Annotated in this window: 49 protein-coding genes (2 of these 49 cut by a window edge); 30 read left to right on the forward strand and 19 right to left on the reverse strand. The window is 41.3% G+C overall.

The window, feature by feature from the left end:
• Positions 1–1404 carry the 5' portion of an alkaline phosphatase family protein gene (locus AU377_RS06120; protein ID WP_067405714.1) on the reverse strand. 546 nt of this gene lie to the left of the window's left edge, so only the first 1404 of its 1950 coding nucleotides appear in the window; its start codon is at positions 1402–1404; its stop codon lies off the left edge, out of view.
• Positions 1405–1730: 326 nt separating this feature from the next.
• Here AU377_RS06120 and shc point away from each other — a divergent pair, with 326 nt between their 5' ends.
• The 3 genes from shc (at position 1731) to AU377_RS06135 (ending at position 6423) form a co-directional block, all read left to right on the forward strand.
• Positions 1731–3611 carry a squalene--hopene cyclase gene (shc, locus tag AU377_RS06125; RefSeq protein ID WP_156450391.1) on the forward strand — a complete coding sequence of 627 codons (1881 nt, stop codon included), beginning with the start codon at positions 1731–1733 and terminating at the stop codon, positions 3609–3611.
• A gap of 675 nt (positions 3612–4286) precedes the next feature.
• Positions 4287–5687 carry a hypothetical protein gene (locus AU377_RS06130; protein ID WP_067405718.1) on the forward strand — a complete coding sequence of 467 codons (1401 nt, stop codon included), beginning with the start codon at positions 4287–4289 and terminating at the stop codon, positions 5685–5687.
• 85 nt (positions 5688–5772) lie between these two features.
• Positions 5773–6423: a superoxide dismutase family protein gene (locus AU377_RS06135; RefSeq protein WP_067405721.1), complete on the forward strand. Its 651-nt coding sequence runs from the start codon at positions 5773–5775 to the stop codon at positions 6421–6423.
• Positions 6424–6489: 66 nt separating this feature from the next.
• Here the strand turns inward: AU377_RS06135 and AU377_RS06140 are convergent, their stop codons facing one another.
• A complete protein-coding gene (locus tag AU377_RS06140) occupies positions 6490–6708 on the reverse strand; it encodes a hypothetical protein (RefSeq protein WP_067405723.1) in 219 nt (72 codons plus the stop codon).
• A gap of 476 nt (positions 6709–7184) precedes the next feature.
• On the opposite strand from AU377_RS06140, the gene nhaC reads away from it, so the two are divergent.
• Positions 7185–8600 (forward strand): Na+/H+ antiporter NhaC, encoded by a 1416-nt coding sequence (gene nhaC, locus AU377_RS06145; protein WP_067405726.1) that lies wholly within the window; start codon positions 7185–7187, stop codon positions 8598–8600.
• Complete coding sequence (locus AU377_RS06150) at positions 8597–9463, forward strand: MBL fold metallo-hydrolase (RefSeq protein WP_067405729.1); 867 nt, start codon at positions 8597–8599, stop codon at positions 9461–9463. The genes nhaC and AU377_RS06150 overlap by 4 nt, the downstream gene beginning before the upstream one ends.
• A gap of 337 nt (positions 9464–9800) precedes the next feature.
• Here the strand turns inward: AU377_RS06150 and AU377_RS06155 are convergent, their stop codons facing one another.
• The 4 genes from AU377_RS06155 to AU377_RS06170 all read right to left on the reverse strand — a co-directional run bounded on the left by AU377_RS06155 (position 9801) and on the right by AU377_RS06170 (position 13604).
• Positions 9801–10451 carry a hypothetical protein gene (locus tag AU377_RS06155; RefSeq protein WP_067405731.1) on the reverse strand — a complete coding sequence of 217 codons (651 nt, stop codon included), beginning with the start codon at positions 10449–10451 and terminating at the stop codon, positions 9801–9803.
• A gap of 65 nt (positions 10452–10516) precedes the next feature.
• Positions 10517–11989 (reverse strand): BCCT family transporter, encoded by a 1473-nt coding sequence (locus AU377_RS06160; protein ID WP_067405734.1) that lies wholly within the window; start codon positions 11987–11989, stop codon positions 10517–10519.
• Positions 11990–12386: 397 nt separating this feature from the next.
• Positions 12387–13187, reverse strand: a complete 801-nt coding sequence (locus tag AU377_RS06165; RefSeq protein WP_067405737.1) for an MOSC domain-containing protein — start codon at positions 13185–13187, stop codon at positions 12387–12389.
• 99 nt (positions 13188–13286) lie between these two features.
• Positions 13287–13604: a hypothetical protein gene (locus AU377_RS06170; RefSeq protein ID WP_067405740.1), complete on the reverse strand. Its 318-nt coding sequence runs from the start codon at positions 13602–13604 to the stop codon at positions 13287–13289.
• A 122-nt stretch (positions 13605–13726) separates the two neighbouring features.
• Between AU377_RS06170 and AU377_RS06175 the strand changes: the two genes are divergently transcribed.
• Complete coding sequence (locus AU377_RS06175) at positions 13727–13948, forward strand: small, acid-soluble spore protein tlp (RefSeq protein WP_067405743.1); 222 nt, start codon at positions 13727–13729, stop codon at positions 13946–13948.
• 278 nt (positions 13949–14226) lie between these two features.
• Entirely contained in the window at positions 14227–15291 is a 1065-nt protein-coding gene (locus tag AU377_RS06180) for an S-layer homology domain-containing protein (protein ID WP_067405746.1), read from the forward strand.
• Positions 15292–15400: 109 nt separating this feature from the next.
• Here the strand turns inward: AU377_RS06180 and AU377_RS06185 are convergent, their stop codons facing one another.
• The 8 genes from AU377_RS06185 to AU377_RS06215 all read right to left on the reverse strand — a co-directional run bounded on the left by AU377_RS06185 (position 15401) and on the right by AU377_RS06215 (position 23623).
• Positions 15401–16933, reverse strand: coding sequence for a cation acetate symporter (locus AU377_RS06185; RefSeq protein WP_067405748.1), 1533 nt, complete (start codon positions 16931–16933; stop codon positions 15401–15403).
• Complete coding sequence (locus AU377_RS06190; RefSeq protein ID WP_082731941.1) at positions 16930–17343, reverse strand: DUF485 domain-containing protein; 414 nt, start codon at positions 17341–17343, stop codon at positions 16930–16932. The genes AU377_RS06185 and AU377_RS06190 overlap by 4 nt, the downstream gene beginning before the upstream one ends.
• 331 nt (positions 17344–17674) lie before the next feature.
• Complete coding sequence (locus AU377_RS15485) at positions 17675–17830, reverse strand: lmo0937 family membrane protein (RefSeq protein WP_156450392.1); 156 nt, start codon at positions 17828–17830, stop codon at positions 17675–17677.
• 532 nt (positions 17831–18362) lie between these two features.
• The gene (gene speB, locus AU377_RS06195; RefSeq protein ID WP_216635643.1) at positions 18363–19214 is read right to left on the reverse strand and encodes an agmatinase; all 852 of its coding nucleotides are present in this window, start codon (positions 19212–19214) and stop codon (positions 18363–18365) included.
• Entirely contained in the window at positions 19204–20055 is an 852-nt protein-coding gene (speE, locus tag AU377_RS06200; protein WP_067405749.1) for a polyamine aminopropyltransferase, read from the reverse strand. The genes speB and speE overlap by 11 nt, the downstream gene beginning before the upstream one ends.
• Positions 20056–20058: 3 nt before the next feature.
• Positions 20059–21513, reverse strand: a complete 1455-nt coding sequence (locus tag AU377_RS06205; protein ID WP_067405750.1) for an aminotransferase class I/II-fold pyridoxal phosphate-dependent enzyme — start codon at positions 21511–21513, stop codon at positions 20059–20061.
• Positions 21510–22346 carry an adenosylmethionine decarboxylase gene (gene speD, locus AU377_RS06210; protein ID WP_067405753.1) on the reverse strand — a complete coding sequence of 279 codons (837 nt, stop codon included), beginning with the start codon at positions 22344–22346 and terminating at the stop codon, positions 21510–21512. Before speD ends, AU377_RS06205 begins: the two co-directional genes overlap by 4 nt.
• 662 nt (positions 22347–23008) lie before the next feature.
• Positions 23009–23623 (reverse strand): TetR/AcrR family transcriptional regulator, encoded by a 615-nt coding sequence (locus AU377_RS06215; RefSeq protein WP_067405756.1) that lies wholly within the window; start codon positions 23621–23623, stop codon positions 23009–23011.
• Positions 23624–23790: 167 nt separating this feature from the next.
• Between AU377_RS06215 and kynU the strand changes: the two genes are divergently transcribed.
• The 6 genes from kynU (at position 23791) to AU377_RS06245 (ending at position 32336) form a co-directional block, all read left to right on the forward strand.
• Entirely contained in the window at positions 23791–25071 is a 1281-nt protein-coding gene (kynU, locus tag AU377_RS06220; protein ID WP_067405759.1) for a kynureninase, read from the forward strand.
• A gap of 17 nt (positions 25072–25088) precedes the next feature.
• Entirely contained in the window at positions 25089–25727 is a 639-nt protein-coding gene (gene kynB / locus AU377_RS06225) for an arylformamidase (protein WP_067405761.1), read from the forward strand.
• 288 nt (positions 25728–26015) lie between these two features.
• Positions 26016–26741, forward strand: coding sequence for a GntR family transcriptional regulator (locus AU377_RS06230; RefSeq protein WP_067405764.1), 726 nt, complete (start codon positions 26016–26018; stop codon positions 26739–26741).
• 477 nt (positions 26742–27218) lie between these two features.
• Positions 27219–28583 carry an aminotransferase gene (locus AU377_RS06235; RefSeq protein WP_067406104.1) on the forward strand — a complete coding sequence of 455 codons (1365 nt, stop codon included), beginning with the start codon at positions 27219–27221 and terminating at the stop codon, positions 28581–28583.
• 106 nt (positions 28584–28689) lie between these two features.
• On the forward strand, positions 28690–30471 hold the full coding sequence (xsc, locus tag AU377_RS06240; RefSeq protein WP_067405767.1) for a sulfoacetaldehyde acetyltransferase: 1782 nt from the start codon (positions 28690–28692) through the stop codon (positions 30469–30471).
• Positions 30472–30821: 350 nt separating this feature from the next.
• The gene (locus AU377_RS06245) at positions 30822–32336 is read left to right on the forward strand and encodes an APC family permease (RefSeq protein ID WP_067405770.1); all 1515 of its coding nucleotides are present in this window, start codon (positions 30822–30824) and stop codon (positions 32334–32336) included.
• A gap of 59 nt (positions 32337–32395) precedes the next feature.
• Here the strand turns inward: AU377_RS06245 and AU377_RS06250 are convergent, their stop codons facing one another.
• On the reverse strand, positions 32396–33322 hold the full coding sequence (locus tag AU377_RS06250; RefSeq protein ID WP_067405773.1) for a selenium metabolism-associated LysR family transcriptional regulator: 927 nt from the start codon (positions 33320–33322) through the stop codon (positions 32396–32398).
• Between the two features lie 202 nt (positions 33323–33524).
• Positions 33525–33899: a cytochrome-c oxidase gene (locus AU377_RS06255; RefSeq protein WP_067405776.1), complete on the reverse strand. Its 375-nt coding sequence runs from the start codon at positions 33897–33899 to the stop codon at positions 33525–33527.
• A 235-nt stretch (positions 33900–34134) separates the two neighbouring features.
• On the opposite strand from AU377_RS06255, the gene AU377_RS06260 reads away from it, so the two are divergent.
• Entirely contained in the window at positions 34135–35610 is a 1476-nt protein-coding gene (locus tag AU377_RS06260) for an S-layer homology domain-containing protein (RefSeq protein ID WP_067405779.1), read from the forward strand.
• 63 nt (positions 35611–35673) lie between these two features.
• Here the strand turns inward: AU377_RS06260 and AU377_RS06265 are convergent, their stop codons facing one another.
• The gene (locus AU377_RS06265; protein ID WP_067405782.1) at positions 35674–36234 is read right to left on the reverse strand and encodes a shikimate kinase; all 561 of its coding nucleotides are present in this window, start codon (positions 36232–36234) and stop codon (positions 35674–35676) included.
• Positions 36235–36397: 163 nt separating this feature from the next.
• On the opposite strand from AU377_RS06265, the gene aroQ reads away from it, so the two are divergent.
• On the forward strand, positions 36398–36841 hold the full coding sequence (aroQ, locus tag AU377_RS06270; RefSeq protein WP_067405785.1) for a type II 3-dehydroquinate dehydratase: 444 nt from the start codon (positions 36398–36400) through the stop codon (positions 36839–36841).
• 57 nt (positions 36842–36898) lie between these two features.
• Here aroQ and AU377_RS06275 read toward each other — a convergent pair whose 3' ends face one another.
• Positions 36899–38275, reverse strand: a complete 1377-nt coding sequence (locus tag AU377_RS06275; RefSeq protein WP_067405789.1) for a S8 family serine peptidase — start codon at positions 38273–38275, stop codon at positions 36899–36901.
• A 154-nt stretch (positions 38276–38429) separates the two neighbouring features.
• Between AU377_RS06275 and AU377_RS06280 the strand changes: the two genes are divergently transcribed.
• The 15 genes from AU377_RS06280 to AU377_RS06350 all read left to right on the forward strand — a co-directional run bounded on the left by AU377_RS06280 (position 38430) and on the right by AU377_RS06350 (position 57475).
• Positions 38430–40124, forward strand: a complete 1695-nt coding sequence (locus AU377_RS06280) for a DUF4855 domain-containing protein (protein WP_067405793.1) — start codon at positions 38430–38432, stop codon at positions 40122–40124.
• A gap of 212 nt (positions 40125–40336) precedes the next feature.
• Positions 40337–41797, forward strand: a complete 1461-nt coding sequence (locus AU377_RS06285; protein ID WP_067405796.1) for an O-antigen ligase — start codon at positions 40337–40339, stop codon at positions 41795–41797.
• Between the two features lie 150 nt (positions 41798–41947).
• On the forward strand, positions 41948–44701 hold the full coding sequence (locus tag AU377_RS06290) for a phosphodiester glycosidase family protein (RefSeq protein WP_067405799.1): 2754 nt from the start codon (positions 41948–41950) through the stop codon (positions 44699–44701).
• Positions 44702–45199: 498 nt separating this feature from the next.
• A complete protein-coding gene (locus AU377_RS06295) occupies positions 45200–46225 on the forward strand; it encodes an asparaginase (protein ID WP_067405802.1) in 1026 nt (341 codons plus the stop codon).
• A 26-nt stretch (positions 46226–46251) separates the two neighbouring features.
• Positions 46252–47844 (forward strand): glutathione ABC transporter substrate-binding protein, encoded by a 1593-nt coding sequence (locus AU377_RS06300; RefSeq protein WP_067405804.1) that lies wholly within the window; start codon positions 46252–46254, stop codon positions 47842–47844.
• Between the two features lie 85 nt (positions 47845–47929).
• Positions 47930–48850 (forward strand): glutathione ABC transporter permease GsiC, encoded by a 921-nt coding sequence (gene gsiC, locus AU377_RS06305; protein ID WP_067405807.1) that lies wholly within the window; start codon positions 47930–47932, stop codon positions 48848–48850.
• Between the two features lie 48 nt (positions 48851–48898).
• Entirely contained in the window at positions 48899–49768 is an 870-nt protein-coding gene (locus AU377_RS06310; protein WP_067406107.1) for an ABC transporter permease subunit, read from the forward strand.
• A 25-nt stretch (positions 49769–49793) separates the two neighbouring features.
• A complete protein-coding gene (locus AU377_RS06315) occupies positions 49794–50807 on the forward strand; it encodes an ABC transporter ATP-binding protein (protein WP_067405809.1) in 1014 nt (337 codons plus the stop codon).
• Positions 50773–51753 (forward strand): ABC transporter ATP-binding protein, encoded by a 981-nt coding sequence (locus tag AU377_RS06320; RefSeq protein ID WP_067405811.1) that lies wholly within the window; start codon positions 50773–50775, stop codon positions 51751–51753. The genes AU377_RS06315 and AU377_RS06320 overlap by 35 nt, the downstream gene beginning before the upstream one ends.
• The gene (locus AU377_RS06325; protein ID WP_067405813.1) at positions 51746–52720 is read left to right on the forward strand and encodes a hypothetical protein; all 975 of its coding nucleotides are present in this window, start codon (positions 51746–51748) and stop codon (positions 52718–52720) included. The genes AU377_RS06320 and AU377_RS06325 overlap by 8 nt, the downstream gene beginning before the upstream one ends.
• Before the next feature lie 47 nt (positions 52721–52767).
• Complete coding sequence (locus AU377_RS06330) at positions 52768–53586, forward strand: M55 family metallopeptidase (protein WP_067405815.1); 819 nt, start codon at positions 52768–52770, stop codon at positions 53584–53586.
• Positions 53587–53716: 130 nt separating this feature from the next.
• Entirely contained in the window at positions 53717–54385 is a 669-nt protein-coding gene (locus AU377_RS06335) for a hypothetical protein (protein ID WP_067405817.1), read from the forward strand.
• Positions 54386–54427: 42 nt separating this feature from the next.
• Positions 54428–55276, forward strand: a complete 849-nt coding sequence (gene dat, locus AU377_RS06340) for a D-amino-acid transaminase (RefSeq protein WP_067405819.1) — start codon at positions 54428–54430, stop codon at positions 55274–55276.
• Between the two features lie 151 nt (positions 55277–55427).
• Positions 55428–56504: a P1 family peptidase gene (locus AU377_RS06345; protein ID WP_067405822.1), complete on the forward strand. Its 1077-nt coding sequence runs from the start codon at positions 55428–55430 to the stop codon at positions 56502–56504.
• Between the two features lie 71 nt (positions 56505–56575).
• The gene (locus AU377_RS06350; RefSeq protein WP_067405825.1) at positions 56576–57475 is read left to right on the forward strand and encodes an acetamidase/formamidase family protein; all 900 of its coding nucleotides are present in this window, start codon (positions 56576–56578) and stop codon (positions 57473–57475) included.
• 130 nt (positions 57476–57605) lie between these two features.
• Here AU377_RS06350 and AU377_RS06355 read toward each other — a convergent pair whose 3' ends face one another.
• Positions 57606–57671, reverse strand: the final stretch of a protein-coding gene (locus AU377_RS06355; protein ID WP_067405826.1) for a TetR/AcrR family transcriptional regulator. It continues 615 nt past the right edge of the window; the window shows 66 of its 681 coding nt (coding positions 616–681); its start codon lies beyond the right edge, outside the window — the gene reads right to left on this strand; its stop codon occupies positions 57606–57608.

Below are 57671 nucleotides of genomic sequence, written 5' to 3' on the forward strand. Positions count from 1 at the left end.
TAGCTCTCGATCTTTTACATTAATGTAGATATGAGCAATTGCACCGCTTGCAACGGCGTAGGCTTTAGACTTAGCCGGATCTACTTTACCTTCACGATCTCTTTCTAGAAGACCGGCTTTTTCTAATTCATGATTCGGGGAGATCATCGTATGGACAGGCTCCATTCCGTGATCTGATACGATGAAGAGCTGATCGGTATCATTCATCACCTGTAACGCTTCGCTAAGTGATTGATCCGCAAGCTCGTACGCCCATTGAATATACCCCATATATTGTTTGGACTTTTTCTTTGAATAGCCTGGTTGGCTCGGATCGACCAACAAGTATTTATGCGATTCATGATCAATTTGTGGATAATAAAAGAACAATAAATCGGGTTTGTACTGCTCTTTAATATAAAGAGAAACATCGGTTGTCCATTTAGCAAACCGCTCACTAATTTCTTCATATTCCGCTCGCGAAATCCATTTCATTTCCAGTGCCTTTTCATCGTCTTGAACGGGCAGATGCCCAAAATTTTTAGTAACCTTTTCTTTAAAATTCCCCGGACCCTGCACGGCAGCTGAAGTGACGGCAGTTCGATAAAGTTTAACGTTGTCTAGGGGAGGATCTGCTTCTTTCAATTTGAAAGAAAATCCAGCGTAGTGACTTTTATTGATTGTAAATGACACCGAACCCCAGTCATTTAATTGGACGGTCTCTACGTGAGGGCTGTTTTTATCCAAATAAAAGTAAAAAGTATCATAGTCTATTTCTCCATTATTCGTAGTGTCCGCAGCCAAAACATACACTTGTTGATTTTCACTTTCTTCAAGTTTCAAAGTCAGAGAAGCTTCTCTTACCGGACTCATACTTTTAGGAAGTTTCTTCCACTGTTTCGCTTCACTGAATGTCAAATCATCGAGCGCGCTTTCAGCCCAAGTCGTTCCGTAGTAAATCGCATACGTTGCCGCATTGCCTTCTTCGGGATTCGAACCGGGGAAAAGGACAGTGGCGGTCGTTTTTCCTTGTCTTTTCGCTTCAGCCCAAATGGGAGTCGCCTGAAGAGGCGAAAAAAAAGCACTGTCTTTGTCAGTGAGTTTCGTTCCAGGTTGATGAAGATTGTTACTAATCATGCCTGTTTTCCCAGGCTTTGCCCCCGTAGAAATAGCAGCATGCGAGGCGGATGTTAAAGAAGGATAAACGGTGCGGATATCTTCCGCAAACAGCCCATTTTCCGCCACTTTCTTGAAATATGGAAGCGCGCCTTCTTCCATATAATTCTTAGTAAAATCATGACGCATGCCATCAAAAGAAATCACCATATAGGTAGGATCCTCATTTGCATTTGCAGACAAAGGAAGGGGAATAACCGTCAATAGTACGAAGATTGATAACATGAGAGATATTAGCTTCTGTTTCATCCTATTGCACCTCTTTTACCATAACCGGATTACAGAACAATTCCCTTTCACAGCGGAGTGTAAACAAATGACACACCCGGCAATTTTAATGCGTGCCAGGCACCCAAACAATTAAAGCCCGTATCTTTTCATTCGGTTTGACTACTTGCTGACGCTGCTATCCTTGGGGAATGAAAAGCCAATCGATGCATATATTCAATATTGCATGGACTATAAAGCGGATAAATCTATTCTTCTAAAAGAAAGATAATATTGTGTCAATTGTTTTAGAAAACATGAATATCCGAATTGTCTAGGTGCTTGGCGCCAAATGGGGGGAATTGGAATTGCATGCGCAGATAAAGGAATATATGGCTCGACTGATTGAACGGTTGAAAAGTGATCAGGCGGCTGATGGCTCGTGGGGGTATCCGTTTGAGACGGGCATTTCGACAGATGCGTATCTGATTATCTTGCTCAGGACCTTGCAGATGGATGATGAAAAACTCATACAGGCTTTGACTGAAAGGATAATGAGTAAACAAGAAGCGAACGGGGCTTGGAAGCTTTTTCACGATGAAGATGACGGAAACTTATCGGCAACAGTTGAAGCGTACTATGCTTTGTTGTATTCCGGTTATATCAAGAAGGAAGACAGTAGATTGCTTGCGGCAAAATCTTTTATTTTCTCGAAAGGTGGCATCGAACAGACTCATCTATTGACGAAAGTTATGCTTGCTGTAACCGGTCAAACCTCTTGGCCGTCTACTATTTCGATACCGATTGAAATCATGCTTTTACCGCCTCATTTTCCAGTGAACTTCTACGATCTATCTGTCTTTGGAAGAGCAAACCTTGCCCCTCTCATGATTATTGCAACGAATAAATTTGCCCTCAAAACTTATCACACTCCTGATCTTTCCGATCTCATTACACCAGCATCCGATGATCTCTTCCATTCTTTAACACTTCAACAACTATTTATAGCAATTGAACAAGATGTGAAACAAGTATTTGGTTTATCCGAGGCAATCAAGGCTTCGGCTATCCAGCGAGCGAAACAATATATGCTCGATCACATCGAGCCGGACGGGACATTGTATAGCTATTTTAGTTCAACGTTTCTCATGATTTTTGCCTTGCGCTCTCTTGGTCATCCAAACAATGACCCGATCATTGTCAAGGCGGTTCAAGGGCTGAAAGCGATGAAAACGACCATTAATGGTCACCTCCATATGCAATATACAACCGCAACCGTGTGGAACACTTCTTTAATTAGTGATGCGCTGCAAAAAGCGGGCGTTCCTTCTACGGATCCTGTAATAAATAGGGCCAATCATTACTTACAAATACACCAACAATCAAAATATGGTGACTGGGCCATCCATAATCCAGGTGTTGCGCCGGGGGGCTGGGGATTTTCGGACGTCAATACATTCAATCCTGACATAGATGATTCAACCGCTTCGCTCAGGTCCATTTCCAAGCTTGTCCGGACGGATAAAACCTATTACGAAGCATGGAATAGAGGGGTTCGTTGGGTATTGTCCATGCAAAACAGTGATGGAGGATGGCCTGCCTTTGAGAAAAATGTAGGGAATCCATTGTTTGAGTTACTTCCTATTGAAGGAAATAAATTTTTAGTAACAGATTCAAGCAGCGCTGATTTGACTGGAAGAACACTCCAGTTTTTTGGGAACTACACCAACTTAGCAAAAAAACATCCTGTCATGAAACGAGGCGTTGAATGGCTCTTACAAGCGCAAGAGGAGAATGGTTCCTGGTATGGCCGCTGGGGAATTTGTTATATTTATGGAACTTGGGCAGCCATTACGGGGCTCATCGCAGCGGGAGAAAATCCGAAAAGTCCCGCAATCCAAAAAGCAGTCGACTGGTTCCTAACAATTCAAAATCGTGATGGGGGTTGGGGAGAGTCGTGTAAAAGTGATCTTGCCGCAAGATATATTCCACTCGGGGCCAGTAACGTGACCCAGACCGCATGGGCACTCGATGCACTCATTGCTGCTTCAGAGCATCCGACGCCGGAAATCGAAGCGGGCATGAGTTACCTCCTCGAATCCCATGACAACAATGATTGGACGAAATCTTATCCAGTTGGGCAAGGGATGGGCGGCGCATTCTATATTCATTATCATAGTTATCAATACATTTTTCCGTTGCTGGCATGTGCGCATTATACCAATAAATTTACAAGTAAAGCCCTTTGATCATGTATTGATCAAAGGTTTTTTGTGATTATATCAACACTTGTCCTTTACTGATGAATAGACAAACCACTCTTTCGTCTTTTTTCACTTCTTGTTGCTGTCATTGTATGTAATAGAAAAGGAGTGGTGTGGGAATCTGCTTGCAGAAAAAGGAGGCAGTCCATCAGTGAGATAAATGAATACCCGCTATTCGACGTGAAAAAACATGAATTCTGTTTTTTTAACATGAATTTTAAACTGTAATATATTGGCTAGTTCTTATTGAGTAGTTTCTTGAGAGATGAAAAAGTAATGGGATGCATTTAGATCGTCTTCGTTCCTAGATTTATTTAGAAAGGTTCATTGACTGGATTTGCATAAAACTTAATCAAGAAGTCCTCTATTTCGTGTTTTGTTTAATAAATATTTAGGACTCATGGATTGTTTTTCCAATTGTGACAAAGGTTAAAATTTCCAATAAAAAGTTGTTATCTGATTGTTACATGCTTGTGATTTTCATTTGTTAAGGTGGTATCAAGCAAATGGCAGGTGCCGAAAATTGCATCTCGCCTTGTTTAGGAAGGGAGAAGATATACATAGCGATTGGATAGTGTGGTTGTTGTCTTCATAAGTCGGGAATTAGACGTTTTTTGCGGAATTAAACATTTTTGAAAAATGAAGGGAGTTTGATGATTCTTGGTTAAAGAAACAAATCAAAAAGAAAAGAATACGAACAAGAAAATTTTGCCGTTTGTCATGTCAACTTCAATGTTATCTGCTGCAATTTTTGGCGCAGGTGGCTCAGCTTTTGCAAATGAAAAAGTCGATGAGGCAGATTTTAAAAATCACGGTGCAGAAGTTTCACACTATGCAACAAGTATCCCGGGTTCACCTGAAAAAGGGCAGTTTATGCGAACGATTGCAAATAAAAACTTTCAAGAAGAAGCGCCAAGTGATGACGGCCTGGATCAGCCACTGGATGAAGACGATACAGCCGATGAGCCTGTTGACGAAGGTGATGTAACGGAAGATCCAGCAGCAGAAGAAGATGCGGCTGACGACGTTGCAGACGAAGGCGACGTAACGGAAGATCCAGCAGCAGAAGAAGATGCGGCTGATGACGTTGCAGACGAAGGCGATGTAACGGAAGAACCAGCGGCAGAAGAAGATGCGGCTGACGACGTTGCAGACGAAGGCGATGTAACGGAAGAACCAGCGGCAGAAGAAGATGCGGCTGACGACGTTGCAGACGAAGGCGATGTAACGGAAGAACCAGCGGCAGAAGAAGATGCGGCTGATGACGTTGCAGACGAAGGCGATGTAACGGAAGAACCAGCGGCAGAAGAAGATGCGGCTGATGACGTTGCAGACGAAGGCGATGTAACGGAAGAACCAGCGGCAGAAGAAGATGCGGCTGACGACGTTGCAGACGAAGACGATGTAACGGAAGAACCGACAGCTGAAGAAGTTCCAGCAGAAGAAGTTGAAGAAATAGAAAAGCCAGCTGACGAAAATATCAATGAAGATACAACGTCAACTGACCAAACCGATAGCAATATTATAACAGAAGAGCTAAAAGATGGATATAGGTCTCTTTTACAAAACTATGGAAGTTTAATTGATTACTACAATTTCCTTATTCAAGATCATCTTGGATTGATTATCCCGATCGAAGATGAAAATAAAGCAGAGGGAGAAGTACCTGCCGAAGGGGAAGTGCCGTCAGAAGGTGAAGAAGTAACAGATGAACCTACTGAAGGCGACGAGCCAGCGGAAGTGCCAACAGAAGGTGAAGAAGTAACAGACGAACCTACTGAAGGCGACGAGCCGGCAGAAGTGCCAACAGAAGGTGAAGAGCCGGTAGAAGTACCAGCAGCAGGTGAAGAAGTAACAGGTGAAATTATTGAAGGTGACGTTGAAGTAGTCACAGACGAAACGACAGACGGCGAAGAATCAACAGAAGTGCCAGCTGAAGTTGAAGAGGTAACAGAAGAGCCTGTCCAAGTCGTTCAAGATACAGTTTGGGACAAGTTAGTTGGTTATTACCAGCAAGTAACGGCAGCGTATCACTCACTATTCTCTTTACTAAAGAAATAAACGAGACTATTAAGAGCCCTTGAACACTTCAAATGAAGTGTTCAAGGGTTCCTATGACACTTAACAATGAGAGGAGAGCATACCTTTGAAGAAATATGTAGGATTTATCATGTTATTCGCCCTTACTTTGGTTCTCGTTGCTTGTGGCGATGGAAAAGATGACATGGTTCCAGTTCCCAAGACAGATGGCGTAAATGAATTAGAGAAGAATGAAGAAGAAAACGTCTTGGAACAAGAAAGCCTGCCGCTAGCCGACGAAATGAACGATGGGGAATTATTATCAGCAACTGTAGCACTCAATGATCGTGAGGGTAATTCTATTGGAACAGCGGAATTGACCGAGGAAGAAAATGGTGTGAAAGTGAAAGTAAACGCGACAGGATTACCAGAAGGTCCGCATGGTTTTCATTTTCACGAAGCTGGAAAATGCGAAGCACCCGATTTCGAAGCAGCAGGCGGACATTTCAATCCGACGGGGGCAAGTCATGGTCTAGATCATGAGGAAGGACCGCATGCCGGCGATTTGCCGAACTTAGAAGTAGGCGCAGATGGGGCGGTCCATGAAGAATTTGTAGCTAAACAGGTGACATTGAAAAAAGGCGAGCAAAATTCCTTGCTACGGGAAGGTGGAACTGCCCTCGTTATTCATGCCGGTCCGGATGATGGCGTTTCACAGCCATCAGGTGATTCTGGAGATCGGATCGCGTGTGGAACTGTAGAAGAACGAACGGAGTAACAATATGACCTATTCAAAGAGCACAGTAAGTTAACCCTTCAATCAAATCTTTCATTGAAGGGTTTTTTAGCGTTGCAGCATATTATTGATTTTATTTAATAGCTGATCCGAAACAAATAACCCTAACAAAAAACTTGGAATACCGCCGCCTGCGATTGCGATGGGGATTAATAAAAAGTAGCCCCCTCCATAACTCTTCAATAACATACCGAATGTCATTGAACTTCCGAGAATGGCAAAAAAAGCAGAAAGTAAATAGACGTATAAAATATGCTTGTCCTCCATCATTTCACCTCTTTTGACTAACCAGTGAAACTTCAGCCATAAAAAATTTCATCACTTACTCAACAGTATTGCCAAGTTGGTGTAGATTTTGCAAAAACAATCAAAACGATTTGTTATGAATGTTCAATCCTCAATTTGTGGGGAAATAAAGAAGAGAATTGGAATCAATACACGGTTGCGCTGTTTTGTGAATCATAAAGTCTGTGAAAAGTTGATTTGTCGGGTTGTCGCACGAAGTCGTTGTTACCTCTCTTTTCCCTAACAGGCAGACCAATAAACGAATGCTTGGTATTTTGTCCTTCAAGCAATTGACAAAATCCCCCACAATTAAATCAAAAACAACAATAAATCTGAAATTTCATCTAGCTAAATAGATAGAAATATCGTACGATATAACCTAAAGAATTTTCGGAATGATAGCTATTTTTTTCTACTATAAGTTTGATTGCTGTCTTTCAACTGAAGGGGAAGAGACTATGAAAAAAGAAATTTCGTTAGGGATGTCGATCATTCCAATCGTTGCTTTAATTGCGGCTGCCGCAATGTCGATCTTCGTCTGGAAAGCTGGCATGCATATTCCGTTACTGATCGGTGTCATTGCGGCGGTGCTCATTGCGCTTCGCGTCGGCTGGAGCTGGCAGGAAGTTGAACAAATGATGGTGAAAGGTGTCGGGCGGGCATTGCCGGCCATCTTTATTTTAATGATTATCGGGATTATTGTTGGCACATGGATCGCGAGTGGTGTCATTCCGACGATGATCTATTACGGCGTGTCGCTCATTTCACCAAGTTTGTTCGTGCCGCTCGTTGCGCTTGTAACAGGCATCGTTTCAATCACTTTGGGAAGTTCATTTACTTCTATTGCGACGATTGGACTTGCTTTTATGGCAATTGGAGAAGGACTTGGTTTTGCGCCGGGGCTTGTCGCAGGAGCGGTTATTTCAGGGGCGTATTTTGGTGATAAACTATCGCCGCTTTCGGATACGACAAATATTGCACCAGCGATGGCAGAGACAGATTTGTTTAGCCATATTAAACATATGTTGTGGGATACACTCCCTGCTTTTTTCATAGCGATTGTTTTATATTGGTTCGTTGGTACGTCTGAATTGGCTGCATCAGCAGTTTCAACGGCTAGTATTGACCTAATAAAAAGGGGTCTAAGTGAAGTATTTGTTACCCATCCGCTCCTATTGCTAATGCCGGTTTTCACAATCTTTCTAATGATGAGACGTGTTCCCGCTATCCCTGCATTGGCAATCGTCGGGTTTCTCGGAGCGGTGCTTGCGGTTGTGATTCAAGGAATGTCCGTTGCATCAGTTGTACAGGCGATGACGAATGGCTTTTCTGTTGAATCCGGTGTCAAAGAAGTAGATTCATTATTAAATCGCGGCGGCCTTATGTCCATGTTAGGAACGATCAGCCTTCTCGTTATCGCGACCGCATTAGGCGGCGTGTTGGAAGAGACGGGATCGTTTGAAGCAATGACGAAAAGTATGCTAGCGAATGTGCGCGGGGCGGGCTCGTTAATTAGTACAACGATTTTTTCAACTTTCGTCGTTGCGTTTGCGAGCGGTGCACAGTTTTTAGCCATTATTTTGCCGGCAAGAACATTTGTGGGGAAATATAAAGAAATGAACATTGATACGAAAAATTTATCGAGATGTGTGGAGGCGGCGGGTACGGTCGGTATCAACCTAGTACCGTGGAGTGTTCCGATCGTGTTTGCAGTTGGTATGCTAGGTGTAAGTCCAGGCGAATTCATTCCTTATGCGTTTTTCGTCATCCTTGTTCCGCTCATCAATCTCTTATTCGGTTTCACGGGCTGGACAATCTCCAAAAAGGACTATAAAGCAAATGAAATACAGGGGAAAAGTGAGGTTTCATTATGAGTCAGGCTGTTTTACATGTGCTTGGCACTGCACAAGATGCAGGGCTACCACATCCTAATTGCTATTGCGAAAATTGTACAGAAGCGATCAACAATCCGGCGTTTCGACGGTTTGCTGCATCATTAGCAATTGTTGAGCCCGAAGAGAAAAAGTGGCATTTGATAGACGCTACACCCGATTTGAAAGAACAGATGATTCAAGTTCAACAAAAGTTTGGCATGCAAGGACAATTAATGGATATGATTTTTTTAACGCATGCCCATTTGGGACATTATCCGGGACTTTTGTTGCTAGGAAGGGAAGCAATTGGTGCACAGGGCATTCCCGTAATGACAGGCAGTAAAATGAAACAAATGCTGGAAGCGCAAGCGCCGTGGAGTCAATTGACGGCACTTGGAAATATTGAGCTGCAAGAGATTTTTCATGAGCAGGCCATTCAAGTTTCGGATCAGGTTGTCGTCACGCCAGTCGAAGTGCCACATCGCAACGAATTTTCAGAGACATTTGCCTATTGGATAGAAGGACCGAACAAGAAGGTACTCTACATCCCGGATATTGATCGATGGGAACAATGGGAAACGGATATTTACGAAGCGTGTAGAGAAGCAGACATTTGCTTACTGGATGGCACGTTTCATTCCGCAGAAGATCTGGCCAAGATCGGCCGAGATTACCGGGAAATCCCGCATCCGCTCATGACCGAAACGATGGAGCGATTGCAAGAATTGGTCGAGCAAACGGCTATTTACTTTATCCATTTGAATCACTCAAACCCAGCGATTCATGCCGACAGGAAGCTGCGGGGCCAGATCGAAGAGAAGGGGTTTTTCATTGCAGATGAAGGAATGGATGTTGTACTGTGAATGAAAACAGCCAATAAATCAGGCAGTTTCCAAAGTCGATATGCATAGAGTGCTGGCGGTAGATAATAGTATTAAAAAATGAGATGCAGTGGTGTAAATTCTTTTTAATTTGGTAAGTTTTTACGTGCTACAGATCACCGTGGCGATTTAAGAGCAAAATAGTAGACGAGAGTTGAATTTTCCAACCCTCGTCTAGATTTTTCTGCCTCTAAAGTGACCCATTTAGGTGATTGATTCTCGGCTTGGTGAGTAGACTCCAATCTTTTTTTCAGTAACAAAATGGCTGGAGATGATGGCATGGAAGAAATGTGATTACTATATGGGTAAAATTGGACGCTTACGTAATTAGGCTCCAAGAATCGCTGTTCATTAATTTATCGATATGAACTTCAATATCGCCTCCTAAATAGACAGTATCTCCTTGAATAGCTACGACCAATGCTTGAGCGACCGGATCACTATTATTTTTTTGAAAAACATCGCCTATTTTAGGTGTATAGGGGGCGCGTGAATGGAGTTCCGGTTTAACCAGTTTGTGCGCGTTAGGATCATGCGCATCTGGATTTGCCAAATCAATGATTGTTGCACCATCTTCCAACCCCGGTACCATTACCCAATACTCGTTGTGTTTAATTCCATTAGATTTATTACTAATCACACCATTTGCTTCAATTTTTGATACTGTTTCAATCGCGTGAAGATGGTGATGATCGAGAGAGTCAGGCTTAGGGTTGATGATTAAAATATAATCACCGACTTTTGCCTTTACATCTTTATGAAGTGTATATCGTTTATAATTGACCGTAAAACTGTCTAAGTGCTTTGGTTTATATAACGATATTTCTTTTGCTGTTACGAGTTGCTGTTCCATATCTTCAAGTCGAATTAGATGAACAGACTTCTTAAAAAAAGGTTTCACAGAGTACACTTTATGGAGCTGATTGTTGTAGTAAACGAATTGACCTTTTCTAACATTGATTAGATTCAATTTAATCCCCACCTTATTAATTTTTCTTGCTTGTTAGCACCTATCATTCGCGTATTGAGTAACAATCATTCTTTTTGCTGTATTACCTTATAAAACGATACAACCATTAAACCGACAATAAGGGAGAGAGGCAGAGCCGAAATGATGAGCAGATTTTGAAAACCTTTTATTCCACCGGAGTACATGACAATGGCTGCCATTGCAGACAAGGCGAGTCCCCAAACGATTTTGACAACATTTGAAGGGTTTAATTGTCCACCCGTACTGAACATACCCAGTACAAACGTCGCTGAATCCGCGGATGTGATGAAAAATATTGCAATAACCACCACTGTAATGAGGGACAGGATTGTTCCAAGTGGATAATGCTCATACATACCGAATGTCACCGTTTCTGTAACCAATGTGGAGAGCTTGGCAAGACCATTTTGCTCTAGGTATAATGCCGACCCGCCAAAAACGGCAAAAAAGAGAAATGTTACAAGTGTAGGAGCGAGTAATACACCAGCAATAAATTGTCTGATCGTACGACCTTTTGAAACACGTGCAATAAACATTCCTACAAATGGGGCCCATGATATCCACCACGCCCAATAAAATATGGTCCAATCATTGATCCATTGCCGCTGGTCGCTATCCATCGGTTTTAGTTCAAAACTCATTTCGATAAAATTCCCCGCATATTTACCAATCGAGGTTGTAAAAAGATTTAAAATATACGTTGACGGGCCGACAATAAACAATAGAATTAACAGTAGAAATGCAACCAAAATATTGACGGTACTTAAGTATTTTATACCCCGTCCAATTCCGGACCAAGCGGATATAACAAAGAGTATTGTAGAAACAGCTAGAATAATCAGTTGGAACCAGAACGTTTTTGGGGCATTGAATAAATAGGTCAGTCCACTGTTAATTTGCGCTGATCCAAATCCAAGTGTTGAGGCAACCCCAACTACAGTCGCAAAGATCGCGAGCGTATCCACTATATGACCAATTGTACCACGCATGATTTTCTTCCCGAATAATGGTTCAAGCGTCGCGCTAATCAAGCCGGGCGCACCAACGCGGAATTTAAAGTATGCGAGTATAAGTGCCACAATACTGTACAATCCCCAACCATGGAGTCCCCAGTGAAACATAACGTATTGAAGTGATTCTATAATCGCCTGATTGGATCCTGGCGTTGCATTTGGTGAACTGATGAAAGCATGTGAAATGGTTTCCGCTGTTGTAAAGAACATAAGACCAATGCCCATGCCTGCACTAAACAACATAGCAAACCATGCAAGTAAACTAAATGCTGGTTCGTCATTTTCTTTTCCCAACTTCACTTTTCCAAAACGAGAGAACATGAAATAAATGCAAAACCCAATCATAGTAACGATTACGAATATATAAAACCATCCGAAACGATCATATATAATGGCTGTCGCAGATGCGGTCAACTCATTTAAACCATCAGGGGCAAAAAATCCCCAAAGTACGATAGCTATACAAATCACTACTGAATACCAAAATACCCTTGTAATATGCAAACAAATTTCTCCTTTCTTTTTGTTTCTTTATTGCAACATAAGTTGGAAGCGTTTTCAACTAATTTCATTCCAAAATTTGAATTACCTCTGATGTTAATAAATGAAATAGAAATACATCGAGACGGAACCATGGAAGCTCATTATTGGTTGAAAGAACCAACAGTTCCATCCACAGAGATTTTCGCTATTGATTCTTTTCATATGATCAACGCACAGCACTCCACATGAAACGGTTTTGGGAACTGCCTTATAAATTGTCTGGTTTCCAACAAAATTCACCTAGTCCCCAACGAAGCCCCACGAGTGGCCAACCAATTCCACTTGGCACCCGTAAGCACAAATAAAAAACCAGTCTTATCAATCGAGCATTCTCGACCGATAGGACTGGTTGATTGGGTTAGAGAATCTCCACCTGATCGCCAATTGTGACGCTGCCTGTTTGTAGAACTTCTGCATAGACGCCGAAGTTGCCGTTATTTTGTTTTACCAATGTGCGCAGGACATTCGGATCTTTCGGCAAATCCCCTTGGGCGAGTGTTGTCATCACGCATCGCTGCGTTGGTTGGATGATTCTAAGCTGTACGTCATCGCCGATGGAAAGATTTTTGCCGATCCATTCCTGTTCAACAAATCCTTCAGTTTCTGGGACATCAAGAATGAGATTCGGGCGGAATCTTCGTGGTTCAATACGGCTTTCTGGCGTTAGCTTGCGCAGCGTATTGATCGTAGAGGTTGTAATGATGTGTACCGTCGCGATATCGAAAAATGTATTTTCGGGAGACTGCCTAGTAAAAGTCGTTCCGCGGTTCTCGAGTTCATTAATTTCTTCCGGGATATAGCCTTCAAATTCAACTGCGGCTGATGAAGGAGAGGCGATCGTAACGAACCGTTGAAAGCTTTCAGACAATTGGTGATTGACATCATTTTCATTGCTTTCTACGGTTTGTCCATCCGGCAGCATAATACGAACCGGCGGAATTGGGTAAGACAATTGTACAGGTTTCGTAAATGAAGCACGGTATTGGAACATATTGGGCCACTTTTTTGGATTTTTGGCATTAGCAAGTTTGCCAGTTTCAGTGTCAATGACACCATATGCCCTATCTCCTAATACACCTTTTTCCGTAAAGTCACACGCATTCAGTTCTTCTCCCATCATCGATTTCACTGGGTATCTCCATAATGATGCAACTTTCATAGCGCATTCCCCCTTAACTTTACTATCCACTATACGTTAAATTGGTGGAATATTCACTTTAATAGAATTAAGCTCGACTGAATCTTGTCCGTGACGCAGTTACTTGTGATAAATCTTCAACTCTGCCATTTTCATCTCATTGTCAAATAGCTTTTGCGCACCGAACCCGATGATAGCGATTAAAATAATGATGGCGTAAATATATCTGGATGTATTTTTTACAACACTTTCAATTGTTTCTTTCTTTTTTTCTTCCAAGATCCGTGTTCGTTTAAACAATTCTTGGACGATCTTGCGAAAAATAACGATGATCAAATATGTCACGATGAGCGTCAATGCTAAGGAAGTAAAATATGATTTAATCGCATCAAAATCAAAGTCAAAAAAACGTTGGGTCGAATCAATTAATTCACGCATGGTCATAAAATTCCTTTTCTTATTATTCGTGTAGATTCCAAAAAAATTATAGCAAAAATATTTACTGCAAATACGGGAATACTATCGAACGAAGGAAAAATGACTAAAAGGAGGAACAGGCTTTGACTAAAAATTTTTCACTACCGAATGATTCAGACGATAATGTGAACCGCCTAAAGAAAACCATTAGCAATATGGAAGCGGCCGAAGCAGCAATGGAATTTGCGGAAGGAAAAGAACTTGAGGCAATCAAAGCAAAAAACGAGCGTCGCAAAGAAAAAATCGAGGATTTGGAAGATGAAATTCATGCCGAAAACAAATCACGAATAAATGGATATATCTAAGTTGCGTTTCATAATGCAATAATCCGGAAAGATGTTCGCTCTGTCATCTATGCAGAACGGACATCTTTTTCATGTAAACAATACTATTTCTAGAAAATGTACATATAGTGGTGATTCATGGCAAAAGGAAGGGAATAGTGAATCAATAAAACATACAAGTTTGTAGGTGGTTAGTAGTATGTGAATCATTGGTATTTTAAGGTAAAGTATTAGGTGATCAATGTTATCGGAACATTCTGAAATTAGTTCACTGTATAAAAAGAAGGGGGAGCGATGAAATGAAAAAGTGGGTACTATTTCTATTAGCAATTGTGCTCATTCTCGGTGTTGCGCAACGTCCAGTGCAGGCAGTCAGCTTTAAAGATGTTTCAACATCTCATGGTTTTCATGATGAAATCAAGTATTTATCAGACAAGCAGTTCATCACCGGTTATTCAGATGGTTCATTCCGGCCAGAAAAAGCTGTTACGCGTGGGGAAGCAGCCATTATGATTGGTAAAGCGTTCGATTTGGATGGGACTCAGCGTACGACGAAGTTTAAGGATGTAGGGAAGAGTCAAAAGGCAAGCGGCTACATTGCTTCTGCTGTAGAAAAGGGCATCATCTCTGGTTATTCGAACGGGACATTTAAACCGGAAGCATCCATTTCTAGAGGTGAAATGGCCATTATTTTATCAAGAGCGTTCAACTTATCCTTCCATTCTTTTTTTAGATTTAAAGATGTTGGAGAAAGTACAGCTGCCTTCGAACACATTCAGCGTTTAGCCGCAGCATCGATTACAGCTGGTTATCCCGATGGTACGTTCCAACCGGGCTTAAGTTTGACACGGGCTCAGTTTTCAGCTTTTCTTGCCCGCGGCTTTGACGTGTCGTTTAAACAAAAAGCAGCGATTCAAGACAGCTATGTGCGAGACAAAACAAAGCAGTATACCTATCAGTCATCTGAACTGGGTCGTGAAGTATTCACCTATAAAAAAGCCAGCGTTTGGGAATGGATGTTCCCGGAGTATATGTGGGAAGCGCATATCGTAGATCAAGATCAAACCTATCACTTTTTTGAGGTCGAATCTTATGAAGGGTCAGGGATAGGTTATCCACTATCCGAGTTTCACGAAAGCCTCATTTACCCAATTAAACTCGGAGCTACGTGGACATCCTATACCAGCACGAGTAAAGTGACGGGTATTGGGAAGAAAGTCGAAACGCCTTACAAAACCTTTACGAATGCTGTCGAAGTGACGAGCAGTGAAGGAACAAAAACATATTATGTGAAGCATGTCGGATACGTGCAAACGATTGATAAAGGTGGAAAAGTGATTAGAGAGTTAGTTGATATTAAATAAGAGAATTCTAAACGTATTATTTGAAGAAATTGGCGGAGTCTCAGTCTCAATAAAAGAAAATAAAAAATGCGAGGTATACTCAATGAATGAGTATACCTCGCATCATTTTTTACAACTGTCTAAACCCACCTGTATTTGCGCGAACATTCACTTCGGAATACTTCAACACATCGCGTTCTTTCGTTACCATTGTACCGATCCATCCGCCTAAGAACCCGAGTGGAACAGAAACGAGCGCTGGGTTCGTTAATGGGAAAATTGGATTTCCTGTCAGAATTGCGGTACCTTCAGGGCTAAGTACACTTGGACTGATTGAAACGAGTACTAATGCCGAGATGAGTCCTGTTAAGATTGCGGAAACCGCACCAGCCGTATTGAATTTTCTCCAGAAAATCGTGTAAACAATGACTGGCAAGTTTGCACTTGCTGCAATACAAAATGCAAGTGAAACAAGAAAAGCAACGTTCAATGATTGTGCGAAAATCGCCAATAGAATTGAAAATACAGAGACACCAACCGACGCATAGCGAGCGGCTTTCATTTGTTGTTTTTCACTTGCTTTTCCTTTTTTAAAGATCTCACCGTAAATATCATGCGCGAAAGCGGAGGCGCCTGTTAGTACCAATCCAGCAACGACTGCAAGGATCGTAGCAAAAGCAACGGCCGAAACGAATGACATCAGAAGATCTCCGCCCAGCGCCTGTGCAAGCAGAGGCGCCGCCATATTACCCGCCGCATTTTCTTTAATAATTGCTTCAGAACCGACAAAAGCAGCAGCGCCAAATCCGAGGAAGATTGTCAAAATGTAGAAAATACCAACGATCCAAGTTGCCCACATTACCGAGCTTCTAGCAGTTTTCGCATCTTTTACCGTAAAGAAACGCATTAAAATATGTGGTAATCCGGCTGTTCCAAATACAAGTGCGATCATGAGGGACATTGTATCCAATGGCATTTTGTATTTAACACCGGGATTTAGAAATGCTTCACCATGAGGCGTAGCCGTTTTCATATGCGAAAACATTTGTGTAAGGCTAAAATCGAATTTCATAAACACTAAGAAAGAAATGATAATGGTTCCAACCATTAATAAAACCGCTTTAATAATTTGTACCCAGCTCGTTGCTGTCATGCCGCCAAACAAAACGTAAGTCGTCATCATAACACCAACAATTAGGACAGCCCAAACATAATCAATCTGGAATAATAAGTGAATAAGTGCACCTGCACCAACTAGCTGGGCAATCATGTAGAAAACAACGATCGTAATTGTACTCAACGCAGCCGCTGCCCGAACCTTTTTTGCATTGAAACGGGCGTTAATCATATCAGCTAGTGTATATTTCCCTAAATTACGTAAAGGCTCCGCAACGATAAATAAAACGACTAAATAAGCTACTAAATAACCAATAGAGAATAAGAAACCATCAAATCCGAAAAGAGCAATGGCACCTGCAATACCGAGGAATGACGCGGCCGACAAATAGTCACCAGCGATGGCCAGTCCATTTTGCCAACCCGTTAGACCGCCGCCCGCAGTATAGAAATCGCTGGCAGAACTTGTTCTTTTTGCGGCAATATACGTAACAACGAGAGTGGCGCCTACAATGATTAAAAACAACACGATGACTGATGCGCTCATGAATTTGCCTCCCCATCATAGTTGAATTCTTTTAACGTTTCCGAGGCCATTGTGTCAAACTGTGCAGATCTTCTCATGTAAACGGTTACAAGAGTCCATGTCATGATAAATAGTCCGATTGAAAACACCCACACCCAAGTAATTGCACCTAAAAATGGCTTGTCCAAAAGATCCGTATACGAAATGAGTAAATTAAAGCCGATGTAAAGCGACAAAAATAAGATGATTGACGGAACGAGAAATGCTCTTTTTCTTGCGATTAATTTTTTAAACCCCTCAGAATTTTCAATCGCCACGAAATTTGGCGTTTGTTCATCCAGCTTCCCTTGATCAGCAATATCCCCCAATATTGCATGATCAGTGTTCCTCAGAATGGCCCCTTGACTTTTAGGTACTGCAATTTTCCCCATTTCTCCCACCCCTTGTAAAGATTTTTCAGAACATACAAATTATTAAAACATCATTAATGAATATAGTCAATGATAAATTGGAAAAATTTGTGATGTATTGACCGGAAAAAACGTCGAAAAGGGATATCGACAAAAGTCGACATCCCTTCTAGCCTGCCGAGAATGCTCGCATCCGTCGCCAATCGCACAGCGAAGGATTCGATTTACCTTAATTTCTGCGTACTTTACAGAAATTAAGGTACTTTCAAGGCGCGGTGAATTTAGGCTGCCTATCTCGGCACAAGCGTTTTCAATCAGGCTCGAGATACACATATGCAACTATCTTCTCTCTCTAAAGCGCCCGTTTACCTGCCAGTAGCTGGATAATGAAAATAATACCCGCTATCACTAGTAAAAGGTGAATAAGTCCACCTCCTACTTTAAATGCAAGTCCTAGGATCCAAAATGCGAAAAGTGCTGCAATGATCAACCATAAAATTCGACCCATTTGTAAATCACTCCCTTGATCTGTCTATTTTTGAAATACCCTAGGAAAGGGAGTGTTAAACAAGTTAGGTTTTCTAACAATCCTATCTCACCGTTGGTAAAACGTCCCGAACACGTGACAAGATGGAACAGTGATCAATCCATAAAAAGAAGGTGTCTAGCGGAAATCGCCAGACACCTCAGAGTGTAGACAAAGTCGTTTTTTGACTTTGTCTACACTTTTTCAGAAGTGAAAAATAAGTAATTAGAATTTCTTCAGCCTGATTGAAAACGCTTGTCAAGGTAGGCAGGCTAAGAGCGCGACGTCCTGTCGCAACGCCTGCATGACTCGCATCGTGCGAGCCCGCGCGAAGTCGAGCGAAGACGCGAATAGAACTAGAGTTCATGAGCGGACGAGCGGGTGAGGTAGGCATCCTAAGATCGCCGCGTCCTGCGGCAACGGATGCATGACCTACATCCTGTAGGCCTCAACGACGGATGCGAGCGTTTGTCAACAGGCTGAGGTGTCTAGCAGCAATCGCCAGACACCTCCTTTAATCAACAATACTTAATAACAATTCCCGCAGCACTTTACAAGCAACAGCCGTTGAAACACCGCTGTGGTCGTAAACAGGGGATAGTTCATTGACATCACAGCCAACGATATTCAGTCCGCTCACTTGAAAAATGGCTTGCAGCAACTCTGTGAAACTAACACCGCCTGCTTCAGGTGTTCCAGTTCCAGGGAATACGGAAGGATCCAGGACATCTAAGTCAATCGTTAAGTAAACGGGTTTGCCCGCTAACTGTCGGGCGACGCGATCCAATCCATCAAAGTTGAATTTATTTGTAAAGACATGCTCTTTGCCCCATTGGAATTCGCTGCGATCGCCCGAACGGATGCCGAATTGGAAAATACGTCCGTCTCCAAGCAGATCCCATACCCTGCGAATAACTGTCGCATGGGAAAGGGGTTCACCGAGATAGTCTTCACGTAAATCTGTATGCGCATCGAACTGAATGACATGTAAATCCGGATACTTTTTAGCCGCTGCGCGTACAGCCCCGAGCGTAACTAAATGTTCGCCGCCGATCATACAAGGAATTTTACCGTCTGCTAAAACTTGTTCCGTAAAGTCCTCAATTTGCGAAAGAGCTCTTTCTGTATTGCCGAAGACCAGCTCTAAATCGCCGCCGTCAAATACAGCGATATCTTCTAAATCTTTATCTTGATACGGACTATACGTTTCGAGTCCAAACGAATCGCCGCGCATCGCTCGACTCGCAAAGCGCGTGCCGGGACGAAAAGAAGTCGTTGAGTCAAAAGGTGCGCCGAAAATGACAACTTTTGACTCTTCGTATTCCGCCTCGCAGCCGATAAACGTTTCGACATTTTTACTCATCATCGTTCAACTGCTCCTTCACATAATTCGGAAGGGCAAAGGCGCCGACGTGAAGATCCGTATTGTAATATTTTGTCTTTAAGCCGAGCTGATTCCAAGCGTTTGCATCTAAATCATTGATCGGATCGAATTTCTTCGATGCAAAACCGAATAACCAATGACCGGATGGGTAGGTAGGGATATGCGCTTGATAAACGTGTGTAATCGGGAAAAACTCTACAATTCGTTTATGTGCCCGTTGCATGGGATGCGAGTACTCATCATAAAAAGGACTTTCATGCTGATTCACTAAAATCCCGTCTTCCTTCAGCGCCTTATAACAGTTGCCGTAAAACTCTTTTGTAAATAATCCTTCGCCAGGGCCGAATGGATCTGTCGAATCGACAATGATCAGATCGTATTCATTTTCCTTGTTGCGAACGAATTTTAATCCGTCCTCATAATACAGATTGACCCGTGGATCATCGAGTTTTGAAGCGGTCAATGGAATATATTCTCGACAAACATCGACAACCATTTTATCAATTTCCACCATGTCGATTTGTTCGATCGTTTCATATTTCGTCAGTTCACGAACCGTTCCACCATCCCCAGCGCCGATGACAAGTATTTTTTTAATGCTTGGGTTTGTCGCCATGGGAACGTGAACGATCATGTCGTGATAGATAAATTCGTCCTTTTCCGTTACCATCACTAAACCGTCAAGCGTCAAAAGCTTGCCAAATTCAGCTGTTTGCAACACATCGATCTTTTGAAATTCACTTTGTCCGGAATAAAGATGCTGCTCCACCTTCATCGAAAAGCGGACGCCAGGTGTATGTTCTTCGGTATACCATACGTTCATTCGTCAAGACTCCTTTACAACTTTGATCTGTTGAATATCCCGATCTTCCGTGCCTGTTAAAAAGCACCCTTTTTCCTTGGAGTATTCAATATAACTCAAAATCTCGCCAGTAATTCTTTCGCCTGGCGCTAAGATTGGAATGCCGGGGGGATAGCACATGACGAATTCACTAGAAATCCGGCCTATACTATTTGTAATCGGCAGCCCTTCTTTGTCTGCATAAAAAGCATCTTGCGGTGTGTAAACGACTTGCGGCTTAATGTATTCATGATCAAATAACCCACTCTTATCTTTCGCGTATCTGCGTTTAATTTCAGCAAGCGCGGAGATTAAACGTTCAATATCTAACCGCCGATCCCCGACAGAAAGGTAAGCGAGTAAATTTCCGATATCGCCAAATTCAATTTGGATGTCGTATTCATCTCGCAAAATGTCGTACACTTCAACGCCCGCAAGTCCGATCTCTAAAGTATGAACAGAAAGTTTCGTCACGTCATAATCATAAACCGTATCGCCATTTAATAATTCTTTTGAAAAAGCATAATACCCGCCGATTTTATTAATTTCATCCCGCGTGTATTGGGCCATTTCCGCGACTTTTTGGAAGATTTCTTTTCCATGCAGCGCTAAATTTCGTCTTGAAATATCCAAAGAGGATAATAGTAAATAAGAGCCGCTTGTCGTTTGGGTAAGGTTAATAATTTGACGCGTATAGCCTTCGCTTACTTCATTATTAATCAAAAGAAAAGAGCTTTGCGTTAAGGAACCGCCAGATTTATGCATACTGACGGCCGCCATGTCAGCGCCGGCGGCCATGGCGGATAACGGCAAATCATCGCCGAAATAAAAATGCGTCCCATGCGCTTCGTCTACTAAAACAAGCATATCGTGCGCATGGGCAAGCGTTGTAATCGCCTGCAAATTGGAACAAATGCCGTAATAAGTTGGATTATTGATCAAAATCGCTTTTGCATCTGGATTGTCCAAAATGGCTTGTTCCACGTCTTTCAAAGACATGCCTAAAGGAATACCCAGCTCATTATTGACACCTGGATTGACGTACACCGGAACGGCGCCGCTTATGATCAGGGCATTGATCGCACTGCGATGGACGTTTCGCGGCAAAATAATTTTTTCGCCAGCCTTGCATGCGGTCATGACCATCGCCTGAACTGCGGAAGTGGTGCCATTGACCATAAAAAAGGCATGTTTTGCGCCGAATGCTTGCGCGGCTAGTTCCTCCGCTTGCCGAATGACTGAAACCGGATGAGTTAGATTATCCAATGGTTTCATCGAATTGACATCGACAGTCAAGCATTGTTCTCCTAAAAAGTCGACCAATGCTTTGTTGCCACGGCCGCGTTTATGGCCGGGCACGTCAAAAGGAACGACGCGCATTGACTTGTAGCGTTCCAACGCTTCCACAATTGGGGCGCTTTGTTGTGAAAGTTCCGTCATTTTTTTGAGTCTGTGTCCTCGTAAATATTCGTGCCACTAAAAATTTCAATCATTTCCTTGCGAAGGTTATTCGTAATTTGCAGACGCTCTTTCGGTGGAAGCTCATAGACGTCTGTATTGTACAAATAATTTTGCAAGTCGAGTTCCTTAATGAGTAATTTCGTATGGAAAATATTCGATTGATATACATTGACATCAATCGCATCGTATTTTTCTAACGTATTTTTATCGATATAATCCTGAATGGATGTAATTTGATGGTCAATATATAATTTTTTCCCTTGTTCATCGCGTGTAAATCCACGAACACGATAGTCGGTTGTAATAATATCCGAATCGAAACTATCGATTAAATAATTTAACGCATTAAGCGGAGAAATTTGTCCACAAGTTGAAACTTCGATGTCTACACGGAAAGTTGCAATGGAGTTATCTGGATGATATTCCGGATACGTATGAACCGTTACGTGGCTTTTATCTAAATGGCCGACTACTGATTCACGTGTTTTTAAAACATCGACTTCACCTCGGTTACACGACTCATCAATGAGACCGATTGGAAGTGCTTCTTCTGATATCAAAATGGTCACACTTGCACCTTGTGGGTCATAATCTTGTTTACTTACATTTAATACATGGGCACCAATCATTTCCGTAACATCACAGAGGATGTTCGTTAGTCGTTCGGAATTATATTGCTCATCAATATAGGCAATATAATCCTTTAGTTCTCGCTCACTTTTTGCATAGCTCACATCATAGATGTTGAAGCTAAGTGTTTTGGTGAGGTTGTTAAAGCCGTAAAGTTTCAGCTTCTTTTCCAACCCTATCATCACGCCTCTCCTAAAGGTTAAAGTGCTTATGAATATTTTCATCGAAAAAAATATTCATTATTAAATATAAAGTATAACCAACTCAAGTCAATAATATTTTTAAAAATTACTGTTGGATTCCCGTTACACGGATTATTCAGAATTAATGATGTGGATCATCCAAGACATTCTAATTGTCTCTATACTTCATTCCCTAGAAAACCCTAAATAAACACCAATAAGAAAACCTCTTCACTTTATGAATGAAGAGGTATTTTTTTGGAATTCCATCATTTAGAAGAATGGTGTCGCAAATTTGCAATTAGTTTGTTATATTGGAATGTCTAGTGGAGATGTAGGCTGAACGAGAGGGGCATTTAACAGATTTCCGAAAGAATTCCTCTTCCTCAAGCCTGTAAATGTCTATTTCCCCTAATTTTGTGTTATACAATTTATTACTTTCAGAAAACGACATCGCCATTCGATTCCCTTTCTTATTGAAGCCAAATTGAGGGAACGTCATGCTTGTATAGTCCTTATATTTTTTCTGTTTCGGGTATTTTGCATCTTTACGAAAGTAAATGTGAAAAGTTCAAAAGAACAAGTAAATGTCGAGGAAGCGCCAAAAGAAATGTAAACAAAAAAAGTGCCGAAGCCTTTTATTTCGTGGCTAAGGCACTTTTTTAGGAAACGTACAGACCGTTTGTATACAAATCGGTTAAGCTATCTGCGATTTCATCGATCGTTTCTGTGAGATGACCGAGAACGAGATCCCACATAATTTGTTCATTCATATGAAACCAGCTTCTTGCGATGAGTGAGGGATTCGCCGATGTTTTTGCCAATCCGGCTTGCTGCACGTATTGAATGTCTTTCGCAATCCCGTGTATGAAGCGTGTTCGGATTTTATTCCACTTTTCTTCAACGATTGGAGAAACGCCGGCAGCTTCTTTCAGTACTTGCATCATTTCTTTTTCTTCTAGTGCGGATTGCAAAAAACCGCGTGCTTGCGATGTAATTTGCTCATAAGCTTCAGCTTTCGTTTGGGGCTGGAAAGATCGATCGGCGATCTCATACATTTTTTGCATAATTGTTTCCATCAGTTCGCAAAAAAGCTCATCTTTATTCGCAAAATATAAATAGGCCGTACCATATCCTGTTTTGGCGTGCTTGTTAATTTGGGCCATCGTCGCTTTTTGAAAACCATTTTGTAGGAAAATCGTTCGGCCAGCATGTAATAAATTAATTCTTGTTTGCTGTGCTTGAAGTTGCCGCTTGGAAAGTTGAGCTGTGTTCATCAAGGATCCGTCTCCTTTCAAAATATAGGTTTGACACTATAGTAACGTATCCAGGCATATGCGGCAAATATACTGACAATTGGTCGATGACTAGATGTCATTGACGTAGTGTCACTAAGGGTGTTAAAGTGTAAATATACTGAAAATCGGAACGGGGGAAAGACAAAATGACGACTGTAAATATAACAAAAGAATATGCAACAATGCTTGATCAGCAAAATAAGCTTAAAAAGTATCGTGAAGAATTTTATGTTCAGCCAGGTGTTATTTATTTTGATGGAAACTCACTTGGTCTATTATCCAAAAGAGCAGAAACAACTTTATTGGAATTGCTGGATTCCTGGAAAAACTTCGGCATTGACGGTTGGTTGAGCGGAGACCATCCTTGGTTTTATCTTTCTGAAAAGCTTGGAAAAATGCACGAGGCGATCGTTGGCGCAAAATCTGGTGAAGTGATTGTAACGGGTTCGACGACTTCAAATTTGCATCAGCTAGTTGCTACTTTCTATAAGCCAGAGGGCAAGAAGACGAAAATATTGGCGGATGAATTGAATTTTCCATCCGATATTTATGCGTTGAAAAGCCAATTGGAGCTACAAGGGTTCGATCCGGCTGAGCATCTTGTACAAGTGAAAAGTCGGGATGGTCATACGCTGGCCGAAGAGGACATTATTGCGGCGATGACTGATGAAATTGCTTTAATCGTTCTGCCAAGCGTTCTCTATCGAAGCGGGCAAATTTTAGATATGGAACGTTTAACAGCAGAAGCCCATAAACGCGGTATTTTAATTGGGTTTGATTTATGCCATTCAGTTGGTTCCATACCGCATGCTTTGCATGATTGGGACGTGGATTTCGCGTTTTGGTGCACGTATAAACATTTAAATGGCGGACCGGGCTCCGTTGGCGGCTTGTATGTCAATGAAAAGCATTTAGGCAGAGCACCGGGGCTTGCGGGCTGGTTCAGTTCAAAAAAAGAGAAACAATTCGATATGGAGCACACATTGACTGCCGCAGCGGATGCAAGTGCTTTCCAAGTAGGCACGCCGCATGTGCTGAGTCTTGCGCCGCTAATTGGTTCGCTGTCGATGTTTGAAGAAACGGGAATGGAAGCAATTCGCGAACAGTCACTCGCGTTAACAGATTACTTTATGACCTTAATCGATGAAGAATTGAGTGAATATGGCTTTGTCATGACGAATCCGCATGATGAAAAATCAAGGGGCGCACATGTATTCCTTGTGCATGAAGAAGCGGCCCGTATTTGCAAAGCTTTAAAAGAACATAACGTTATTCCTGATTTCCGTGCACCAAACGGCATTCGGTTAGCTCCGGTCGCACTTTATAACACTTTCGAAGAAGTGTGGGAAGTGGTTCAAGTCTTGAAGAAGATAATGAAGGAAGAGCTGTACAAGAAGTTTGAAAACAAACGGGAAGTTGTTGCATAAACGGAGGGGGCTATTTAATGAAGGAACGTGAATGGATCGATATTTCACAGCCGCTGACAAATGATATTGCGGGATGGCCTGGTGACACGCCATTTGAATTTAAGTTGGCTTATACAAAAGAACAGACCGGCTCCGTCAATATCGGCCAAATTCAAACAAGTTTACATTGTGGAACACATATCGATGCCCCGTTTCACTTTGATAATGACGGCAAAAAAGTGCACGAGCTGGACATTAATTTGTACGTAGGTTTATCGCTCATTATAGATGTAACGGGTTGCGAAAGCGTTGGCAAGCGTGAATTAGAAGAATTTCCATTAGAAGGAGTCACCCGCTTGCTGCTTAAAACACGGACGGCGGAGGAGACTGACCCGACCCAATTCCCACTGAAATTCACGTATCTACGGAAAGACATCGGTCCTTTCTTAAAAGAAAAAGGCATCCGTCTGCTTGGCGTAGATGTTCCATCCGTAGATCCTGTCGACAGTAAAACGATGGACGCCCATCATTCCTTGCATGACAACGGGGTCAGCATTTTGGAGAACATTATGCTAGGGCATGTTGGGCCAGGAAATTATGATTTGATCGCTCTTCCGCTCGCTATACAGAACGCAGATGGCAGCCCAGTTCGGGCAGTTGTCCGACCGGTTGAATAGCAGACAAAAGTAGAAACGGGGGTGGTCTCAGAAGTTGTGGGACAGCCCCTTTTTCAAGTTAATAATTTTCTTGGGGATGCGGCTAATTGATTGAGAGGTTGGAAACGGGAGATCGTAAATGTCTTATTATGTATTCTTTTGCTGGTATGTACCAGTTGAGTATCGTATCATCTAATGATAAAATTAATGTTAATGCAAATAATTCAGACAATTGAAGGTGTATGTACAAAACTGTTATTGTAGTTAATAAAGATTATTCTAAAATAGAAGCTAAAGGGGGAGAGAAAATTGGAACTTAATGTGAAGAGCCCGATACCACTGCATATCCAACTGAAGGATCGTTTACATTTTTTAATAAGCAATGGAAAGTACAAAGAGAAAATACCTAGCGAACGCGAGTTAATGGACATGTACAAGGTGAGCAGAAGTACGGTTAGGGAAGCTGTTTCGAGGCTTGTCAATGAAGGTGTGCTAGAAAAAGTTCATGGAAAGGGAACTTTTATATCCGTTAAACCGATTGAGGATTGGTTGGGGAATTTAAGCAGTACGACTGAAATTATTCAAAATATGGGAATGACTCCAGATGCAAAACTAGTTGAACACGGGATCGTGGAGTCGCCAGAAGAAGTGTTTGCAGCAATTGGGCAAAAGGAAACGTACTATATTAAACGTATCCGTTATGCCAATGGACAGCCGCTTGCGATTGAAAACCAATACTATCCGCTAGAAATAGGTGAAAAATTGGCTACTTATGATATCGAGAAAGGAACGTTATTCGACATTCTCGAACAACAAATGCAGGTGCAATTGGCAGAAGCGAAGCAAATTATTACGAGTAGTCATCTATCAAGTGAAGATGCCAGACTATTAAATGTGCCTAAAAATTTTAATGTGTTGCATACAGAAAGATTGCTAATGGATTATGAAGGAAATTTAATTGAGTATTACCGTGCGTCATTTCGTGGTGATATGTATTCTTTTCGGATCCATTTATCAAAGAAAAACAATGGATAAACTAAAAGATCCTGATATCGTACAATTCATCTAGCCAGTTCTTCACCGAAAGATGTACGGATCGATATTGGGATTATCGTTTTGCTGAACGACTAGTGTGTAGTCTTTTAAAATTACGTGGATGATTGAATAGGGACATCTTTCAAGCATTCGCTAGTGTAAAGTGCAATCTATTATAAAAATAAATGTCTCATCAATGGTTAAAAGGCAATGTAATTAAGGAAGAAAGCCAGTTATTAAGAATCTGAATGACAGTTATGACAAATCCCAATAGGTTAAATTTTTAGAAAAGATTGAATAATAGAGTGTCCTATGGTTTAATAAGGTTGAGTCAATCATTCAACAACAAACAACTGGTACGGATGACATGACCACACGATGATACTACCATGAAAGGGGAAAGTGGGGAAAACGGTTTCAACTAGTATTTTAAAAGCGCATCAAATTTTTATTATCTTTCATGAGGGGGAAAGTGAATTGACTAAAGTTGAAGTTCATAAAGGGGAACAACTAGCGCAACAAGACCAAGATCACCTATGGCATGCGATGAGTCGCCACGTTCCAGGTGGAAGCCCAATGATCGCAGAGGCTGGAGAAGGTGGCTGGTTTAGCGATATCTACGGAAAGCGTTATTTCGATGGTGTTTCGGGACTATGGTGCTTGAATTTGGGTCATGGAAGAAAAGAAATTGTTGACGCAGCTGCTGAGCAGATGATGAAACTTTCTTATTTTCCTCTCACGTTAAGTCACGAACCAGCGATTGAGTTATCAGCAAAAATTAGTGAACTCCTCGGAGATTCGTATAAAACATTCTTTACGAATAGTGGTTCTGAAGCGAATGAAACCGCCTTCAAAATTGCACGACAGTATCATCACCAAAATGGAAATCCAGAAAAACATAAAATCATTTCTCGTTATCGTGCCTATCATGGAACAACATTGGGAGCACTAAGTGCAACAGCACAGGCAAACCGCCGCGTTAAATACGGTCCAAGTGCACCGGGCTTCCTACATGTAGCGCCACCATACAGTTATCGTTCACCATTCGGCGATGAGGTAACAGATGTAGATAAAGTAGCAGCAGATATGATCGATCAAATGATTACTTGGGAAGGCGCCGAGACAGTTGCAGCTGTCATTATGGAACCATTCATTTCCGGTGGAGGCGTCATTATTCCAACACCAGAATACTTAAAGCGTGTAGCAGAAATTTGTAAGAAACATGATGTGCTTCTCATCTTGGACGAAGTTGTTTCAGGATTTGGACGTACAGGTAAAATGTTCGGTTACATGCATTCGGAAGGTGTTCAGCCTGACATTATTACGATGGCAAAAGGCTTAACGAGCGGATACTTACCTTTAGGTGCTACTTCTGTTAACTCTAAAATCTATGACAAGTTTACTGAAAAAGGACCGGACAACCACTTCCGTCATGTCTCTACTTACGGAGGACACCCTGCAAGCTGTGCGGTCGCACTTAAGAACATTGAAATTATTGAAAGAGAAAATATTGTTGAGCGTGTTGCCGAGCTTGGCGACAACAATTTAATTCGATTAAAAGAATTGATCTCTCACAAAAATGTTGGTGAAGTGCGTAATGTCGGCTTCCTATATGGAATTGAAATGGTTGAAGACAAAGAGTCAAAAACACCGGCATCTGACGATAAATTAGCACAAATTATTGCATTCTGTAAAGAAAAAGGACTCATTATCGGCCGTAACGGCGATACAGTTCCAGGCTTTAATAACGTTCTAATCGTTGCACCGCCGCTAATTTCTACTGAAGAAGACTTGAACTTTGTTGTAGAAACAGTATTTGCTGCATTTGAAGAACTTAACTAAGTAAGTTACCTACCTTGCTTGGCGAATCAAAGGCTATGAGCTGAATAGAAGAATCAAGCAATTGGCGATATAAACTAACAACTATAGAAAAGGAAGTGTTTTTTAAATGACAAACGTTGCACAAAGAGAAGAAAAACAACAAGCAGTAGCTACAAGACAAAAGGTGAAAATGACTCCGAGTGAAGCAATCGTTGAAACATTAGTTGCTGAAGGCGTAACACATATTTCTGGTATTCTTGGATCAGCATTTATGGACATGCTTGACCTTCTGCCAACAGCTGGAATCCGTTTCATCGGCGTTCGTCACGAACAAAGTGCGGCTCACATGGCTGACGCATTTACAAGAGTCGGCGGTGTAGCTGGCGTAGTTATCGGACAAAACGGACCTGGTATTACAAACATGGTTACATCTGTTGCGGCTGCGAACCAAGCACATACGCCAATGGTTGTTATTTCACCATCTGCTGGAACACCAACAATCGGTTGGGATGGGTTCCAAGAAGCTGACCAGGTATCGATCTTTAAATCGATCACAAAAGAAACAGTTCGTGTTACACACCCAGGTCGTGTGGCTGACTGCCTAAGAACTGCTTTCCGTATCGCTTACGCGGAGCGCGGTCCAGTATTGTTTGATATTCCACGTGACTACTTCTACGGAGAAGTGTATGATGCAATTCTTGAGCCGCATCAATACCGAGTCGATAACCGTGGATCTGGTTCTCCAGAATTCATCGAACAAGCTGTTGAACTATTAGCATCTGCTAAAAACCCTGTCATCATTTCAGGCCGCGGTACTGTTGACTCTGATGGAATTGACGTTGTAAAGGAAATCGCTGAACATTTAACAGCTCCTGTTGCTGTTTCGTACATGCACAATGACGCATTCCCTGCGAATCACGAGCTATCTGTTGGGCCAATTGGTTATATGGGATCAAAAGCGGCTATGAATACGCTAAAAGATGCAGACGTACTATTAGCAATCGGTACACGCCTATCCGTATTCGGCACGCTGCCATGCTATGATATTGACTATTTCCCGAAAAATGCGAAAATCATCCAAATTGACATTAACCCGCGTCAAATTGCGCGTACGCATCCAGTAGAAGTTGGAATTATCGGCGATGCAAAAGCTGCATCAGCAGAAATTCTAAAAGGCCTACAAGCTAAATTGCCTAACCCGGAGAAAAACGAGGAGCGCCTAGCTAAAGTTACAGAAGAAAAAGTGAAGTGGGAGAAAGAGTTAGTAGATCTGGCAATGGTTCCAGGAACACCTATTAACCCACGCCGTGCACTATTGGAGTTGACAAAAGTATTGCCAGAAAATACAATTGTCACAACGGATATCGGTAACGTTTCGTCCACTGCGAACGCTTACTTGAAATTCAACCACGGACGTCAGCATATCGCTGCACTTACTTTCGGAAACACAGGATTTGCATTCCCATCCGCAATGGGTGCACAGCTTGCTAATCCAGACAGCCCGGTTGTTGCCATTGTTGGTGACGGTGCATGGGGCATGAGCTTGCATGAAGTAAGTACTGCTGTTGACGAGAATTTACCTGTCGTTGCATGCGTATTTAACAACAATGCATGGTGTGCAGAGAAGAAAAACCAAGTAGATTTTTACAACAATCGTTTTGTTGGTGCAGATATTAATAACCCAGACTTCGCTACACTTGCTGAGACAATGGGCGCAGTCGGTATGAGAGTGAACAAGCCGGAGGATGTAGGACCTGCAATTCAAAAGGCAATTGAATCAAGAAAACCAACAGTCATCGATATTCAAGTAGATGGTACGCAACTTGCACCGCCATTCCGTAAAGATGCACTGAAAATGCCGACTCGTTTGTTACCAAAGTACGCACACCTAGACCATAATAACTGGTAAAATCAGCTGATAGAGGGGCAGTCTTAAAGGATCGCCCCTCCTTTTTTATTCAAAAAAACGAATAAAATGCATCTAGATACCTGCCTAATTTTAACCTTCACTTCCTTTTATGGAGAGGAAAGAGAAACTGTTTGCTGCGTGGACATGGGACAAGAGGGAATAGATAGAAGTTGCCTAGATAGTTGACATAGGAGAAAACGATAACCGAAGCATTATTTTTGCGGGAATAGAAAGCGCTTTCAAGTGATTTTTACTCCTTGTTTAATTTGCTTTTGGTGCATCGCAAACAGAATGGCAAATGGCTGAAATCTTCCCCTAGTGAAACCGAGGTAGTTTAGGAGGAGAACTAAATGGAGAAAAGAGTTGAACTAGAGAAGACGTATAAACCGCAATGGGTGTGGGCGATTGCACTTGGATCCGCCATCGGTTGGGGAGCTTTTATCTTACCGACTGAATGGATGAACATTGCCGGACCTGTCGGGACAGTAATCGGATTAGGGGTAGGCGCTATACTTATGATGATTATTTCCGTTAGCTATGGGGTTCTAATTGAAAAATATCCCGTATCCGGAGGAGAATTCGCTTACACGTATTTGAAGTTTGGAAGAGTTCATGCGTTTGTTTGCGGCTGGTTTTTAACGCTTGCCTATATATGTATCGTTGCATTGAATGCGTCAGCGATGGCACTGCTTGGAAAGTTCTTATTTCCTTCGATTACAAATGTTGTACCGCTATATGAAATTGGCGGCTGGCAAGTCTATTTAGGTGAAGTCATTATCGCGACTTTTTTCCTTCTCCTGTTTGCTTTTTTAAACATTAAAGGTGCATCATTATCTGGAAGTATGCAGTATATTTTTTGTATTATTCTTGTAGGCGGCGTTGTCTTATTAACGATTGCCATGTTTATGAGCCCGGCAACAAGTCTTACGAATATCACGCCTATGTTCAAACCAGAAGTTCCTCCGTTGAAAGGAATACTTGCTGTTTTGGTCATCGCACCGTGGGCATACGTGGGTTTTAATAATATCCCACAGGCAGCGGAAGAATTTGATTTCCCTGCGAAAAAAGCATTTTCATTAATTATTTACTCGTTGATCTTTGCCTTTATTTTATATGCATTTATGATACTTGCAACAGCTGTTGCAGTTCCATGGCAAAATCTAGTTGCGGGACAACCAGCATGGGGTACAGGTGATGTCGTTTCAGATAATCTTGGCGCAGCTGGAGTATTTATGCTAGCCATTGCACTTTGTATGGGTGTATTTACAGGGCTAAACGGATTTTTCTCATCTGCGAGCCGTTTATTGTTCGCAATGGGCCGTGCAAAAATTGTACCTTCGACTTTTGCAAAATTACATCCAAAATACGGAACACCATATGTTGGGATTATGTTTACAGCGGTTTTCTGTTTAGCTGCCCCTTGGTTCGGCAGACCGGTACTGTTATGGATTGTTGACATGTCTGCGGTAGGCGTTACGATTGCTTATTTCTACGCTTGTTTAACAGCCTACAAATTATTTAAATGGAGCCGCAGCAATGCGACAGATACGAGGGAAGTATCCCCGTATAAGAAAATCATGGCATTGCTTGGGACAGCAAGTGGCTTGGCGTTCTTAGGTCTTCTATTAGTCCCAGGAACATCCTCTGCGCTTGGCGTTGAATCATTCATCGCATTAGGCGTATGGGTTTTACTAGGAGCCACTTTTTACTTGGCGAAAAGAAAAGAACTTCATGCAATTCCGAAGAGTACGCTTGATTACTATATCTTAGGCAAAACAATTTCTGAAGAAGAGGCATTGGGCGTAGCCTCTGGAGAAGGAGCAATCGATCCGAATAAAGAAACACCGCCAGTTCAGCTAACGTAATTGGCAAAAGGAAAAAATGAACAGGAGAAGGGACCACTCCCTTACTCCTGTTTGTTTTTTTATATTGCACTTACCTCTTGATCAATTTCAGCGGTGTCTCCAAAATGGCTTTGGATATATTCAATAAATTTCAAACTTGTTTGTTTCAGCGAGTTTTCTTGATACACCATATAGAAATTTCTATGTAAGGAAAGCCCTTCTATTTTTAACTGTTTTAACGTATTTAACTTTAATTCTTTTTTTACGGCTGATTTTGAAATAATTGCGATGCCTAGGCCTGCTTCGACAGCTGATTTGATCGCTTCCGTATGTTCTAGCTCCATTACGACATTGAGCTCGTCCGTATGAATCTTATTTTTTTCCAAAATATCTTCGATGACCTGACGTGTGCCAGAGCCCTTTTCGCGAATAATGAATGGGATTGTCAGCAAGTCTTCAACGGTAATCGTTGGTGACTTTGAACATGGCTGATTAGGCGAGCTTAATAGAATTAACTCGTCTGTAGCGAATGGAACTTGTTTAAGTGATGGATAAGCTAAAGTAGATTCAATAAACCCTAAGTTAATTTCATGATTGAGTAGCTTTTCAACGATTTGTTCGGAGTTATAGAGCTTTAAATGCATATTAACTTTCGGATATAGTTGGTTAAATTCAGCCAATGCGAAAGGTAAGATATATTCCCCAATGGTTAAACTAGACCCCAATTTTAAATCACCATGAACAGTTCCTTTTAATTGTTGAAGCTCATTTTCTGTTTCATTCATGAGTGCAATGAGCTTCCCTACTTTTCTATACAAAATTTCACCCGCCAACGTCAGGGAAATTTTTTTGGTCGTACGTTCAAAGAGTTGGCAATCCCATAATTCCTCAAGTTGCTTTATTTGGAGACTTACACTTGATTGTGAAAGATGCAAATCTCTTGCTGTTTGCGAAAAGCTTTTATTATTAGCTGCGACATAAAAGACCTTTAAGTGATCTAGATTCAAAACATAGCCCCCTTGTTAGATATGTTCCCATTTTGCTTATTGATTGACCCCTAAAAACTATTATAGTTGAAAAAAGGGATATTATCTTCAGAAAAGTCAAATTCCTAAAAAAGTAGGGAATCTAGTAAGGGTGAATTGATAAAGTACTAAAAACTGCTCCAAAGGAAAGTGTAAGCACTTTGCTTTAGGGCAGTTCGTTTTTTTACGATTTATTTTTCACATGCGTAAGTACATGTATTGCAAAAAGAACGACACTTAAGACGATCATTGTTCCGCCGGTTGCGGTTGCTGTAGTCCAAGCATCGTTACCGGTTAAGATTAAGAGTGTTAACCCGCCTAACATGACAGGAATCCCAATATTAAAAAGCCAAAAATGCAGTTTTGCAAGTAGGGAAGAAGTTAAATTTGGAAAACGTAAATAAATGAAACCGGAAAGTCCTGCCGATACCCAACCTAGTAAATTGACATGTGCATGAACAGAAGATAGATCGAAATTATGGGAGATCGACATATACATGCCTAGAACAACGCCAATGACAAAATAGACAACAGCAACCTTAATAAACGAAATACCCAACTGTTACACTCCTTTATGAAATAGTTTTGGTCGCATACCATTTCGAATTGTCTATTCTTAGGGATTTCGCCTCCTCTTGCATTGGCATAGCATTACTCTTGGGCAGAAGAAATAGATCCCATCTATTTATATGCTATTGATGGAATAGAAATTCTAATCTACTGTTTGAGAAGTAAGGTTTTCTAGATATTTCTTATATTCCCTTGTATGATAAAGAGCAGGGGAGGGATAGATTATGAGAAAGCTAATGGTCATTCTATTATCTATGATCTTGGCATTTACAGGATTTTCTACATATGTTCAAGCGCAGGTTTTTTCTGATGTAAACAGCGGTGATCGTTTTTATGAACATATGAATTATTTATTTAACGAAGGAATTATTCAAGGGTATGGACAGGATCGATTTGAGCCAGATCAACATGTTACGCGAGGACAGGCTGCATTGATGATCGCTCGTGCATTAGGCCTTGAAACAAGGAATCGGGAGACGCAATTTACGGATGTTAGCAGTCAAAATGTGGCATCGGGCGCCGTTCATTCCGCTACGGTTGCTGGAATTATTCAAGGCTATGGGGATGGGACATTCGGACCCGAAAAACCTGTCACACGCGGGGATATGGCCATCTTTTTGGCACGCGCATTTAAATTGACGAAAGAAGAGGCGTTGCCATTTACTGACGTTCCAATGACTTCAAGCGCTTATGCGTCTATCCGAAAAGCAATTGCTTTCGGAATTGTAGAAGGCTATTCAGATAATACTTTCAAACCGAATGAATATGTAACACGCAAACAATTTTCAGCATTCCTTGCAAGGGCTTTACATGATAATTTACGCATACCGGTATTTGCTTGTGGGTATAATCCTGCAACCCATAAGAATCCAGACCGTCAAACGGTCAATTGTCTGATCACGAAACTGGCAAGACAATCTGAATTTCCAATTCCACCTGAGATTGTCAAGGCGGTAGCCACTGTAGAAAATGGAAAATGGCAACAATTTAAGAGCGATGGGCAGCCGAATATAAGTGGTGATGGCGGAATTGGCTTGATGCAAATTACGAATACAGCGGGCTATGATGTGGAAAGGTTAAAATACGATTTGCCGTATAATATTCAAACGGGAATCGAATTCCTTATAAATAACTTTAAGAGAAGTGACCTGCCGAAAGTCGGTGATCACAATCCAGAGAATCTGGAAAGCTGGTACTTTGCTGTGATGGCATACAATGGCATAAAGGCTGTAAACAGTCCCTTTGTTCGGGAGACGGGGAAAAGAAACGACGATGGCGTTGAGGGGGCTTATCAAGAAAAAGTCTATCAGGCGCTGACAACGAATGGATTGCTCGGAAAGCGTACACATATTCATTCAATCCAAATGTCCAAAGATGACTTCATTTACGGACAAGAAACGAACAATACGATTCAGTTTCCAACAAAAAGCTTCCAATTAACAGAAACAACATCTTCAAAAGAACTTTTTAAAACGGAAGATGATGTAGTTGCCAGTCCGGGAGCGAGGCTTCGTATGAAACCAAATACACAGTCAGATTATATTCAGACTAACGCCGCGGTTCCAATGAAGATTTTAGGCGCGTCTGTATACGATGAACGAGTCAATTCACCCAATCAATTTGTTTGGTATCCAGTGGAAGCAATGATTGGTGGAAAGAAAGAATATGGCTATATCGCTTCATCTAATATAATGAACTAATCGATTGTCCAAGAAGCCAAAAAAGCTGTAACGAAAGGGATTCCCTCACGTTACAGCTTTTTCTTACTTAGAAGTTGGTTCATATAAATCCCAAGCGAGCCTTAAAGATTCATAAATAAAATCAGCAGCAGCTTCACTTTCCATATCGTCAATCGTTAAAATGGAGTTATGGGAAGAATAGATTTCCTTGCGTTTATAAAATAGCTCTTTCGTTTCTTCCAATGAAAGATTTTGAAGCAATGGGCGGTCAACCTTAATTTTGTCGAGTCGTTCTTTCCATGCTTCCCATGAAATGTCCAGGGCAAAGACGATACAATTGGAAAGACAGATGGCACGTGTTTCTTCTTGTAAAAAAGCACCGCCGCCAACAGAGATCACTTTTAATTTTTGGGTACAAAAATGTTCAATTAGACTTTTTTCTTTTTCGCGAAATGCTTTTTCGCCGATCGTATCAAAAATCTCCGTAATCGGCATATTGAATTCACGTTCAATCTCTTCATCTATATCAATGAAGGACCGATATAACTTGGTCGCTAACAGTTTACCAACTGTTGTTTTTCCAACCCCCATAAAACCGGTAAAGACAATGCTTTTCTCCCTGTAAGGAACATTTTGATTCGGCATAGGTTGATCCACTCCAATATTCTAACTTATCTTATCATTCTACTGAATTATAGTATAGATTCACTATCTTGTAAAAAACATTTTTGAAAGACTTTTCAAACTTGAAAGAAATCAACGCTCTACGTTACACTAGCATACAAAGAATAAAATTGAGGAGACGAAGATGAAAAAAATAGTAATGTTGCATGGTATAAACCATAATATGTTTGGAAAAAGGGATCCTGCGCAATATGGCACGGTTACGCTTATGGAAATTGACGAAGGTTTACAAAAGCTTGGGGAAGAGCTAGGTGTGGAAGTGGAATGTTTTCAAACAAATTTTGAAGGAGAAATGTGTGAGCGCATTCATCAGGCATACGAAGAGCGGAATGACGCTGTCATCATTAACGCAGGGGCTTGGACGCATTATAGCTATGGAATCAGGGATGCACTTGCTATTTTAGAAGTGCCGATCATTGAAATACATATGTCCAATATTCACGCAAGAGAACCGTTTAGACATCAGTCTGTTTTTGCTGAAATTGCAAAAGGACAAATTTGCGGGTTCGGCATAGATAGTTATTTCCTCGGGTTGCGGGCAGCAGTTGCTGCAATTGAAAACAAATAAGAGAGCCTTTCCAGAAAATCAGTTTTCACTAGCTTTCTGGAAAGGCTCTTGTATTTTTTAATCAATTGTCTGGAATTCCATCACATAACTTTTCCCATTCCGGACGATAATTTCAAACCAATAGACCGTGCTGTATTCATAAGGTTTGATCGGTTGTACGATGATTTCTTTGTTGAGTAAATTTGGAACGAGCTGGATCGGCAGTTCCCGACTGCCCTGATGCATTTTTACAGTCACAATCGAGTGATCGGAAAACTGGCGATCAAACTTGATAGACCATTCTTTATCCAATGCAACATTTTTATGACTAGGGAGTAAGGTTGTCTGTTTAGAAATGAGAGGCTTTGTTAAATCGGTCTTCATAAATGAAGAAACATTAATAATTCCCTCCCCATAATAAGGATCCCATCCAATGGCACCGAGGTCATCCACATATTTTTTTAATAACGCCTCGATCGCTGTATTTGATCGTTTCGGATTGTCCAATTTCATCATCGCTGCAATGCCGCTTACAAATGGAGCAGCCATGGATGTGCCGTCCAGTACCCCAAATCGTTCGCCTGGGATTGTAGAAATAATACCGACTCCTGGTGCTGAAACGTCAATCGTCGCGCCAGTGTTGCTAAATCGAGCAATGTGATCGGATCGATCTGTTGCTGTTACGACAATCGCTTTTTCCTCTGAAGCTGGGTAAAAATTTGCTGTGTTTTTACCTTCATTGCCCGAAGAGACGACGACTAAGACGTTGTTTGAATGCGCGTAGGCAATCGCATCTGCCAAATAACGGGAATACCGATCGCCGCCGAAACTCATGTTAATGACAGCGGCTCCGTTGTCAACGGCATAACGAATGCCACGTGCGACATTTGAATCATAGCCGTTTCCTTTGTCATCTAAGGCACGGATGGGCATGATTTTTACGTTTTCACTTGTCGTTTTCGCGATGATACCAGCGACATGTGTTCCGTGATATTGAACGTCCATTGGATCCGAATCATCATCGACAAAATCATAGCCGGCAACAATTCTATTTCTAAAAAAGGAATGGGTATAGTCAATGCCCGTATCAATGACGGCCACGATCACGCTGCCTGCATTAGATGTAAATAATTGCTGCATTTTTTGAGCCCCAATTCGCCCTGTACCCCAGGGAGCGGATTGGGCTTGAAAAGTGGCAGAATGGGCATAGCGTATATAATCAGGCTCAATCATTTGAACTTTTGTTGGGCTTATAGAGGCAGCACGCACACTTTGTTGTTTTTGTATTGCATCGTATTCACCCCATGTTACGCTTGTAATCGTTTCTTTTCCGGAAGGGGCGGTTACTTGGATGATGACGCGGTCTGTTATACTCGTTGCTTCGTTCGCGGAGGTAATGGATGGTGTGAAAATTAGACAGCATACTAACATAAGTAAGAAACTTAATTGTTTCATAAACAACAACACCTCAAAGATTATGATACTAGTATTATCGACCTATCATTGCGATTATTAAATAATATTTTAGATAATCTTTACAAGACTAAGTAAATGAAGGACAATGAGAGGAATAGGAAAAATATAGCATAAAAACTAAAGGGGCGACAGAATGCGACAAATTGGCCGAATGGCATTGACTGCTTTTATTTGTTTTGTTTCTCTCATTCTTTTTACAAATTCAGCGAAAGCCTATACATATAATGATGTGAATTATCAACATTGGGCGTATGAGGATATTCAATTTATCGCAAAACATGGGGTGATTCGGGGATTTTCAGACGGTAGCTTTATGCCAAATGCCTCCATTACTCGAAAAGACGCGGCGGTTATGATGACGCGTGCATTGGATTTGAATAAGCCAAAAAGTGTATCGGTTGAAATTGCCGATATTCATGAACAGACACCGAATTACAATGAGATCACCATTGCAGTTGAGGAAGGTTGGTTATCGCTTCAAGATGGCCAATTTAACGGCAGTGCCCCCTTAACACGGGATGAAATGTCGAAAATGCTTGCGACTGCTTATTCATATGAAGGGAAACAAACGTCGGTTTTTGAAGACGTTCCAAAGTCAGATCCATATTATCTTTATATTGATGGTATTGCGATGCATGGTGTAACAACAGGTTATAATGACGGCACATTCCGTCCAAATGATCACGTAACGAGGGCACAATTTAGCGCCTTTTTATCTCGAGTTTATCAAAAGCCAGTCGCTTATGAAGTGAAAAGTGCAGGACAAACGATGGCGATCGTTCCCTCTGTTGAAGATGCGCTAGAAAAAGTGAAAGAGTATCCAGATGGGACAATCCATCCGCAGAGCAATAAATTTGTGTCATATCCACAGACGATTGCTACGGCAGACAAAACAAATTTAAATAGCGGTGTCTTGATCTACAATGGCTATAAGGAAGCAACTCCGGGATCATTTGACCCCTATATGAGATATGAAGCTGAAGATGGTACAGTGCATGAGATGTTTGATACGTTTATCATTTTAGGTCTTCGATACAATGAAGAAGGCAATAAATTCATTGATGGGGCGGAAAATGAAGCGAACTATGAAGACTGGAACAATTATATTAAACGAACATTTGCGGAGAACGGCGCATTACATAAGTTGAATGAGTCAGCTCTTTCCAATGATCGTGAAGTAGATATTTATGTTTCCATTCCTTATCCGAAGCGAAATGGCGACATTATTACGCTAGATGGACAAGAACAAGTGAACAACGTTTATAACCGTTATGACTTGGCAAATTGGTATATTAGCAAGGTGCTAAGGGAGTTGGACAAGGCCTCTTATTCCAATTTGAATTTCAAAGGCTTTTATTGGCTCAGTGAGACGGTGCGTACAGTGGAAGATGAAGTCTTGATTTCCTCAATCTCGAGCTTGATGAAAAGGCATAATCTGTATCTCATTTATTCACCGCATGCGACGTCTACCAATTTTTACAAATGGCAAAATTACGGCTTCGATGCAGCGTTTTTACAGCCGAATGCATTTCGGACAGGTACGCCAAATAAGGAAGAACGATTGCACCGTGCGTTTTTAAATGCCCAAATTTACGGGACAGGCATTACGATGGAAATTGACTCTTACGGAATCGGGCATGCTGATGAAGGAAGAGGCGTTGAAGAGTTTAATCTTTATATGGATTTTGCCAAACGATATGGACTCAACGAAAAAGGGATGATGTTTTACCAAGGAACAAATGTCGTAGAACGAATGGCGACGTATGATCACCCCGTTTTCAAACGCTGGTATGATCAATTGAATGAAACATTTTTTAGCGAAAAATAATGCAAGGGGTTGCCGTGTTGGATGATGCGGTAACCCATTTTTTCATGGTGATATTTGCAGTTTCCAACGAATCGCGTCAAGTTTCCAACAAAAAAGTGAATCTATTTCATCCTATAAACGTCCTATAGCAGGAGGCTAGAAAAATAATATCATTTGCAGGTGTTTCCTGTGGTATACTGATTTTCGAATGAATAAAAGAGAGGATTTATCGAATGAATTTCACGACAAAATTTCAGGAGATGACAGTTCCTTTAATCGGTGCAGTTATCTTGCTTATTAACTTAATGATTCCCACAAGCATATCGGCATACATAGCTACCGCATTATTTGCAGCAGCTGCATTTATTAGGCCGAAACAATCAATCTTATTCCTACTCATTTATTTTCCTTTCCGTCCTTTTTTAATTGAAGTGAACCCTACCCTTAAGTTGATCGGTGATATCGTCATCATTTTTGCATTTTTACGCGTCATATGGGATTCACGAGGCAATCTTAAATCGATTTTTCGATTCGAAGTGTATGAGTGGGCATTTATCGGATTTTTAGTTGTTGGATCAGTTTCAGCAATGTTAACCGGTGTATCGCTTATCGCGGTTGTTTTTCAACTACGTGCATTCGCGATTACATTTTTGCTCATTTACATTGTCAAACGACTGGATATTCAAAAACGTGATATTCTGAACTTCGTTGTCATAACAGTCGCTGTCGCGGTTATTCTTGTCATCCAAGGGATTGTAGAAAAGCTTTCCATGCGATCTGCGCTAATGCCTGAGAAATGGGTGAATCGTCAGCTTTCGCCGAACAATGCGAGCCGTATTTATGGTCTGTTGAATAACCCGAACGTATTAGCCGTTCACTTAACAATTGCTGGAATGCTTACGTATTGCTTGAAAAATGCTTTACCGAAAACCAAAATTCAGTTGTGGCTCAATATTTTCCTCGTCCTTCTTGCAGGAACGTGGATCTTAACATACAGCCGCGGGACTTGGATTGCCTTTGTCGTAGGTCTAGCAGTCTACTTCTTATTTACACGCAACTGGAAATTTGTAGTGAAAAGCGCTGCAGTCATCGCGCTAGGTTTTATTCTTATTGCTGTTCCTGTTACATATGGGACGCAGTGGATTAAAAGTCATACCGATATCGGGAACTTTGTAAGGACGGGACCGGCTGAAGAAGACAGCGGTTTTGCGGCGGTTGAAAAAGACCGTATCACAAATACGTTTACGGGTAGTACGTTGGATAAGAGTAAAACGACCGGTCGTCTCTTTATCGTCAATAAAGGGTTCGAAGTGTTTAAAGATCACCCAATTATTGGAACTGGGTTTTCCACATTTGGCGATTCGGCATCCAAAACGTATTCCTCCCCAATTTATGAGGATTACGGCATTACCTTCAATATCTATTCTGACAATCAATATATCCAAGTGATTGCGCAAACGGGCGTGGTCGGCGTTCTACTATTTGCGGTGTTTTTGTTGGGCATGCTCGTGATGTTTTGGAAAAAGCGTCATGAATCTCCGATTGCCATCCCAATGCTTGCTTCACTCATTGCGATTTTCTGGTGCGGTATGATTTACAATATTTGGGAAGATAAAGCATTTACAATGTATTTCTATATTTTAACGGCCGGTTTCATCGCGGTGGGCAGTCGAAAAAATGAATTTGCTGATTAACAGGATCCTCCTCATTGATCAATGGGGAGGATTTTTCTATAGAGTCGATAACTCTAGTCAAATAGTATGAAAATGAAATATCTGCCAATCTTCTGTGATTTTTGTAGAACAACAGTTTATAATAAAGGCATTACATAGAAGTCGGGGGTTATGGAAGTTTTGCAGAAACATAGGAGAATACCAAAAGTTTTTGTTGCATTGCTTGTGTTTTTACTCATTTTGCCAATGACATCGTTGGCAGCAAATGAGCAGATGAAGGTTTCGGGAGGTGTTCAATACGACTACAATGAGCAGACGATTTCAAGTTTTCCACAAGCGTTTCGTCAGTTGACAGTCGATTTGAATGATCCTTATACAACTGTAGATGTCAGCTATCCCACACCATTAAATCGATTGATGCGAACAACGGCGCAAGCAAATCAGTACACGGGTTCAGGCAAGCAAGTAGTTGGTGCTGTGAATGGTTCGTTTTATTGGTCTAAAGATCAAGGCAACTTGCCGATGTACTTAATTGCCTACCGTGATCGACTGATCAATGCGGGCATTATTGCATCGGGGAAAGATCAGTATGTCAATCAGCCGATCGCGTTTGGCATTGATCGTAATGGAAAAGGAAAGATCGATGCTTATACGTTAGATCTTTCATTTAATTATGCTGGAGCGGATTATCCGATTACGAGTACGGACAAGCACCGTTCGACTGATAATTTAATTTTGTATACACCCCTATATCCAGCAGCAACGACTGAAACAAATGGTCTAGGCTGGGAGCTGGTTATTTCAGGTGTGACCGGTGGAACAGATTTGAATTTTGGGGAAACTGTAACGGGTACAGTTACTAAAATACGAGAACGCGGCGATCAAACAGCATCGGCGATTCCAAAGGATGGATTTGTATTATCCGCACATGGTGATGCGATGCAAATGATTAAAGATATCAACATCGGAGAAACCATTTCGATTACGGCCAATATTGATGAACAATGGAAGGGTTCTTCGTTTATGTTGACGTCTGGTCCTGAATTGGTGAAAGATGGGAAAGTCAACTTAGGTATTGATCCAACAAGTGATCGTGCAAGAGAACGTGCACCACGAACGGCTATTGCAATCGACAAAACAGGATCGAAAGTGTTTATGGTTACTGTTGATGGAAGACAAGAGCCGTATAGTAAAGGGATGAGTCTGCCGGAATTTGCTAACTATCTTGCCTCTATTGGTGCTTACCAAGCATTAAACTTGGACGGCGGCGGTTCAACGACAATGGCTGTTCGAAAACCAGGCGACACGAATGTTTCCTTATTCAATCGTCCATCTGATGGCGTAGAACGCGCAGTATCAACAGCACTTTTTGCTTTATCGACTGCACCGGAAGGAGCACCGTCATCGATCTCGGCTCGTATTGAAAAACCAGGTGTCTATTTGAAAGGGACAAAAGGATCAGTCGTTGTGGATTATGTCATGGATCAGCATTATAATCCGGTGAACATCAATCGCAGCGATCTGAAAGTTACATCACCTCAAAGTTTAATCACACCGAATGGCTTACAATTTACGGCGAATAAATCGGGAGCGGGATCCATTGCGGTACAATACGGTTCTGCATCCGTAACGCTTCCATTTGAAGTGGTTGACGCAATTGCAACCATTGCACCGTCAACTTCATCAGTAACAGTACGTTCGGGTGAAAGCAAAACGATTTCTGTTAAAGCATTTGACGCGAAAAAGCGAGAAGTGATTTTTGATCCAGCACTTGTCAAATGGTCTGTTACGAACAGTATCGGAACGATTTCATCAAATGGTGTATTTACAGCAACAAAGTCAAATGGAACAGGTACCATTCAAGCGACACTAGCAAATCAAACCGTTACAATTCCTGTAACGATCGGCGGAGACAGCACTCAAATTGATTCAATGGAGTCAGTGACCAATTGGCAATCAAATGCTGTGAATGGAATCGCACAGTTGTCGCAAAATAGCGCAAAAGAACCGGCATTTGAAGGGACTGGCGCATTAAAACTAACGTATGATTTTACTGGACAAGCAGGTACTTCCGCGGCTTATCTGGAAGCGAAAACACCGATTTCCATGGGCGGAAAGCCAGTGAAAATTGCTGCTCGCGTTTATGGTGATGCAAGTCAAACATGGCTTCGCGGAAAAATTGCAGACAGCACGGGAAAAGAATACACGATTAACTTTACGCCCGAAAACGGCTTGAAATGGATTGGATGGAATTTTGTAACTGCGGATATTCCAGCTGATGCACAAGGTGATCTCACGCTAAAACAAATTTACATTGCACAGCCGAACGTCTCTTTGAAAACAAAAGGTTTCATTATGGTGGATGATGTCAAAGCGTTGTTTAGTAAAGACTATAAAGAAGGTCTTTTTAAAGACACAGGTTTGACATTTAGAGCGGAAAATGAAATTAAGGCACTCGTCAATAAAGGGATTATCGCAGGGTATGCGGATGGTTCCTTCGGTCCTTATCAAGAATTGACGAGATTGCAAGGTGCGATTCTTTTAGCGCGTGCTAAGAACTTATCGCTTGATACTGTGGAGGATCCTGGTTTCTCGGATATGACATCGAATATGAATTTCTACCGTGAAGTAGCAGCTGTAGCGAAAGCGGGTTACATTCGCGGGAAAGAAGGCGGCACAAAATTTGATCCGAACGGCAAGTTGACACGTGCCGAAATGGCAGCGATTTTACAACGCGGCTTCAACTTACCATATACCGATGAAAACCATTTTAATGACATTAAAGGCAGCTTTGCTTACCGTGAAATTAATTCCCTAGCGGCAAATAATATTACGCAAGGAATTGGCGGCGGCAAATTCGGCCCAACTCAAAATATTAGCCGTGCAGATTTCTCAGTTTTCCTCTACAAAGCATTGGAAAAGTAATCCGTTAGCGGAAAAAATAGGGTAAAAACATAATTTAACCTTTGAGATTGCAGAAAATTATGGTACAATGTGTTTGTAGAGTTATTCCTTTATACAATAGATTTGCAAAACGGTTGATGGCGCAAAAAATCCGTGGAGATGAAAATCTCCGCGGATTTTTTTTATGTGGCAATCATTTTAATGGCAGTGCATCTGTATTTTCAGTAAAAAGTTGCAGAAACTTTTTTGTTGCAAACGAATGATATATGCCGTTCAAAATTAACTAGAAGTAAGTGAATAGAACGAAAAAACGTTATGGAAAATGGTAGGACATTTTCCATAACGTTTTATTTTTTTGAAAAATTCATCCTAACTCCTAGAAAGGAGAAGAAACCCAATGTTAACAATAGATTTTCAAACTGGAAGAGTTACTCGATTAAAAATGTTCAAATAACTTGTTGTAATATGTTTAAACATGTTGTATAGTTTTAGAAAATAAAAACAACATGAGGTGTTAGCATGAGTGGGGAGCATTTGATTGATGTTACAAGAGGGGAATTGGTAGAAAGTACACATGTCGGGCATATTGCGGTTGTGAATAGTGAAGGAACATTGCTGTATTTTAATGGAGATCCAGATCGTGTAACATTTGCACGTTCATCTATGAAACCTTTGCAAGCGGTACCCATTGTTGAAACAGGTGCAATGGAATTTTATAACTTAGACGCCGCTGATCTTTCACTTGCATGTGCATCGCATAGTGGTGAAGCGCAGCATACAGACAGAGTGTTAACGATTCTAGATAGACTTGAACTGACGACTGAAGACTTACAGTGTGGTACACATCCGCCGCGCTGGCAGGAAGCGTATGAGAAACTCATGCGAGAAGGGAAAGAAGTTACACCGGAATTTAATAACTGCTCGGGAAAACATAGCGGCATGCTTGCCACTGCGAAATTTATGCAAGAGAGTTTACAAGACTACTATAAAATTGAGCATCCCGTACAACAACGAGTAATCGAAGTTATTAGTGATATTGCGCAAGTTCCAGCCGATGAAATAAAAATTGGAGTCGATGGATGCGGTCTTCCGGTACACGGGATTCCCCTAAAAAATCTAGCGCTCGCATTTGCGAGAATGGCGAATCCAATAAGCTTCCCGGAAAAACGGAAAAAAGCAATCGAAAAAGTAACAGAATCTATGATGGCTGCGCCGGAAATGGTAGGCGGAACAGACCGCTTTTGTACAGATTTAATGAAATGTGCAAATGGACAACTATTCGGCAAAGCTGGAGCAGAAGGTGTCTATTGTATTGGCGATAAAGAAACGGGCATTGGGATTGCGATTAAAGTAGAGGACGGCAATGGAAGAGCAGCGTCCCCTGTAGCTATGGAAGTCTTAAAGCAGCTGAATCTATTAAATGAAAACCAGCTTCAAAACTTAGAAAATCATCATTATCCAAAATTGACGAATGCAAGACAGGAAGTAATTGGGCAGCTCAGTCCGAATTTTTCGTTGAAAAATGCATTAAGCATTCTTTCATAAATAAAAAAAGTAAAGGGGAAAAGAAAATGAAAAAAGCTAGAAATATTTTATTTTTACTGGCTTTATCACTCGTACTTGTAATCGCTGGCTGTTCTTCAGGCGGCGGAGACAATTCGGATGGTGAGAAAAAAGAATCAGAAAAAGCTAGTAAAAGTGGAAAAGATATTGTTATCGCTGTAGCGGATAATTTTACAACAATGGATCCGCATGACACAAATGACACATTATCCAACTCCGCACAAAAAACAATGTTAGAAGGACTTGTCGGTTTTGACAAAGACATGAATGTAATCCCTGTGTTGGCAGAGGAATACGCAGCAAGTGAAGATGCAAAGGAATTTACATTCAAGTTAAAAGAGAATGTAAAATTCCATGACGGAACACCTTTTAATGCTGAAGCAGTTAAGGTGAACTTTGATCGATTAGCTGATCCGAATAGCGGTTTAAAACGTCATAGTCTATTTAGCCTCATTCAAGAAATTGAAGTACTTGGGGAGTATGAAGTGAAATTTGTTCTTTCGGAGCCATTTGGTGCGATGATTAACACATTTGCTCACCCTTCGGCTATGATTCACAGCCCGAAAGCATTGGAAGAGCATGGGAAAGAAGTTGCAAGAAATCCAGTTGGAACAGGACCATTTAAATTTGTTGAATGGAAGCCAAGTGAAGGATTGGAAATCGTAAAAAATGAAGACTATTGGAAAGAAGGTTTTCCTAAAGTTGACAAAATCACATTCAAACCTGTATCAGAGAACGGTTCCCGTATCGCGATGCTGCAAACAGGCGAAGCGGATTTCATTTATCCCGTTCCAACTGAACAAGCTGACAGCATAAATGGTAAAAATGGTATTGAAGTCGAAAGTAACTCTTCCATCATCGTTCGCTATCTAGCGATGAACCTATTAAAAGCACCATATGATGATATTAAGGTAAGACAAGCGATTAACCATGCAATTAATAAAGAGGCGTTCATTAAAGTTGTTATGAATGACCACGGGAATGTTTTGGATTCGGTCATTGCACCAGACGTTCAATTTTATTCAAAACAGGATCCGTATGCATTTGACGTTGAAAAGGCAAAAGCATTGCTAAAAGAAGCCGGATATGAGAACGGATTTAAAGCGAAGCTATGGGGCGCGAATCACTCAAGTGCCATTAAAGCAATGGAGTTTTTACAGCAACAACTAGCGCAAATCGATGTTGAAGTTGAAGTTGTCCCGATGGAATCTGGTACATTGTCCGATAAAATTTGGTCTGTACAAGATGCGAAAGATGCAGAAATCGAACTGTATTACGGTGGATGGTCACCTTCAACAGGTGACGCAGATTGGGGAATTCGCCCACTTCTAGGCGGCCATGAAGCATTCCCGCCATTCTCTTACAACATTTCTTACTATGAGAATACAAAAGTGAATGAATTAATCTCTGCTGCCCTGGCAACAGCTGATCTAGATGCACGCGGAAAAGCTTATGAAGAAGTTCAAAGTTTAGTTTGGGAAGATGCACCATGGGCTTTCCTTTCAACTGATAATACAATGGCTGGAAAGAAAAATTACCTAAAAGGTATTTACTTACTGCCAGATGGATCACTTAGCGTTTCAGATATTGAAATCGAATAAATAATTATTCCATGGGGTTGTCCCGGAAGTGCCTGGCTCTTCGTTTTGGGACACCCCCATGTCTTTACTCATAGGAGGGATGAATATGCTTCGCTTTCTTACCAAAAGACTACTCGAGATTATACCGATCTTATTGGTAGTATCCATCCTCATCTTTCTTTTCGTACATATGATCCCAGGGGATCCGGCGCGATTAGTTGCTGGTGAAGATGCAACACTTGAAGACGTGGAGTTAGTTAGAAAAGAGTTAGGATTAGATAAACCGTTGCACGAGCAATATATCAATTACATGGCAAACCTAGTGAAAGGTGATCTAGGGACATCTTTAAAAACAAAACGCCCAGTAACGGAAGAGGTATTTGAACGGTTCATGCCGACATTTTGGCTGACATTTTGGAGTATGGTTTGGGCAGTCGTGATTGGTTTAATCATTGGCGTCGTTTCTGCAACGAAACGAAATAAGTGGCAAGATTATTTGGGGATGTTCGGTGCTGTTTCTGGCTTATCCTTGCCATCGTTTTGGCTCGGACTTATGCTCATTCAATTATTTGCGGTAACACTTGGATGGTTTCCTTCGGGTGGAATGGAATCATGGAAGAGTTATATATTGCCATCTTTTACACTTGGAACAGGGGTGGCGGCAGTCGTTGCTCGCTTTACGCGTTCCTCATTAATGGATGTACTAAAAGAGGATTACATCCGTACTGGACGTTCTAAAGGTTTAAGTGAAGGCAAGGTAGTTTGGGGGCACGGTCTCCGAAACGCCATGATTCCTGTCGTTACAATGACGGGCTTACAATTTGGATTCCTTTTAGGCGGATCAGTTGTCATCGAGACTGTGTTCAGTTGGCCGGGCTTAGGAAAATTGCTCATCGATTCGGTTGCCTATCGTGATTATCCAGTCATTCAAGCTGAGATGCTAATATTTGCATTAGAGTTTATATTAATTAACTTAATAGTCGATCTGTTATATGGAGTATTAAATCCACAGATCCGATATGAGTAAGGGGTGATCGTAATGGTAGAATTGAAACTTTCTAAAAAAGAAGAATATATGAAATTGACAGCCGAGCAAATTACTAGTCGCACGCCTTTCTCGGAGTTTTGGAGAAAGTTTAAAAAGCAAAAGCTTGCATTCATATCTTTCTTTTTTGTTGTTTTTCTAATATTACTAGCCGCTATCGGTCCATATGTAGCACCTTACGATATTTCTGAACCTGATTATGACAGTGTCCTTTTGGGACCGTCTGCCGAACATTGGGCTGGAACAGATGCCTATGGTCGGGATATTTTTAGCCGGATCGTGGCAGGTACACAAATTTCTTTGTTTGTTGGATTATCGTCTGTATTACTAGGAGCAATTGGCGGAACTGTATTTGGATTATTAGCGGGGTACTATGGTAAATGGGTTGACCGAATCATTATGCGAATTTGTGACGTTCTCCTGGCATTTCCGGGAATTCTATTAGCAATTGGTATTATTGCTATTTTAGGACCGGGTCTCGGAAACGTTGTCATTGCAGTAGCCATTTTCAGTATTCCCGTATTTGCACGAATTGTAAGAAGTTCGACTTTAGCAGTTAAATCTACCTTATATGTAGAGGCAACAAAATCGATTGGTGCTAAACCGAGCAGAATTATTTGGAAGCATATTTTTCCGGGAACTGTATCAAGTATTATTGTTTACTTTACGATGCGGATTGGTTCGGCAATTTTAACTGCTGCAAGTTTAAGCTTTTTAGGACTAGGGGCACAGCCGCCAACACCGGAGTGGGGTGCCATGTTAAGTGGTGGAAGGGATTACTTAAATATAGCGCCGCATGTAACGTTATTTCCGGGATTGGCCATTTTTATTACGGTTCTCGCATTTAACTTATTAGGAGACGGATTACGAGATGCACTCGATCCGAAGATTAAGGATTAAAGATTTGGAGAAAAGGAGTGATCCCATGAAGCAAGCATTATTAAAAGTGAACAACCTTCAAACTCATTTTAAAAGTGACTCCGGAATTGTTAAAGCTGTCGATGGGGTTTCGTTTGAAGTTGCTAAAGGGGAAACACTTGGAATTGTAGGAGAATCCGGCAGTGGAAAAAGTGTAACATCCTTATCAATTATGAAATTACTAAAAGATACGCCGGGGAAAATTGCCGGCGGTGAAATTTTATACGAAGGACAGGATCTGGTTCAATTAAATGAAAATGAAATGAGAAAAATTCGCGGAAATGATATCGCGATGATTTTCCAAGAGCCAATGACTTCATTAAATCCCGTATTTAAAATTGGGAGACAATTAGAAGAAACGATCCGTCTGCATTTAAAGCTATCGAAAAAAGATGCAAGGCTTCGGGCGATCGACATGTTAAAAGCAGTTGGCATTTCCCGTCCTGAAAAAATTGTTCATGAATTTCCACACCAACTTTCGGGAGGAATGCGCCAGCGGGTGATGATTGCAATGGCTATGGCGTGTAATCCTAAAATATTAATTGCAGATGAACCAACAACAGCACTTGACGTAACGATACAGGCTCAAATTTTGGATTTAATGAAGAACTTGAATAAAACTGCCGATACGGCAATTTTACTTATCACTCACGATTTAGGCGTGGTCGCTGAAATGTGTGATCGTGTTGTCGTGATGTACGCGGGACGGGCCGTTGAAGAAAGTGATGTACATACGATTTTTACGGACCCTAAACATCCTTACACGCAAGGGTTGTTATCATCTATTCCCAAAATTGGTGAACGGGTAGAGAAGCTACAATCCATTCCGGGGAATGTTCCGATCCCTACGAGAATGCCGGAGGGATGTAAATTTGCACCAAGATGTCCATTTGCGATGGATATTTGCTGGGAAAAAGAACCTGAATACAAAGAATGTTCGCCGAAGCATTCAGTCAGATGTTGGCTGCAAGAGGAGGTGCCGAGTGATGAGCGAGAACTTGTTGGAAGTTCAGAACATTAAAATGTACTTTCCTTTAAAAGGAAAACTGTTTAGTAAAAAAAGAGAATATGTAAAAGCCGTTGATGGTGTGTCATTTACAGTAAAAGAAGGCGAAACGTTAAGTATTGTTGGAGAAAGTGGCTGCGGAAAATCTACCACGGGCAGAGTGCTTATGAAATTACTTGAAGCGACCGATGGGAAAATCATTTTTGAAGGGAAAGACATCACCGATTTAAACGAGGACGAAATTAGACCGTACCGAAAAGAGTTTCAAATGGTCTTCCAAGATCCGTATGCATCTCTTAACCCTCGCTTAACGGTAAAAGAAATCATTGAAGAACCGCTTATTGTTCACAATATGGAAAAAGAGAAGAGAGCAGATCGAGTTGCGGAATTATTAGAAGTTGTTGGCTTGAATAAGTATCACGGTGAGCGTTATCCGCATGAGTTCAGTGGCGGACAGCGACAAAGGATTGGGATTGCACGAGCGCTTGCAGTTAATCCAAAGCTAATTATTGCCGACGAACCTGTTTCGGCACTGGACGTTTCCATCCAATCACAAATCTTAAACTTGCTAAAAGATTTGCAGAAACAATACAATTTGACGTATGTTTTTATTTCTCATGATTTAAGTGTTGTAGAACATATTTCTGATCGGGTCGGCGTTATGTATTTGGGCAGATTCGTTGAGTTGACGGATCGGGATACGCTCTTTAAAAAGCCGTTGCATCCATATACAAAAGCATTGCTTAGCGCTGTACCAATTCCGGATCCAACATTAAAAAGAGAAAGAATCCTTTTAACAGGTGATATTCCAAGTCCCGCAAGTCCGCCGTCCGGCTGTACGTTCCATACGAGATGTCCTTTTGCTCAGCAAAAATGTAAGGAGCAAGCACCGGAATTTCGTGAGCTGCAAAAAGGTCATTATGTTGCTTGTCATTTTGCTGAGGAGCTTCAAAGTGAATAAGGTAAAAGGAAGACTTCGTGTTCTTTCAATTCAAGAAACATACTTAGACATAGTTGCTGACCAACTCGAGGACATTTTCGGAGATCAAATAGAAGTACTAGGTACAACTTTGCAAGAGCTGACGATGGAGACGATTACCGAAGGAGAAATGGTTGTTCTATCAAAGGATATTTTAAAGGGGATCACTAGTCCGTTTATTCCGGAATCTTGTCAGGTAATTGTAGCCAAGCGAGAGGTAAATGTTGCTGGCACTAGGGAGATTGCGAATGTACCGATCGGGCAGAAAATACTTGTTATCAATGACACGTATGAACACGCTTGTGAAGCTGCCGAATCACTTAAGCAGATCTTTTATGGACAGGAATACATCGCCTACAATCCTATTCACGCTATACCTGATCAAATAGATCATATTGTTACGCCGGGGGAATGTGAGTCAGTACCAGGACAATTTTTAAATGTCATTGACATTGGCCCAAGAACATTGGATTTTAATACGGTTTTGGAAGTGTCGAAGCAATTGGATTTACTGTATGATCAAAGGTCATTAATGAATCGTTTTTTCAAATCACAAATTACGCTCGCGGATAGACATCGTTTTGAAATGACTAACGAACAAAAAGGGCAATTGGTGATGGATCAAGTAAGCCAGTATCCAAAAGCGGCTCATTTATCGGAACAAGAGATCGATGAAATAGGTGAAAAAATAGAAGAACATGGGTTTTTGGAAGAAAGCTTGGCGATTTTAGCCATTTACGAGGAAGGGAAGAGAAATTTTAAATCATTTGGCCGTGTAAAGGTTAAAGTGAAATTACTAGAAAAAGACATTCGATTATCTGATCAACAGCTCCGATTACGGTTGGAAGTTATGCAGGAATTGGGGTTAGTACATGCCCGACAAGGAAGAGGGGGTACTAAATTGTTGGAAAGAGGGGAAGAGTTCCTCCATTACCATATGAACAGATAAGAAAACATTTAGTCAAAGTAGAAGTTTGATGGAATGTAGGTGAAACGATGAAGATTTTTATTTCCGCAGATATTGAAGGGGTTTCGGGAATCGTACATGGCGAACATACTGCGCGGGATGGCAGAGAGCACGATTACGCCAGAAAATTGATGACAGAAGAAGTCAATGCTTGTGTTTTAGGTGCTTTAGATGCGGGTGCTAAAGAGATTATCGTCAATGATTCTCATGGGACGATGAGGAATATATTTCATGAAGATTTACATCCAAAAGCAGCTCTCATTAGCGGCTCACCTAAAAAACTAGCCATGATGGAAGGGTTATCCGATGATTTTGATGCGGCTATATGTATTGGATACCATACAATGATGGGGTCTAATGGAATCTTAAATCACACGTTTAATGGCCGCGTTGTAAAATCGATCGAGATCAATGGACAAGCATTTGGTGAATTTGGATTGAACGCACTTGTCGCGGGCTATTTCAACGTCCCAACGATTCTTGTATCCGGATGTGACTTAGTAGCCCAGGAGGCTGCGGCATGTATATCCAATATTCATACGATAGAAGTGAAACAAACGATTAATCGAACGACAGCTTTAAATAAACATCCTATTGTCGCAAGAGAACTTATTAAAAAGGGAACGACACAGGCGATAAAAGGTCGAAATGACGTTCCGCCATTTAAAATAGAACCGCCTTATTCTGTGAAAATATCATTTTTACACACTGGATTAGCAGATGCGGTGGAAATTCTACCAATGGTACAAAGAGTCGATCCACTTACAATATCATTTGTCATGAGGGACTTTTTAGACTGCTATCGAATGATTCGAAGCACCATTATGATGGCGGGCGCAGTTCAATAGTTTAGGTGTAATCATACTACATCCTTCCTTCGAATATTTTATATAGATAAAATCGGAAGGGGGAATACCCATCTATTGTGTTCACTGCGGTGAGGAACAAGCAGTTGGGAATTTTTGTAGGAATTGTGGAATGCGGATCAATCCTTCAGAGAATGAATCTGTGCCTTCGCGTCTTCAAAATGTCCAGACAAATGAATCGATGATGCAGATTAAAGGGAAAGTTATAAAATATTGGCATTTTGTCTTAGGTTATATGAAGAATCCGGTGGATGTTTTTCAACAGGGCAAAAATGAATTTGGTAACGGAATGATTACGGCCATTTTATTTGCGGTCATTGCAGGAGTTTGTCAATTTGCTATTCAAACAAATAAAGATGTCTCGTTTTTAACGGTTGTGAGTGAAACAGCATTATTTCTTATCATTGGTGTTGCGATTGCATCAACTTCATTATTTGTGATCAATAAATTGTTTAGCGCTGAACTTTCTTTTAAAAAAATGGTCGGCATTTACGGCACGCATATGATCGCATCGCTCATACTTGTATGTGTAACGTATATTCTTATATTAGTGAATTTCATAGCTTTCGGCAGTGCGCTTCTCGTTGTTTTGACTTCTTATACGATTTTTTTATTGCCATTGTATATTTTAACGAGATTACTTTCCGAGCATGCAACAAATATTGACCCATTATATAGTTATGTTTCTTACATAGTCATGTTTTCAATTTTATATTCCATTTACTTACACATTGTAACAGATCGAGGGGTTACCATTTTCTTTTCTAATTTCTTAAGTTAATCCCAAAAAATATATCTGATTGTACGAAGGGGAGAAATAGTTATGGTTATTGGTTATTTCAATGGAGAATTCATACCTGTCGAGCAGGCTGTGATTCCGATTGATGAACGCGGTCATCAATTTGGGGATGGGGTCTATGAGGTGATTCGTGTATACAATGGCAAACCGTTTATGCTCGATGAACATATAGAAAGACTCATCAAAAGTGGAGAAGCCATTAAGCTTCGCATGGAAAAAACGGCCGAAGAGCTACAACAAATTATTCACGAAGCCGTTCAAAAATCGCAATTAAATAACTGCGATGTCTACATTCAAGTGACACGCGGAATCGCCACAAGAAAACATTTATTTCCCGATGCGCCAGTTTCGATTACAATGACAGTGAGACCTATGCAAGTCACAGAAGAAACTGAACGTGAAAAGGGAAAAACTGCGATTTTTCATGAAGATGAAAGATGGACGAATTGCTATATTAAATCATTAAATCTACTGCCCAATATTTTGGCGAAACAAACGGCACAAGAAGCAGGCTGCTATGAAGCAATTCTCGTTAAAGATGGATTTGTAACGGAAGGCACGAGCTCAAACGTCTATCTTGTGAAAGATGATTCGATCTATACAACGCCGCTTTCTAAACAGATTCTACCGGGCATCACAAGAATGGCTGTAAAAGAGTGTGCAGAAAAACTAGGTATCCCATTTATCGAAAAACACTTCACACCGGATGAATTGCTTCAAGCTGACGAAGTATTTATCACGAGTACGACAAATGAAATTATGCCGATTGTCCGTATTGATGAAAGCGTAATTCAAGATGGCTCTGCTGGAAAATTAACGACAGCACTTTTTGAGAAGTTTAAAGAATCTATAGATATCGTTCAGCCGATTTAAACAGTAGGGGTTGTTCCAAAACGAAGAGCCAGGCACCATTGAACACTAAATATGGTATCGTAATTGAAAAATGATACTACATTTGACAGTGTTTAACGGTGCCAGGCACTTCTGGGACAACCCCTTAACATACATACCGAGGTGAATGTAAGTGACAGAACCAAAGAAAATTAGAGAGTTAGGAATTCAGGTGGGGAAATTTCTAACTGGTGAAAAAAACTGCATAACTGATGTGCCAGGCGTTAAGGTAGGACATGTGACGCTAGATTATCCGCTTGAACAAGAGGGGAGCTATGCATGTACGGGTGTAACGGCTATTTTACCGCATGATGGTAATTTATTTAAAGAAAAAGTCGTGGGAGCAAGTTACGTACTCAACGGCTTCGGAAAAACAACTGGCCTCGTACAAGTGAATGAACTTGGCGTCATTGAATCTCCCATTATGCTGACAAATACATTCGGCGTGCCAGCAGTTACGCAAGGGACGCTGCAATATATGTTAAAGGATAACCCCGAAATTGGTGATACGACAGGAACGATAAATTTGGTCGTCGGAGAATGTAATGATAGCAGACTGAATTCCATTCGTGAGTTGCCAGTACAGCCGCAGCATGCAATTGAATGTATTGAAAATGCAACAACTGAGGTTTCCCCTGAAGGTGCAGTCGGAGCAGGTAAAGGAATGATTTGTTTCGGTTATAAAGGAGGGATTGGCTCATCATCTCGGATCTTGCAAGATGAAAAAAGCGGGACAAGCTATTCAATAGGTTGTATGGTATTAAGTAATTTCGGCAGAAAAGAAGATTTTCAAATTGAAAAGTACCGACTGGAAGAAACTGAAGCGCTGCCGGCCTATCCAAAAACAGCGGATGGCTCGATTATGATTGTGCTGGCAACCGACGCACCATTAAGCAGCCGACAATTACAGCGCGTTGCCAAAAGATGCGGCATTGGATTGGGCAGAACAGGCAGCCACTTTAGCCACGGTAGCGGGGACATCGTTATCGCTTTTTCAACGGCCCATAAGATTCCTCATTCATCTGAAGAATCCAGCGAAGAGAGAAAGCAGCTGCGTGAAGACCATGCCATTATGAATGATCTATTCGCAGCGGCCGCCGATGTAACCGAAGAAGCCATTTTGAATTCATTAGCGCAAGCTGAGACGACAACGGGGAGAAATGGAAATACGGCGCATGCTTATCCGTTCGGAGAAGTTAGGCTGCCTTGATGCGATTGTCCACACAGGTTAGACTAATAGATGAGATTCTAATTTGGAAAACTTATATAGGAGGAAATTAAATGACAGTCCTAACAGTTGACAAAGGGATTATCTATGAATTTAATAAACTGAATTCACCTACAAAAGTAGTCGCTTCTGGAACGACGCTGACGATCGAGACGTATGATTGTTTTCAAAATCAGATCCAATCGCCAGAAACTGAAGTGACAGCGATTGATTGGAACAAAATTAACCCTGCAACGGGCCCGATTTATGTTGAAGATGCGAAACCTGGAGATATTTTAAAAGTTAAAATTGAAAAGATTAAAATTGGCGACCAAGGAGTAATGGTTGTTGGGCCTGAACTAGGTGTCATGGGCCATAAGATTGACCAAATGGAATCTAAGATTCTTCCAATAAAGAATGAGAAAGTACTTTTCAATGATCTTGAATTGCCGCTTAATAAAATGATTGGGGTTATCGGTGTTGCACCTGAAGGGGAAGGTGTAAACTGTGGTACGCCGGGTGCGCACGGCGGCAATATGGACAATAAGATGGTGACGGAAGGCGCGACACTTTATTTCCCTGTATTTGCTGAAGGTGCATTGTTTGCACTTGGTGATCTTCATGCAGCGATGGGAGATGGAGAAGTGAGCGTATCTGGCGTGGAAGTAGCCGGGGAAGTGACGGTTACATTGGAAGTCATTAAAGGAGACACATTAAGTCATCCAATGTTAGAAAATGATGATGTCTTTACGCAAATTGTTTCTGCTGAAACACTTGATAAGGCGGCCAAGCTTGCAACGTCCGAAATGATTGATCGCATCGTGGAAAAATCTGGACGTCCTTTAAGCGAAATCACGATGTTAATGAGCGCTGTCGGACAATCTGAAATTTGTCAAATTGTCGATCCGTTGATGACCGCGAGGTTTGTTGTGCCGAAGTGGGTTCTGAAGCAATTAGATATTCAGTTAGTTTAAGGTGACGCAACTTCCCATTATTCTTATAGATAGAAGGAGGTTTAACAAATTACACCGCCCAAAGACATGAAGTCACTGGGCGGTGTTTTTGTATATCAATGATCAAGAGGCTGAAAAAAGGATTTTGCATTTACACTTTTGACGCATCTGTCGCATTATAATGGCTTGCATCCAGAATAATTTTCCTGACATATTC

Source organism: Sporosarcina sp. HYO08, assembly GCF_001563475.1.
GTDB lineage: Bacteria > Bacillota > Bacilli > Bacillales_A > Planococcaceae > Sporosarcina.

Coding starts and splice junctions, on each gene's coding strand:
- AU377_RS06140 (WP_067405723.1), bottom strand. CDS start 6,708: ATGGAGGACAAGCATATTTTATACGTCTATTTACTTTCTGCTTTTTTT.
- nhaC (WP_067405726.1), top strand. CDS start 7,185: ATGAAAAAAGAAATTTCGTTAGGGATGTCGATCATTCCAATCGTTGCT.
- AU377_RS06150 (WP_067405729.1), top strand. CDS start 8,597: ATGAGTCAGGCTGTTTTACATGTGCTTGGCACTGCACAAGATGCAGGG.
- AU377_RS06165 (WP_067405737.1), bottom strand. CDS start 13,187: ATGAAAGTTGCATCATTATGGAGATACCCAGTGAAATCGATGATGGGA.
- AU377_RS06170 (WP_067405740.1), bottom strand. CDS start 13,604: ATGCGTGAATTAATTGATTCGACCCAACGTTTTTTTGACTTTGATTTT.
- AU377_RS06180 (WP_067405746.1), top strand. CDS start 14,227: ATGAAAAAGTGGGTACTATTTCTATTAGCAATTGTGCTCATTCTCGGT.
- AU377_RS06185 (WP_067405748.1), bottom strand. CDS start 16,933: ATGAGCGCATCAGTCATCGTGTTGTTTTTAATCATTGTAGGCGCCACT.
- AU377_RS06190 (WP_082731941.1), bottom strand. CDS start 17,343: ATGGGGAAAATTGCAGTACCTAAAAGTCAAGGGGCCATTCTGAGGAAC.
- AU377_RS15485 (WP_156450392.1), bottom strand. CDS start 17,830: ATGGGTCGAATTTTATGGTTGATCATTGCAGCACTTTTCGCATTTTGG.
- speB (WP_216635643.1), bottom strand. CDS start 19,214: ATGATGAGTAAAAATGTCGAAACGTTTATCGGCTGCGAGGCGGAATAC.
- speE (WP_067405749.1), bottom strand. CDS start 20,055: ATGAACGTATGGTATACCGAAGAACATACACCTGGCGTCCGCTTTTCG.
- AU377_RS06205 (WP_067405750.1), bottom strand. CDS start 21,513: ATGACGGAACTTTCACAACAAAGCGCCCCAATTGTGGAAGCGTTGGAA.
- speD (WP_067405753.1), bottom strand. CDS start 22,346: ATGATAGGGTTGGAAAAGAAGCTGAAACTTTACGGCTTTAACAACCTC.
- AU377_RS06215 (WP_067405756.1), bottom strand. CDS start 23,623: ATGAACACAGCTCAACTTTCCAAGCGGCAACTTCAAGCACAGCAAACA.
- kynU (WP_067405759.1), top strand. CDS start 23,791: ATGACGACTGTAAATATAACAAAAGAATATGCAACAATGCTTGATCAG.
- kynB (WP_067405761.1), top strand. CDS start 25,089: ATGAAGGAACGTGAATGGATCGATATTTCACAGCCGCTGACAAATGAT.
- xsc (WP_067405767.1), top strand. CDS start 28,690: ATGACAAACGTTGCACAAAGAGAAGAAAAACAACAAGCAGTAGCTACA.
- AU377_RS06245 (WP_067405770.1), top strand. CDS start 30,822: ATGGAGAAAAGAGTTGAACTAGAGAAGACGTATAAACCGCAATGGGTG.
- AU377_RS06260 (WP_067405779.1), top strand. CDS start 34,135: ATGAGAAAGCTAATGGTCATTCTATTATCTATGATCTTGGCATTTACA.
- AU377_RS06265 (WP_067405782.1), bottom strand. CDS start 36,234: ATGCCGAATCAAAATGTTCCTTACAGGGAGAAAAGCATTGTCTTTACC.
- aroQ (WP_067405785.1), top strand. CDS start 36,398: ATGAAAAAAATAGTAATGTTGCATGGTATAAACCATAATATGTTTGGA.
- AU377_RS06275 (WP_067405789.1), bottom strand. CDS start 38,275: ATGAAACAATTAAGTTTCTTACTTATGTTAGTATGCTGTCTAATTTTC.
- AU377_RS06280 (WP_067405793.1), top strand. CDS start 38,430: ATGCGACAAATTGGCCGAATGGCATTGACTGCTTTTATTTGTTTTGTT.
- AU377_RS06285 (WP_067405796.1), top strand. CDS start 40,337: ATGAATTTCACGACAAAATTTCAGGAGATGACAGTTCCTTTAATCGGT.
- AU377_RS06290 (WP_067405799.1), top strand. CDS start 41,948: ATGGAAGTTTTGCAGAAACATAGGAGAATACCAAAAGTTTTTGTTGCA.
- AU377_RS06295 (WP_067405802.1), top strand. CDS start 45,200: ATGAGTGGGGAGCATTTGATTGATGTTACAAGAGGGGAATTGGTAGAA.
- AU377_RS06300 (WP_067405804.1), top strand. CDS start 46,252: ATGAAAAAAGCTAGAAATATTTTATTTTTACTGGCTTTATCACTCGTA.
- gsiC (WP_067405807.1), top strand. CDS start 47,930: ATGCTTCGCTTTCTTACCAAAAGACTACTCGAGATTATACCGATCTTA.
- AU377_RS06310 (WP_067406107.1), top strand. CDS start 48,899: ATGAAATTGACAGCCGAGCAAATTACTAGTCGCACGCCTTTCTCGGAG.
- AU377_RS06315 (WP_067405809.1), top strand. CDS start 49,794: ATGAAGCAAGCATTATTAAAAGTGAACAACCTTCAAACTCATTTTAAA.
- AU377_RS06320 (WP_067405811.1), top strand. CDS start 50,773: ATGAGCGAGAACTTGTTGGAAGTTCAGAACATTAAAATGTACTTTCCT.
- AU377_RS06330 (WP_067405815.1), top strand. CDS start 52,768: ATGAAGATTTTTATTTCCGCAGATATTGAAGGGGTTTCGGGAATCGTA.
- AU377_RS06335 (WP_067405817.1), top strand. CDS start 53,717: ATGCGGATCAATCCTTCAGAGAATGAATCTGTGCCTTCGCGTCTTCAA.
- dat (WP_067405819.1), top strand. CDS start 54,428: ATGGTTATTGGTTATTTCAATGGAGAATTCATACCTGTCGAGCAGGCT.
- AU377_RS06350 (WP_067405825.1), top strand. CDS start 56,576: ATGACAGTCCTAACAGTTGACAAAGGGATTATCTATGAATTTAATAAA.